Annotated in this window: 51 protein-coding genes and 2 tRNA genes (2 of these 53 cut by a window edge); 25 read left to right on the forward strand and 28 right to left on the reverse strand. The window is 66.9% G+C overall.

From position 1 onward, the window contains the following. Positions 1-641, forward strand: the 3' portion of a protein-coding gene (locus tag IFS44_RS11220) for an ABC-F family ATP-binding cassette domain-containing protein (protein WP_192098513.1). Its footprint begins 1,228 nt before the window's first position; only the last 641 of its 1,869 coding nucleotides appear in the window; its start codon lies beyond the left edge, outside the window; the stop codon is at positions 639-641. 122 nt (positions 642-763) lie between these two features. Here the strand turns inward: IFS44_RS11220 and IFS44_RS11225 are convergent, their stop codons facing one another. The 4 genes from IFS44_RS11225 to IFS44_RS11240 form a co-directional block, all read right to left on the reverse strand. Then, positions 764-1,027: a DUF3297 family protein gene (locus tag IFS44_RS11225; RefSeq protein ID WP_037529686.1), complete on the reverse strand. Its 264-nt coding sequence runs from the start codon at positions 1,025-1,027 to the stop codon at positions 764-766. A gap of 89 nt (positions 1,028-1,116) precedes the next feature. Further along, positions 1,117-1,491 carry a hypothetical protein gene (locus IFS44_RS11230; protein ID WP_031393114.1) on the reverse strand — a complete coding sequence of 125 codons (375 nt, stop codon included), beginning with the start codon at positions 1,489-1,491 and terminating at the stop codon, positions 1,117-1,119. 155 nt (positions 1,492-1,646) lie between these two features. Continuing rightward, positions 1,647-2,360 carry a hypothetical protein gene (locus IFS44_RS11235; protein ID WP_192098514.1) on the reverse strand — a complete coding sequence of 238 codons (714 nt, stop codon included), beginning with the start codon at positions 2,358-2,360 and terminating at the stop codon, positions 1,647-1,649. Positions 2,361-2,363: 3 nt separating this feature from the next. Continuing rightward, positions 2,364-3,587, reverse strand: a complete 1,224-nt coding sequence (locus IFS44_RS11240) for a toxic anion resistance protein (RefSeq protein ID WP_192098515.1) — start codon at positions 3,585-3,587, stop codon at positions 2,364-2,366. Positions 3,588-3,847: 260 nt separating this feature from the next. Here IFS44_RS11240 and typA point away from each other — a divergent pair, with 260 nt between their 5' ends. Beyond that, entirely contained in the window at positions 3,848-5,692 is a 1,845-nt protein-coding gene (gene typA, locus IFS44_RS11245; RefSeq protein ID WP_056674093.1) for a translational GTPase TypA, read from the forward strand. A gap of 151 nt (positions 5,693-5,843) precedes the next feature. On the opposite strand, the gene IFS44_RS11250 is transcribed toward typA, so the two are convergent. From IFS44_RS11250 to ubiA, 3 genes are read right to left on the reverse strand one after another with little or no spacing between them, the layout of a single operon-like run. Beyond that, on the reverse strand, positions 5,844-6,641 hold the full coding sequence (locus tag IFS44_RS11250) for a 3'(2'),5'-bisphosphate nucleotidase CysQ (RefSeq protein ID WP_342211224.1): 798 nt from the start codon (positions 6,639-6,641) through the stop codon (positions 5,844-5,846). After that, positions 6,634-7,980, reverse strand: a complete 1,347-nt coding sequence (locus IFS44_RS11255) for a TldD/PmbA family protein (protein ID WP_056674091.1) — start codon at positions 7,978-7,980, stop codon at positions 6,634-6,636. The genes IFS44_RS11250 and IFS44_RS11255 overlap by 8 nt, the downstream gene beginning before the upstream one ends. Before the next feature lie 15 nt (positions 7,981-7,995). Continuing rightward, a complete protein-coding gene (ubiA, locus tag IFS44_RS11260; RefSeq protein WP_192098516.1) occupies positions 7,996-8,919 on the reverse strand; it encodes a 4-hydroxybenzoate octaprenyltransferase in 924 nt (307 codons plus the stop codon). Between the two features lie 83 nt (positions 8,920-9,002). Between ubiA and IFS44_RS11265 the strand changes: the two genes are divergently transcribed. The 3 genes from IFS44_RS11265 (at position 9,003) to IFS44_RS11275 (ending at position 11,465) form a co-directional block, all read left to right on the forward strand. Further along, complete coding sequence (locus IFS44_RS11265; RefSeq protein WP_166746254.1) at positions 9,003-9,158, forward strand: hypothetical protein; 156 nt, start codon at positions 9,003-9,005, stop codon at positions 9,156-9,158. Positions 9,159-9,238: 80 nt separating this feature from the next. Further along, positions 9,239-10,012 (forward strand): 16S rRNA (uracil(1498)-N(3))-methyltransferase, encoded by a 774-nt coding sequence (locus IFS44_RS11270; protein WP_192098517.1) that lies wholly within the window; start codon positions 9,239-9,241, stop codon positions 10,010-10,012. Between the two features lie 64 nt (positions 10,013-10,076). Next, entirely contained in the window at positions 10,077-11,465 is a 1,389-nt protein-coding gene (locus tag IFS44_RS11275; protein ID WP_192098518.1) for a glutamate--cysteine ligase, read from the forward strand. On the opposite strand, the gene IFS44_RS11280 is transcribed toward IFS44_RS11275, so the two are convergent. Further along, positions 11,462-12,781 (reverse strand): methyltransferase family protein, encoded by a 1,320-nt coding sequence (locus IFS44_RS11280; RefSeq protein ID WP_192098519.1) that lies wholly within the window; start codon positions 12,779-12,781, stop codon positions 11,462-11,464. The two genes, IFS44_RS11275 and IFS44_RS11280, sit on opposite strands and share 4 nt — an antisense overlap. 160 nt (positions 12,782-12,941) lie before the next feature. On the opposite strand from IFS44_RS11280, the gene IFS44_RS11285 reads away from it, so the two are divergent. Further along, a tRNA-Gly gene (locus IFS44_RS11285) sits at positions 12,942-13,015 on the forward strand. 517 nt (positions 13,016-13,532) lie between these two features. Next, positions 13,533-14,375, forward strand: a complete 843-nt coding sequence (locus tag IFS44_RS11290) for a glycosyltransferase family 4 protein (protein ID WP_157840491.1) — start codon at positions 13,533-13,535, stop codon at positions 14,373-14,375. Here IFS44_RS11290 and IFS44_RS11295 read toward each other — a convergent pair. From IFS44_RS11295 to IFS44_RS11320, 6 genes are all read right to left on the reverse strand, one after another. Then, the gene (locus IFS44_RS11295) at positions 14,372-15,523 is read right to left on the reverse strand and encodes an acyltransferase family protein (protein WP_152555472.1); all 1,152 of its coding nucleotides are present in this window, start codon (positions 15,521-15,523) and stop codon (positions 14,372-14,374) included. The two genes, IFS44_RS11290 and IFS44_RS11295, sit on opposite strands and share 4 nt — an antisense overlap. Before the next feature lie 221 nt (positions 15,524-15,744). Then, positions 15,745-17,478: a malate dehydrogenase (quinone) gene (gene mqo, locus IFS44_RS11300; protein WP_342366410.1), complete on the reverse strand. Its 1,734-nt coding sequence runs from the start codon at positions 17,476-17,478 to the stop codon at positions 15,745-15,747. 404 nt (positions 17,479-17,882) lie between these two features. After that, positions 17,883-18,275 carry a hypothetical protein gene (locus IFS44_RS11305; RefSeq protein WP_042467029.1) on the reverse strand — a complete coding sequence of 131 codons (393 nt, stop codon included), beginning with the start codon at positions 18,273-18,275 and terminating at the stop codon, positions 17,883-17,885. A gap of 41 nt (positions 18,276-18,316) precedes the next feature. Further along, entirely contained in the window at positions 18,317-18,775 is a 459-nt protein-coding gene (locus IFS44_RS11310) for a hypothetical protein (protein WP_192098520.1), read from the reverse strand. Between the two features lie 33 nt (positions 18,776-18,808). Further along, a complete protein-coding gene (locus IFS44_RS11315; protein ID WP_192098521.1) occupies positions 18,809-19,822 on the reverse strand; it encodes a sigma factor-like helix-turn-helix DNA-binding protein in 1,014 nt (337 codons plus the stop codon). Between the two features lie 188 nt (positions 19,823-20,010). Further along, a tRNA-Tyr gene (locus IFS44_RS11320) sits at positions 20,011-20,097 on the reverse strand. 126 nt (positions 20,098-20,223) lie between these two features. Between IFS44_RS11320 and IFS44_RS11325 the strand changes: the two genes are divergently transcribed. Then, complete coding sequence (locus IFS44_RS11325; RefSeq protein ID WP_244650202.1) at positions 20,224-21,873, forward strand: M20/M25/M40 family metallo-hydrolase; 1,650 nt, start codon at positions 20,224-20,226, stop codon at positions 21,871-21,873. Positions 21,874-21,894: 21 nt separating this feature from the next. Beyond that, positions 21,895-22,641, forward strand: a complete 747-nt coding sequence (rlmB, locus tag IFS44_RS11330; protein WP_166746262.1) for a 23S rRNA (guanosine(2251)-2'-O)-methyltransferase RlmB — start codon at positions 21,895-21,897, stop codon at positions 22,639-22,641. A 37-nt stretch (positions 22,642-22,678) separates the two neighbouring features. Here the strand turns inward: rlmB and IFS44_RS11335 are convergent, their stop codons facing one another. Then, on the reverse strand, positions 22,679-22,996 hold the full coding sequence (locus IFS44_RS11335) for a 2Fe-2S iron-sulfur cluster-binding protein (RefSeq protein WP_031396278.1): 318 nt from the start codon (positions 22,994-22,996) through the stop codon (positions 22,679-22,681). 72 nt (positions 22,997-23,068) lie between these two features. Between IFS44_RS11335 and IFS44_RS11340 the strand changes: the two genes are divergently transcribed. The 8 genes from IFS44_RS11340 to IFS44_RS11375 all read left to right on the forward strand — a co-directional run bounded on the left by IFS44_RS11340 (position 23,069) and on the right by IFS44_RS11375 (position 35,286). Continuing rightward, a complete protein-coding gene (locus tag IFS44_RS11340) occupies positions 23,069-23,692 on the forward strand; it encodes a DNA-3-methyladenine glycosylase family protein (protein ID WP_031396277.1) in 624 nt (207 codons plus the stop codon). A 223-nt stretch (positions 23,693-23,915) separates the two neighbouring features. Beyond that, on the forward strand, positions 23,916-25,223 hold the full coding sequence (locus IFS44_RS11345) for an Nramp family divalent metal transporter (protein WP_192098522.1): 1,308 nt from the start codon (positions 23,916-23,918) through the stop codon (positions 25,221-25,223). 130 nt (positions 25,224-25,353) lie between these two features. Next, positions 25,354-27,780 carry a glycogen/starch/alpha-glucan phosphorylase gene (locus IFS44_RS11350; RefSeq protein ID WP_342366411.1) on the forward strand — a complete coding sequence of 809 codons (2,427 nt, stop codon included), beginning with the start codon at positions 25,354-25,356 and terminating at the stop codon, positions 27,778-27,780. Then, a complete protein-coding gene (gene glgB, locus IFS44_RS11355; protein WP_192098523.1) occupies positions 27,777-29,939 on the forward strand; it encodes a 1,4-alpha-glucan branching protein GlgB in 2,163 nt (720 codons plus the stop codon). The genes IFS44_RS11350 and glgB overlap by 4 nt, the downstream gene beginning before the upstream one ends. Before the next feature lie 59 nt (positions 29,940-29,998). Next, complete coding sequence (gene glgC, locus IFS44_RS11360; RefSeq protein ID WP_031396272.1) at positions 29,999-31,261, forward strand: glucose-1-phosphate adenylyltransferase; 1,263 nt, start codon at positions 29,999-30,001, stop codon at positions 31,259-31,261. A 43-nt stretch (positions 31,262-31,304) separates the two neighbouring features. Next, complete coding sequence (gene glgA, locus IFS44_RS11365) at positions 31,305-32,750, forward strand: glycogen synthase GlgA (RefSeq protein WP_192098524.1); 1,446 nt, start codon at positions 31,305-31,307, stop codon at positions 32,748-32,750. After that, complete coding sequence (locus IFS44_RS11370; RefSeq protein WP_192098525.1) at positions 32,747-34,366, forward strand: alpha-D-glucose phosphate-specific phosphoglucomutase; 1,620 nt, start codon at positions 32,747-32,749, stop codon at positions 34,364-34,366. The genes glgA and IFS44_RS11370 overlap by 4 nt, the downstream gene beginning before the upstream one ends. Positions 34,367-34,431: 65 nt before the next feature. Continuing rightward, complete coding sequence (locus IFS44_RS11375) at positions 34,432-35,286, forward strand: HpcH/HpaI aldolase/citrate lyase family protein (RefSeq protein ID WP_192098526.1); 855 nt, start codon at positions 34,432-34,434, stop codon at positions 35,284-35,286. A 7-nt stretch (positions 35,287-35,293) separates the two neighbouring features. Here IFS44_RS11375 and IFS44_RS11380 read toward each other — a convergent pair whose 3' ends face one another. From IFS44_RS11380 to IFS44_RS11395, 4 genes are read right to left on the reverse strand one after another with little or no spacing between them, the layout of a single operon-like run. Next, complete coding sequence (locus tag IFS44_RS11380; RefSeq protein WP_446740854.1) at positions 35,294-35,884, reverse strand: ABC-type transport auxiliary lipoprotein family protein; 591 nt, start codon at positions 35,882-35,884, stop codon at positions 35,294-35,296. A gap of 8 nt (positions 35,885-35,892) precedes the next feature. Beyond that, entirely contained in the window at positions 35,893-36,855 is a 963-nt protein-coding gene (locus IFS44_RS11385; RefSeq protein WP_031396265.1) for an MlaD family protein, read from the reverse strand. Next, positions 36,855-37,751 carry an ABC transporter ATP-binding protein gene (locus IFS44_RS11390; protein WP_031396264.1) on the reverse strand — a complete coding sequence of 299 codons (897 nt, stop codon included), beginning with the start codon at positions 37,749-37,751 and terminating at the stop codon, positions 36,855-36,857. The genes IFS44_RS11385 and IFS44_RS11390 overlap by 1 nt, the downstream gene beginning before the upstream one ends. Next, a complete protein-coding gene (locus tag IFS44_RS11395; protein ID WP_031396263.1) occupies positions 37,751-38,860 on the reverse strand; it encodes an ABC transporter permease in 1,110 nt (369 codons plus the stop codon). The genes IFS44_RS11390 and IFS44_RS11395 overlap by 1 nt, the downstream gene beginning before the upstream one ends. Before the next feature lie 62 nt (positions 38,861-38,922). Here IFS44_RS11395 and IFS44_RS11400 point away from each other — a divergent pair, with 62 nt between their 5' ends. Further along, entirely contained in the window at positions 38,923-39,603 is a 681-nt protein-coding gene (locus IFS44_RS11400; RefSeq protein WP_031440557.1) for an HAD family hydrolase, read from the forward strand. Positions 39,604-39,612: 9 nt separating this feature from the next. On the opposite strand, the gene IFS44_RS11405 is transcribed toward IFS44_RS11400, so the two are convergent. The 3 genes from IFS44_RS11405 to IFS44_RS11415 are packed head-to-tail and all read right to left on the reverse strand — an operon-like array spanning position 39,613 to position 45,315. Continuing rightward, a complete protein-coding gene (locus tag IFS44_RS11405; protein ID WP_244650203.1) occupies positions 39,613-40,881 on the reverse strand; it encodes a DUF445 domain-containing protein in 1,269 nt (422 codons plus the stop codon). A 57-nt stretch (positions 40,882-40,938) separates the two neighbouring features. Continuing rightward, complete coding sequence (locus IFS44_RS11410) at positions 40,939-44,094, reverse strand: efflux RND transporter permease subunit (RefSeq protein ID WP_031440559.1); 3,156 nt, start codon at positions 44,092-44,094, stop codon at positions 40,939-40,941. Positions 44,095-44,100: 6 nt separating this feature from the next. Next, positions 44,101-45,315, reverse strand: coding sequence for an efflux RND transporter periplasmic adaptor subunit (locus IFS44_RS11415; protein ID WP_192098528.1), 1,215 nt, complete (start codon positions 45,313-45,315; stop codon positions 44,101-44,103). A 217-nt stretch (positions 45,316-45,532) separates the two neighbouring features. On the opposite strand from IFS44_RS11415, the gene IFS44_RS11420 reads away from it, so the two are divergent. Next, positions 45,533-46,273: an SIMPL domain-containing protein gene (locus IFS44_RS11420; RefSeq protein WP_244650205.1), complete on the forward strand. Its 741-nt coding sequence runs from the start codon at positions 45,533-45,535 to the stop codon at positions 46,271-46,273. Between the two features lie 67 nt (positions 46,274-46,340). Here IFS44_RS11420 and IFS44_RS11425 read toward each other — a convergent pair whose 3' ends face one another. The 3 genes from IFS44_RS11425 to IFS44_RS11435 all read right to left on the reverse strand — a co-directional run bounded on the left by IFS44_RS11425 (position 46,341) and on the right by IFS44_RS11435 (position 47,330). Then, positions 46,341-46,598, reverse strand: a complete 258-nt coding sequence (locus IFS44_RS11425; RefSeq protein WP_031393003.1) for a GlsB/YeaQ/YmgE family stress response membrane protein — start codon at positions 46,596-46,598, stop codon at positions 46,341-46,343. A gap of 102 nt (positions 46,599-46,700) precedes the next feature. Beyond that, complete coding sequence (sciP, locus tag IFS44_RS11430) at positions 46,701-47,000, reverse strand: CtrA inhibitor SciP (protein WP_031393004.1); 300 nt, start codon at positions 46,998-47,000, stop codon at positions 46,701-46,703. A 102-nt stretch (positions 47,001-47,102) separates the two neighbouring features. Beyond that, positions 47,103-47,330: a hypothetical protein gene (locus IFS44_RS11435; protein WP_031393005.1), complete on the reverse strand. Its 228-nt coding sequence runs from the start codon at positions 47,328-47,330 to the stop codon at positions 47,103-47,105. 136 nt (positions 47,331-47,466) lie between these two features. Here IFS44_RS11435 and mnmA point away from each other — a divergent pair, with 136 nt between their 5' ends. Then, positions 47,467-48,591 (forward strand): tRNA 2-thiouridine(34) synthase MnmA, encoded by a 1,125-nt coding sequence (gene mnmA, locus IFS44_RS11440; RefSeq protein ID WP_192098529.1) that lies wholly within the window; start codon positions 47,467-47,469, stop codon positions 48,589-48,591. Positions 48,592-48,606: 15 nt separating this feature from the next. Further along, positions 48,607-48,855 carry a UvrB/UvrC motif-containing protein gene (locus IFS44_RS11445; protein ID WP_031440563.1) on the forward strand — a complete coding sequence of 83 codons (249 nt, stop codon included), beginning with the start codon at positions 48,607-48,609 and terminating at the stop codon, positions 48,853-48,855. A gap of 118 nt (positions 48,856-48,973) precedes the next feature. On the opposite strand, the gene IFS44_RS11450 is transcribed toward IFS44_RS11445, so the two are convergent. The 3 genes from IFS44_RS11450 to pdxH are packed head-to-tail and all read right to left on the reverse strand — an operon-like array spanning position 48,974 to position 51,324. After that, on the reverse strand, positions 48,974-49,765 hold the full coding sequence (locus IFS44_RS11450) for a PhzF family phenazine biosynthesis protein (RefSeq protein ID WP_192098530.1): 792 nt from the start codon (positions 49,763-49,765) through the stop codon (positions 48,974-48,976). Between the two features lie 36 nt (positions 49,766-49,801). Beyond that, positions 49,802-50,749: a cation diffusion facilitator family transporter gene (locus IFS44_RS11455; protein ID WP_037529981.1), complete on the reverse strand. Its 948-nt coding sequence runs from the start codon at positions 50,747-50,749 to the stop codon at positions 49,802-49,804. Next, the gene (pdxH, locus tag IFS44_RS11460) at positions 50,746-51,324 is read right to left on the reverse strand and encodes a pyridoxamine 5'-phosphate oxidase (protein WP_031440566.1); all 579 of its coding nucleotides are present in this window, start codon (positions 51,322-51,324) and stop codon (positions 50,746-50,748) included. Before pdxH ends, IFS44_RS11455 begins: the two co-directional genes overlap by 4 nt. A gap of 114 nt (positions 51,325-51,438) precedes the next feature. Between pdxH and ku the strand changes: the two genes are divergently transcribed. From ku to IFS44_RS11480, 4 genes are all read left to right on the forward strand, one after another. Next, positions 51,439-52,323, forward strand: coding sequence for a non-homologous end joining protein Ku (ku, locus tag IFS44_RS11465; protein WP_192098531.1), 885 nt, complete (start codon positions 51,439-51,441; stop codon positions 52,321-52,323). 65 nt (positions 52,324-52,388) lie between these two features. Beyond that, positions 52,389-54,890, forward strand: a complete 2,502-nt coding sequence (ligD, locus tag IFS44_RS11470) for a DNA ligase D (RefSeq protein WP_192098532.1) — start codon at positions 52,389-52,391, stop codon at positions 54,888-54,890. Between the two features lie 159 nt (positions 54,891-55,049). Beyond that, positions 55,050-57,557 carry a circularly permuted type 2 ATP-grasp protein gene (locus IFS44_RS11475; protein ID WP_192098533.1) on the forward strand — a complete coding sequence of 836 codons (2,508 nt, stop codon included), beginning with the start codon at positions 55,050-55,052 and terminating at the stop codon, positions 57,555-57,557. Then, on the forward strand, positions 57,554-57,671 hold the beginning of the coding sequence (locus IFS44_RS11480; protein WP_192098534.1) for a transglutaminase family protein. It continues 785 nt past the right edge of the window; only the first 118 of its 903 coding nucleotides appear in the window; the start codon lies at positions 57,554-57,556; the stop codon falls past the right edge of the window. The genes IFS44_RS11475 and IFS44_RS11480 overlap by 4 nt, the downstream gene beginning before the upstream one ends.

Raw genomic sequence — 57,671 nt, forward strand, 5'->3', positions numbered from 1 at the left:
AGCTCGGCCGGTTCGGTTTCTCCGGCGACAAGGCGACGACCAAGGTCGGCAAGCTGTCGGGTGGCGAACGCGCCCGGCTCGCGCTCGCGCTCATCACGCGCGACGCGCCGCACCTGCTCATCCTCGACGAGCCGACCAACCATCTCGACGTCGACGCGCGCGAGGCGCTGGTGCAGGCGCTCAACGCCTATACCGGCGCCGTCGTGCTGGTCAGCCATGACCGTCACATGCTCGAGCTGACCGCAGACCGGCTCGTGCTGGTCGATGGCGGCACGGCGAAGGAATTCGACGGCAACCTCGACGATTACATCGCGTTCGTCCTGAAGGGCGATGCGGGCAAGGGCGATGCTGCGTCGAAGGCCGACAAGAGGGCGGGCAAGAAAGCCGCGGCGGAGGCCAAGAGCAACGACGCGGCGCTGCGCAAGACGCTGCGCGAGGTCGAGGAGCAGACCGCGAAGTTCACCAAGGAACGCAACGCGATCGACCGCGCGATGGTCGACCCGGCCAACGCCGAGCCGCGCTTCTCGCGCATGTCGATGGGTGATCTCAGCAAGCGTCGCGCCGAGGTGAATGCGAAGCTCGAGGCAAGCGAAGCCAAGTGGCTCGAGGCGAGCGAGGCGCTGGAGGGCGTGGCGGCGTAAGCCACGCCCCTTCCCCGTCATCCTGACGAAAGTCAGGATCCAGAGTTACGCAGGGTGGCGCCTGTGACTCTGGATCCTGGGTCAAGCCCAGGATGACGGGGTAGGTTACGTGAACGAGAGGCTCAGCCCTCGTCGGCGTCGCTCGCCGCAGGCCGCTCGAACCACGCCTCGACCGGCCCCGACAGTTTCAGCGTCAGCGGGTTGCCGTTGCGATCGACCTTCTTGCCGAGCGCGACGCGGATCCAGCCTTCGGAGATGCAATATTCCTCGACGTCGTGGCGCACGCCATCCTTGAAGCGGATGCCGATCCCGCGCTCCAGCAGCTCCTGCTGGAAGAACGGGCTGCGATGGTTGGTCGAAAGGCGATCTGGGGGCGTGTCGGTCATCGCGCGCGCTTAGCCGCAAGCGGGCGGGTGGCGCTACAAAAAAACGGCGCCGGGATTGCTCCCGACGCCGCGTTTTCGATCAGATCAGATCAGCTGCAGACCTGCACCTGGACCTGATCGCCATAATAGGGATCGACCCGCCACTCGCTCCAGCACCGCGGGCGATAATCCTGGCGGTAATAGGTCCGTACCGGCGGACCGTCGTAATAGCCGCCATTATAATAGCCGCGGTCGACATAGCGGTCGCGGTTGCTGCTCGCGATCGCTGCACCCACGCCGAGCCCCAGAATACCGCCGAGCACCGCCGCGCCCGCGACATTGCCGCCGCCGCGATGGTGATACCCACCCCAGCCGCCGCCACGATAGCCGCGACCCCAGCGCTGAGCATCGGCTGGCGCCGCCGCGGTCAGCGCGGTCGCCGCAAGCGCGATGCCGAGACCTGCCTTCTTCATCAATCCGTTCATCGGGAACCTCCTCTACGTCCGGTCCGCAAGAAGCAAACGCATGAACCGCGACCGTGGTCCCGCTCTATCCGAGTCGGGCTGAACCGAAGCGGAATGTGCTGTTAAGCTGAGGTTTAACGGCATGGAGAGCATCTCCGCCCTGCCATGGCGGCCTGCTAGGTCTCGTCGCGATATTTCATCTCGAGGAACCGACCGCGCGTCGCCAGCGTGTCGAGATCGTCCTGCGCGAGCCTCTGTGTCATCTCGCCAATCTCCTGCTCGATCAGCGACAGCCCCGCGACGAGTTCGGCATCGGGCGTGCGGCCATTACGCGGCGTCGTGCGCAGCGCCTGGGGCACGCGTTCGTAATCCTTGACGAACGCGGGCAGCTGCTCGCCGACCAGCTTGCGCACCTCGATCGCCTCGGGCGCGTCGTCGGCGAAGCGCGCGAGTTGCGGCGCGAGCGTTTCGAGCCGCAGGCCGATCCGGTCGACCAGCGTCACTGCGGGCGCGGGCAAGGCGGGACGCTGCGCTTCGAGCCAGCGCTCGGTCTGCCGCGGCAGTGCCTTGATATCGACCGACGCGAGCCGCTCGGGCGTCGGCGCGCGCTCGGCGGGCCACATCGCGAACAGCAAGGTCGCCGCGACCAGCAACGCCATCACCAGCATCGCCCCGCCGATCCCTAGTGGCACCACCCAGCCGATCACCATGGCGGCAATCAGGATCACCGCATCCGCCACGACGATCCGCGTCAGCCGCTTGCCGATCGCCTGCGTATTGCGCACACGGGCCCGCGTCGGCAGCCGGGCCGCGCCGACGGCGCCGCGGTCGTCCGTTATCCGCGACCAGGAGGCGCGCGCGCTGGCGATGGCGTCGTCGACTTCGCTCACGCCCTACATCGCCTCCAGCTTGAACGCGCTCGGCGACGGGCCGCCTAGTTGCCCCCCATTTTGACCTTGCGTGGCGCCCTCCGCCCGCGCGATATAACCGCGCGACTTGTCGACCTCTTTCGACAGCGCGCCGACCGTGGTCTTCATGCTGTCGAGCGCCTTCAGCTTGAACACGTCGATCGCGTCCATCGTGTCGTAGATATTCTGGAACGCGCGCTGCAGCGTCTCCAGCGGGATCGTCGCCGATGCGGCCTGTTCATGGATCTGCGCGGTCTGCGACTTGAGCAGCTTGCCGGTCGAGTCGATGATGTTCGCGGTCGTCGTGTTGAGCGCGGTGATTTGTTCGAGCACCAGCTTCTGGTTGGTCAGCGCCTGCGCGACCGTCACCGCGGTGCGCAGCGCGGACACGGTCGTGGTCGAGGCGCGGTCGACGCCCTTCACCAGCTCGACATTGTTCTTCTTGACCAGATCGAGCGCGAGATAGCCCTGCACGGTGACCGCCATCTGCGTCAGCAGGTCCTGCGTGCGCTGGCGGGTGTAGAACAGCGCCGTCTCGCGGATCGCCTTGGCCTTGGCCGGATCGCTGTGGTCGAGATCGTTCGCGACGTCCTCGAGCTTCGCATCCATCGTCTTCGACAGATGGATCATCTGTTCGAGCCGCCCCATCGCCGCCCACAGATTGGCGCGCTCGGTATCGATCGCGGCATTGTCCATCAGCAGCTCGTCCTTGCCCGACGACAGGCTCTTCAGGATCTGCGCGATATGGGTCTGCGACGATTTGTAGCCGTCGAAATAATTGCGCATCTTGCCGCCGAACGGGATGATCCCGAACAGTTTCTGTGGCGCGGTCAGGTTGCCCTTCTTGCCGGGATCGAGATCCTCGACGACGCGGCGCAGCTCGGCCAGATCCTTGCCGACGCCGGTTTCCTGATCCATCGCGCGGACCGGGCGATCGAGGAACCGGTTCGACTGGCCCGCCGCCTCGCGGATTTCCTTCGCCCCCATCGCGGTGATCGCATCGACGCGCTTGCCGAATTCAGGGCTGTTGACGTCCTGCGCGACGAGGTCGGTGACAAAGCCGGCGACCCGATCATCGAGCTGCGACTTCACTCCCGCATCGACCGGCACGAGCCCGGCGGCCTTCGTCGCGGAGACAGTCGGCACGGGGTCGGGCGGCGTCAGGACCAGGCCAGGCTCGGTCGTCAGCGTCTCGGGTGTCGTCGCCATGCAATCCTCCAATCGGTGCCGCATCCTAGGGGAACGACACCCGCATTCAACTGTGGTGTCTAGATAATACACGCAAGCCACGCAATCGTCTTGGCGGCTTGCCCGCAGACTGGTGCGGGCCATCCCGAAACAGGCTCGCGATCGGCGATTTTTCCGGCAGCGGGGAACCATTCGGGCGGCAATCGAAACGCCAAACTTGCCGCATCGCGGAATAAACGCTAAGCGCGCCTGCAAATTCCGTCCAAACCGAAAGCATTCCCATGAGCCTCCGCAACGTGGCGATCATTGCGCACGTCGATCACGGCAAGACGACGCTGGTCGACCAGCTCTTCCGCCAGTCCGGCACCTTCCGCGACAACCAGCGCGTCGAAGAGCGCGCAATGGATTCCAACGACCTCGAAAAGGAGCGCGGGATCACGATTCTCGCCAAGCCGACCTCGGTCGACTGGACGCCCCCGGGCGAGAGCGAGAGCATCCGCATCAACATCGTCGACACGCCCGGCCACGCCGATTTCGGCGGCGAAGTCGAGCGCATCCTGTCGATGGTCGACGGCGTCGTCCTGCTGGTCGATTCGTCGGAAGGCGCGATGCCGCAGACCAAGTTCGTCACCGGCAAGGCGCTGGCCCTCGGCCTCAAGCCGATCGTCGTCGTCAACAAGGTCGACCGTAACGACGCGCGCATCCAGGAAGTGCTAGACGAAGTGTTCGATCTGTTCGTGTCGCTCGACGCGAACGACGACCAGCTCGATTTCCCCGTGCTCTACGCCTCGGGCCGCAACGGCTACGCCTCGACCGACATGGACGCGCGCGAAGGCACGCTGATCCCGATGTTCGAGACGATCGTGAAGCACGTACCGCCTCCCGCCGTGGAAGTCGCCGGCGTGCCCTTCACCTTCCTCGTCACGCTGCTCGACCGCGATCCGTTCCTCGGCCGCGTTCTCACCGGTCGCGTCAATTCGGGTACCGTGAAGACCAACCAGGCGATCCACGCGCTCGATAACGACGGCAAGATCATCGAGACGGGTCGCGCGTCCAAGATCATGTCGTTCCGCGGCCTCGACCGCGTGCCGGTCGACGAAGCCAAGGCCGGCGACATCATCTCGCTCGCAGGGCTTTCGGTTGCGACCGTCGCCGACACGATCGCCGACATCACGGTGACCGAGCCGCTGCACGCGCAGCCGATCGATCCCCCCACGCTGTCGATGCGCTTTGCCGTGAACGACTCGCCGATGGCGGGCCGCGAGGGCACCAAGGTGACCAGCCGCATGATCCGCGAGCGTCTGTTCCGCGAAGCCGAGTCGAACGTCGCCGTGAAGGTGACCGAGGCGGCCGACAAGGACAGCTTCGAAGTCGCCGGTCGTGGCGAGCTTCAGCTGGGCGTGCTGATCGAGACGATGCGTCGCGAAGGCTTCGAGCTCGGCATCTCGCGTCCGCGCGTGCTGTTCGGCGAGGACGAGGACGGCAAGAAGACCGAGCCGTACGAGACCGTCATCATCGACGTCGACGAGGAGCATTCGGGCACCGTCGTCGAGAAGATGAACATCCGTAAGGCCGAGATGACCGACATGCGTCCGTCGACCGGCGGCAAGACCCGCATCACCTTCTCGGCGCCGAGCCGCGGGATGATCGGCTATCACGGTGAATTCCTGTCCGACACGCGCGGCACGGGCATCATGAACCGGCTGTTCGAGAAGTACGGTCCGCACAAGGGCCAGATCGAAGGCCGCAAGAACGGCGTTCTGATCTCGAACGGCTCGGGCGAAGCGAACAACTACGCGCTGGGTCCGCTCGAAGAGCGCGGCATCCTGTTCGTGGGCCACGGCGAGGCGCTCTATGAGGGCATGATCGTCGGCGAGAACGCCAAGCCGGACGACCTCGAGGTCAACCCGATGAAGACCAAGGCGCTGACCAACTTCCGCGCAAGCGGCGGCAAGGACGACCAGGTCCGCCTGTCCCCGCCGAAGCGTGCGACGCTGGAGCAGGCGATTGCGTATATCGACGACGACGAGATGGTCGAAGTCACGCCGAAGTCGATCCGTCTGCGCAAGCGCTTCCTCGACGCGAACGAGCGCAAGCGCGCGAGCCGGGCTAAGCAGAGCGCGTAAGCCTGGCATGGCGAAGCCGGCCAGGCTTACAAGCTCGGCCGGCCTCGCTCACGCGAGGTCCGACGACGCGGCTTAGCCGCGGCGCTCCCCAAAACGAAAAAGGCCGGAGGGAAACCTCCGGCCTTTTTCGTGTCCAGCGAAGCGCCCAGCCCTACCCTAGAATAGCCGCCGCCCGATCCGCCAGCCGCGCGATCGCCGCGCGGTGGATGCCGCGGGTGCTCGCGACAACTCCGAACGCCTGCGGGCGCGGCTTATTGAACACCAGCGGGATGCCGACGGCGTCGGTCACTGCGGCGCCGGCCTCGCTCGCGACCAGCGCGGCGGCGGCGATGTCCCACTCATTCCCCCAGCGCAGCGTCGCGACCAGGTCGGCACGGTCGGCTGCGACCATCGCGATCCTGAGCGCGATCGAATTGGGCTTCTCAACCACGACCAGATCGCGGTCCGCCTTGGGCAGCGCATCGGTCGGCACGCGCGATCCGGGAAAGTCGGTGCGCGATCCTGCCTGCAACGCCGCGCCGTTGAGCGTCGCGCCTTCGCCCAGCGCCGCCGACCAGATCTCGCCCCGCGCCGGCGCATCGAGCACGCCGATCACGACGCGCCCGCGTTCGACCAGCGCGATCGACACGCACCAGCCCGGACGTGCCCGGATATAGTCGCGCGTGCCGTCGATCGGGTCGACGACCCAGAGCCGGTCGCGCGCGAGCCGCGCGGGATTGTCGGCGGTTTCCTCCGACAGCCAGCCGGCATCGGGCAAGAGTGCGGACAGCCGCACCTTCAACATCCGGTCGATATCGATATCGACCTCGCACACCGGGCTGCCCGGCGTCTTTTCCCAGCGGTGGAAATCGGTCCCGAACCGCGCGAGCGCCATCTGCCCGGCTTCGGCAGCGATCGATTCCACCGCCTCGCGCAACGTCGTGACGGGACCCGGGGGCGGTTCAGCCACTCGCCACCGTCATCCCCTCCACACGCAACGTGGGCACGTTGATGCCGTAGCGGAATTCGAGATCGTTGGCGGGGGTTATCGCCAGGAACATGTCCTTCGCATTCCCCGCGATCGTGAATTCGGCGACCGGCCCGGTGATGACGCCATTCTCGATTCTGAAGCCCGCCGCGCCGCGGCTGTAATCGCCGGTGACGCCATTCGCGCCGCCGCCCATCAGCTCGGTCACATAGACGCCCGACACGATATCCTCGATCAGCGTCTCGGGCGGCATCGCGCCCGCTTCCATGAAGACATTGCTCGTCGACACGCCCGGCGCGCCGTTGACGCCGCGCGCGGCATGGCCGGTTGGCTCAAGCCCCAATTGCCGCGCCGACGCCGAATCGAGCAGCCAGCTTTCGAGCATGCCATGTTCGATGATCGCGGTCGGCGACACCGGCAGGCCTTCGCCATCGAACGGCCGCGACCGCAATCCATAAGGCCGATGCGGATCGTCGCGGATCGTGATGCCATGCGCAAACACCTGCGAGCCAAGCGAATCGAGCAGGAAGCTCGTCTTGCGCGTGATCGCCTGCCCCGCGATCGCCGCGATCAGATGGCCGAGCAGCGAGCTGCCGACGCGCGGATCATACACCACCGTCATCGGCCCGCTCGCGAGCCGCCCCGGATTGAGCCGCGCGACCGCCTGCTCGCCCGCGCGCTGCCCGATCGCCTCGGGTGATTCGAGATGCTGGCGATGCCGCACGCTGTGATAGGCATAGTCACGCTGCATCGCGCCGCCCTCGCCCGCCAGCACGCTCGCCGACACGCCATAGGCTGTCGAAGCATAGGCGCCCGCGAATCCATGGCTGGTGGCGAGCGCCCAGACGCTGCTCGACGCGCTCGCGCCGCCGCCTTCGCTGTTCGTTACGCCAGGCACCGCGCGCGCCGCATCCTCCGCTGCAGTCGCCGCATCGCGCAGCTGCTCGGGCGAGACCTCACCGTGATCGGCAAGCCCGAGCATCGGCGGTACGCCGTGCAACAGGCGGTTTTCAGGGGCGAGGCCGGCCCAGGCATCCTCGGGGGCCTCGCGCGCCATTGCCACCGCGCGCGCCGCGAGCGCGTCCATCGCCGCGGACGACAGATCGGAGGTCGAGACGCTCGCCGATCGCTTGCCGACGAACACGCGCAGGCCCAGGTCCTCGCTTTCCGACCGGCCAATATCCTCGAGCTTGCCGAGGCGGATCGAAACGTCGAGCGAGGCATCGGCGGCGAAGACCGCATCGGCGGCGTCCGCGCCGGCGGCCTTGGCGCGCGCTACGATGTCATGGGCGCGGTCGCGGGCTTGATCGGGTGTGAGCATGTCGCCGATCTAGGGTCACAGGCTCGTGCCGACAACCACGCAGGCAAGGAAGATCAGCAACCCCGTGAAGCGGTTGGCGCGGAATCGGGCGAGCGCACCGGCGCTGTCGTCCGCGCGCAGCGTCGCGACCTGCCACCCCAGATGCAGCGCGGCGGGCGCCAGCGCGGCGATCGCGAGCGGATCGGGCCGCATCGTCCAGAACGCCGCCGCCCAGAACCCGACCGCGATCGCATAGAAAATCCCGACCCCCGCCTTTACATGCCGCCCCATGCGCAGCGCGGACGACCGGACGCCGATCATCGCATCGTCCTCGCGGTCCTGCAGCGCATAGATCGTGTCATAGCCGATCACCCAGGCGATAGACCCCGCATAGAGCAGCCACATCGGCAACGTCAGCGCGCCGGCGATGTCGCTCCACCCGACCAGCAACGCCCAGCTGAACACCAGCCCGAGCCATGCCTGCGGCCACCAGGTGATCCGCTTCATGAACGGATAGGCGGCGACCGGCGCGAGGCTCGCCAGCGCGACGACCGCGGCGAGCGGCGTCAGCTGCAGCAGCACGACCAGCCCAACAAGCGCCAGCACGCCCAACCAGATCCACGCCAGCCGCAGAGAGACGAGCCCGCTCGGGATCGGCCGCGCCCGCGTCCGCGCGACCTGCGCGTCGAGATCGCGGTCGACGATGTCGTTGAACACGCAGCCTGCGCCGCGCATCGCGATGCTGCCGAGCAGGAACCACGCGATCAGATCCCAGCGCGCCCACGCCCCGCCCGCCAGCGCGATCCCCCAGGCGCCGGGCCAGAACAGCAGCCACCAGCCGATCGGCCGATCGAACCGCGCGAGCAGCGCCAGTCCGCGCAGCGTCGGCGGCAGCCGCGCGACCAGGCCGCGATGTTCGCTGTCGGGGACGATGTCCATCGGGCTCGGTGTGGTCTGCATGACGCGGGCGTAGGAAGACGGCGTTTGGCGCGCAAGCCCGCAGCGGCTAGGATAGCGTCAGTGTCGCGTTCGAGCCCCTTTGCATGATCGGCCTGTCGGTCGCGGTCGGCCGTTTCGTCGAGGCGCTCTTCTGGGGCATCTTCCGCGTCGCCGGCGCAGTCGCGGGCGCGCTGATCCTTGGCATCGCGGTCGCGATCATCGTATGGATCGTCGCCCGCAAACTCTGGAACCGCCGCTAACCAATCCCCCCTGACGGCGGAGGATCGCGAACGAGCGAAACGCCCTCCCCGCATGCGGCGGGATTTGCTAGGCCCCCGCCATGCCTGCAACCCCAGCCTGGCCGCCGCAATCCACGCCGCGGCTGTTCGTCGACACGCCGCTAAGCTCCGGTCCGCTCCCGGTCGACGGCCCCGCCGCGCATTATCTCGCGGGCGTCATGCGGCTGAAGATCGGCGACCCGGTCAAGCTGTTCGACGACCGCACCGGCGAATGGCTCGCCACCGCGGCCAGCGTCGGCAAGCGCGACCTTGTCCTCGACGTGACCGAACGGCTCCGCGAACGTGAGGCGGTGCCCGATCTGTGGCTCTGCGCCGCGCCTATCAAGAAGGGCCGGGTCGACTGGCTGGCGGAAAAGGCGTGCGAGCTCGGCGTCGACCGGCTCGTCCCGGTCGTCACGCGCCGCACCGTCGTCGACAAGCCCAATACCGATCGCCTGCGCACGCACATGATCGAGGCGGCCGAGCAATGCGGCCGCACCGCGCTGCCGCAGGTCGCCGAACCCGTGAAGCTCACAGCGTTGCTCCGCGACTGGCCCGCCGACCGCACGCTGTTCTTCGCGGACGAGACGGGCGGCGCGCCCGCGCTCGCGGCAATGCGCGCGCATGCCGGTCCCGCGGCGATCCTGATCGGCCCCGAAGGCGGTTTCGACGCCGACGAGCGTGCGGCGATTCGCGCGCATCCCCAGGCGGTCGGCATCGGGCTCGGCCCGCGCATCCTCCGCGCGGAAACCGCAGCGGCGGCGGCGGTCGCGCTGTGGATGGCTGCGGCGGGCGATTGGGCAGCCGAACCGCCCGTCCCGTCACCCGTCGCGTGACATTGCTACCGACCGGTCCGAATCCCCTCTAGCACCCTCGTTCATCGCCGCGTAAGGCGCGGCGATGACGAGCAAGACCGCCCCTGCAAAGACCAGCCCGACGATCGAGTCGCGCGACCAGTTGATCGCCAGCTTCGCGCGCGGTGAAAAGCCCAAGGACCGCTGGCGGATCGGCACCGAGCACGAGAAGTTCGTGTACGCGAAGGACGACCATCGCGCGCCTTCGTACACCGAGGCGGGCGGCATCCGCGCGCTGCTCGGCGAGCTCGAGCAATATGGCTGGGCGCCCGTGTTCGAGCGCGGCCCCGACGGTACCGAGAACGTCATCGCGATGACCGGTGCGGACGGCAGCATCAGCCTGGAGCCCGCGGGCCAGTTCGAACTCTCGGGCGCGCCGCTCGAGACCCTTCACGAAACCTGCGCCGAGACCGGCCGCCATCTCGAACAGGTCAAGGCCGCGGGCGAAAAGCTCGGCATCGGCTTCCTCGGCCTCGGCATGTGGCCCGACAAGACCCGCGCCGAGCTGCCGATCATGCCCAAGGGGCGCTATGCGATCATGTTGCGGCACATGCCGCGTGTCGGCAGCATGGGGCTCGACATGATGCTGCGGACCTGCACGATCCAGGTGAACCTGGATTACGCGTCGGAAGCGGACATGGTGAAGAAATTCCGCGTCGGCCTCGCGCTTCAGCCGCTCGCGACCGCGCTCTTCGCCAATTCGCCGTTTACCGAGGGCAAGCCCAACGGCATGCTGTCCTATCGCAGCCATATCTGGTCCGACACCGACCCGCACCGCACCGGCATGCTGCCGTTCGTGTTCGAGGACGGCTTCGGTTACGACCGCTACACCGACTATGCGCTCGATGTGCCGATGTACTTCGTCTACCGCGACGGCAAATATATCGACGCGGCGGGGCTCAGCTTCCGCGACTTCCTGAAGGGCGAGCTCAGCGTCCTGCCCGGCGAGAAGCCGACGCTCGACGACTGGACCGACCATCTCTCGACCGCCTTTCCCGAGGTGCGGCTGAAGACCTTCCTCGAGATGCGCGGCGCCGATGGCGGCCCGTGGAACCGGATCTGCGCGCTGCCCGCGCTCTGGGTCGGGCTGCTCTACGATCAGGGTGCGCTCGATGCGGCATGGGATCTGGTGAAGGACTGGACGATCGACGAACGCCAGTCGCTGCGCGATTCGGTGCCCAAGCTCGGGCTGAATGCGCCGATCGCAGGTGGCGGCCAGTTGCGCGACATCGCCGCACAGGTGCTCGATATCGCGGGTGCCGGCCTGTCGTCGCGCGCACGCCTCAACAAGGCGGGCGACAACGAGACCGGCTTCCTCGACCCGCTGCGCGAGATCGTCCGTTCGGGCAAGGTCCCCGCCGAGCTGCTGCTCGACAAGTATAACGGCGCCTGGGGCGGCGATATCGCCAAGGTTTACGGCGTGGAAAGCTTCTAGGCGCCTGACGCCCGGCCTGACCCCGCCACCCACGCCAGGAGGCGCGGTACCGGTCCGTTGCGCGCCATCCAGTCGCTATAGGCGCGGTAATCGGGGTCGAGGCCCAGATGCCGCTCCTCGGTCCGCGCGCGCCAGTAATAGACCCCGCTGACCGCCGCGAGCAGCAGGGTCGCGCGCATCGCGTCGATCGGCGTCCCCGTGGTCAGCACGGGGATCGTCGACAGCCACCAGAACAGGTTCTTCGACAGATAGGCGGGGTGCCGCGACCAGGCATAGGGCCCGTGCGTCAGGATCCCGCGGTTGGTGAGATTGGAGAATCGCAAGCCGAACGCCATCGTCGCCCACGCATAGATCGCGGTCAGCGCGACCAGCACCGCGCCGATCAGCACCAGCAGGACGGGGTGATACTGGAACCAGACGTCCCATTCCTGCGTGCCCGGGTGATAGTCCATCGGCCCGCCGTCGCTCATCAGGATGATCGGCGGATAGCACATCAAGGCCGCCATCCAGGCGGCTGCGAACGGATTGGCGCTGCGGATATGCGAATCGAGCGGCCGCAGCGTCAGGACATAGCCGACCGTCGCGAACGCGACGTCGATCAGGAACATGAAGGTGATCAGCCACCTGGCGAGCGCGACCGGGTCGCGCAGGATCGCGCTTGTGTCACCGCGGATGAACTCGCCAAACCCGCCCGGCACGATCGCGAGCATGAAGGCGAGGAAGAACGCCTTCACTCCCCAGCTGCGCAGGTGGTTGTGGAGCGCCGCACGGTCGACCCCCGGCTGCCCGGTCAGCCATGCCCCGAGCGACCACGCTCCGTCCTTCGGCTCCACCAGATAGCGGTCGAGCCAGAGGACATAGGGGATCGACACGAGCACGAGGATCGGCGCGGCGTTGGTGAAGCACCACATCGCAAAGGCGAAATTCCCCTCCCAATAGAATCGCCCGGTGCCGTAGATCACCGCGATCCCCGCCCAGGTCACCCAGAAGGCAGCGAGCTTGGTCAGGCTGACGTCGATCGTCTCGCGCCATGGCCGGGGCCGCGACCAGTCCAGCCCGGTGCTCGGCCGGCGATGGACCTTGTCGACCAGCACCGACCACAGGATCATCGGGACCGCGCAGGCGAGCAGGTTGACCAGCGCGGCATAGGGCCCGTCCATCCCCCAGCCGCGCGCGCACGCCACCCAGCCGATCACCCCCGCCAGCCCCGCCAGCCCGGCGCCATGACTGACCGCGGACGCGGGGCGCGGATCTGCGGCGCGGCGCCGCTGCACGGTCAGGCTGGTCGTCTCGGGAAGCACGGGCGCGTCTGACATGGCGCCAGGGGTAGCCGATTTTCGTCAGCAAACCATGAACCATCCTGCCCCGGCTTGCACCACCCCACGAGCCGCGCTATCGCGACCTTACACCTTCTGCCACCCGTCTCGCCTTCGCGACGGTCAGTGCGGGGGCGCAGGCCGCGGCAACGCTGGCTTCGCGGGTATAGTACAATGGTAGTACAGCAGCCTTCCAAGCTGAATACACGGGTTCGATTCCCGTTACCCGCTCCATCGTTTCCAATAGCGCCGACCAGTCTCGACGGGCGTGACCCGATCATTGCCTGACTATGCCGTGAGATGCGCTGTTATAAGCGGCGACAGCCGGCATAGCGAATTCTGTGCCTTAGAGCACCCGCCCCCCCCCGCGTCTGTTATTCTTTGAAATGGGGCCTCCATTCCGATTTCGACATGACCCCTTTGCTGATTTCTGGTAGCTCTATGGCGCATATTACCGATGATTTCGGGATGAAATACAATTAGCAAGTCTTTTCAACGATGGGACGTCGACTTCACCCTTTCGCTTCACAATCGAACCGGAAAGTATTTTATCGGCAGGGACATTATCGACACGCTGCCGGATGTATTTCGCAGCGTGAAGATATGGAGACTTCCCGAAAGGGTCGGCGTCAATGCCTTGTCCCGCAAAGTCATCGGTCGATTATGGGCCGAAGAAGATCGCCTCAGAGCCCGGTATCCCAGGCTGCTGCCGCGACAGCGGAGCCGACGCGCGGTCCTTCATCTCGATCCGATGACCGTGCTGGGCTGGCACGTCACGTCGCATGATGCCGTGCTGTGCCATGATCTCGGCCCCCTGACGCATCCCGAACTCTTCGCCCCGTCCGTCACCGCGCTCTACGAGCGGGTCTATGCACGCATCGCCGAACGCCAGCCCCGCATGGCCTTTGTCAGCCAGGCATCCAAGGCGGCATTTCAGCGCCTCTATGGCACCGGGTCCCCCGCCACCGTGATCTATCCACCGATCCGCACGGGCGTGGCGGGTGGCGCGCAACACGCCGTGGACGGCGTTGAAGGCCTGTTTCTGCTGACCGTGGGGAGCATCGGGCGCCGCAAGAACCAGCTGGCCAGCATCCGCGCATTCGCACGCGCGGGCCTTGCCGATGCGGGCTATCACTATGTCATCTGCGGCAGCCGCGAACCGGGATCCGAGGCCGTCATCGCCGAGGCGGAGCAAACCCCCGGCGTCATCCTCCTGCCCTATGTCTCGGACGAGCAGTTGCGCTGGCTCTATGCGCATGCGCGGGGGTTCGTGCTGGTGAGCCTTCTCGAAGGATTCGGCGTCCCCGTCGCGGAAGCGATGCGCAACGGACTGGTGCCGCTGATCAGCGCCAACAGCGTCCTCGAAGAGGTCGCGGGACCAAGTGCGATCGCGGTCGATCCGCACTCCGTCGAGGCCATCGCCGCGGGAATGACACAGCTCGCCGAACTCCGCCCGGACCAGATCGCGGCACGGCGGGTCGATCTCGAGGCGCGTCTCGACGCGTTCTCGATGCCGACCTTCGTCGATGCGTGGAGGGCCTTTCTGGGTGCCGAGGCCGAGCATCGGCCGGCGCCGCTCGTCGCATCGCGCTAGCCGACCGAAACGGCGCGACGCGGGAGGAGCAGGCGCGCGCCCAGAAAGGCGAGCGCCGGCTTTTCGACGAAACGGCGGACGATCTCCGCCACGATCAGCGCAGCCCCCACGATACCGACCGCTGCGATCAGTCGCTCGGCGAGCGGCTGGCCCGCCATCAATCGAGAGAGCAGCATGACGACCGGCAGATGCGTGGCATATAGTGGGAAGGAGACATTCCCCAGCCATGTCAGCACGCGCGACTGCTCTCGTTGCCCAAGTGCGCCGAGCAATACGATCATCGGGTTGGCGCACAGGATGTAGAAGAGCGACAGCGGGATGCCAAACCAGGAGACGCCGGGCACGATCATCGGAAAGAGGAGTGCGGCGATCAGGATCACGGGCGCAACATCCGCCTTCACGCGACGCGCCTCGTAGATCCGGTATGCGACCACCCCCATGCAGAAGGACGCCAAGGCCCTGACCGTCGTTGGCACGATCATATCGACCGACTGATAAAAGAAATGGACGCTATTATGGTCGATGGCGACCCAGGTGATCGCGACCGAAAGGACGAAGGCGATCGTGATCAGCCCGCGATTGCCGAGGGCCTTGACGGATACCGCCCAAAGCAGATTGACGAGGATCTCTGCAAAAAGCGACCAGTAGACGCCGTTGAACCAGACCAGATTCTGCCCCTCGAGCCGCGGCAGGACGATGAGGGACAGGGCAAACGCCCGATAGGCGGATGACGCCCCCGGGCCGCCCGCCATGCCGAGCGCCACGAGCAAGGCCGCCACCGATCCGGCGAGCACGCTCGGCCAGAGCCGAACCACCCGTGACATCAGAAAGCGAGCGAACTCACCGCCGCCCTCGCGCAACCGCCGCTCATGCGCGAAGGCGAGGACGAAACCGCTAAGACACAGGAAAAAGTCCACCGCGATATTGCCATGGACCGTCATTCCGCTCGGAAACTTCAGGAAGATGCCGATATGATATGCCACGACCATCAGCGCCGCGACCCCCCTCAACCCATCTAATGCGACAAAGCGACGTTTCGAGTGTTCGGCGGCCCGGACAGGCTGCATATACATTCCCCCAGCGCTTATCCCGATTAGGCGGGGCAAAACACAAATATCGGGAGAACTGTCGGGGGCATCGACAGACAAGTCTATCGTGTTTTTTGACCAAGACCGTCCCAGGTCGACATGATTTCGACGGCTTTACTATTCTAGCGTTCTGATGTTCGCTCACGCATGACCGCAAGGTGGCCGATCTTCGTTAGCGGGGTGGATCGGATATGGGGCATTTCCCGCCAGCAGGGCCCGCGTGCGTGCCATAGCTTACCCCTCCCCGGCAATGCCGGGGAGGGCGCGGTCGAGGACAGCTGTCAGAGGGCGAGGTCGGGGCTGCGGTCCGGCTTGACGCGCATCGCGGCGGGGCGGGGCTTGGTCGCGACATGGACCGCCGGCGAGGCGATGGCGAGTTGCAGCGTATCGGCGGTATTGCCCCAGTGATCGGCGAGCAGTTCGGGATGCTCATTGAGCTTGATGCCGTAACTCGGCACGATCTCGCGGATCTTGGCCTGCCAGCCGGCAGTCGACAGCCGGTTCGGAAACACCTTCTTGAGCAGGTCGAGCATGATCGACGGCGCGGTCGACGCGCCCGGCGACGCGCCGAGCAGCGCCGCGATCGAGCCGTCCTTCGACGCGACGATCTCGGTGCCAAGCTTGAGCACGCCGCCCTTTTCAGGATCGCGCTTGATGATCTGCACGCGCTGGCCCGCCTGCCACAAGCGCCAGTCGCCGTCCTTGGCGCCGGGGAAATATTCGCGCAGCGCCTCCATTCGGTCGGCATCGGACATGATCAGCTGCCCCGCGAGATATTCGACCAGCGCGAAATCGTCCCAGCCGACCGCGACCATCGGCCGGAAATTGTCGATCGTCACCGATGCCGGAAGATCGAAATAGGACCCCTGCTTCAGGAACTTGGTCGAGAAAGTCGCGAACGGTCCGAACAGCAGCGCCTGCTTGCCGTCGAGATAGCGGGTGTCGAGATGCGGCACCGACATGGGCGGCGAGCCGACCGCGGCCTTGCCGTAAACCTTGGCGAGATGGCGATGCGTGATCTCGGGCTTGTCCGCGACCAGGAAGGATCCGCCGACCGGGAAGCCGGCATAATCGTCCGCCTCGGGGATCCCGGACTTCTGCAGGATCGGCAGTGCGCCTCCACCCGCGCCGGCAAAGACGAAGCGCGCATTGATGACCTGCTTGTCGTCGGTCTTCATGTCGCGCGCGGTGACTTCCCAGCCGCCCTTGGCGTTGCGCTCGAGCGACCGGACCTCATGCCCCGTCGTCAGCGTGAAGTTCGCCTGCTTGTCGAGCGCGGCGATATATTGCCGAGTCACCGCACCCCAGTCGCAATCCGTGCCGAGCGACGAGCGGGTCGCTGCAAGCGGCAGCGACGCGTCGCGGCCCTGCATCATCAGCGGCACCCATTTGGCGATCTGGGCGCGGTCGGTGGAGAATTCCATGCCCGAGAAGAGCGGGCTGGCGCCCAACGCTTCCCAGCGCTTGCGCAGGAAGGCGACATTGGCGTCGCCCCAGACGAGGTTCATGTGCGGAGTAGAGTTGATGAACGTCCGCGGTGCACCGAGCATGCCGGCCTTGACCTGGTGGCTGAGAAACTGGCGCGTGACCTGGAACTGCTCATTGATCTCGACCGCCTTGGCGATCTCGACACGGCCGTCGGCCGCGTTGACCGGCGTGTAGTTCAGTTCACACAGCGCCGAATGGCCGGTGCCCGCGTTGTTCCAGCCGCCCGAGCTCTCCTCGGCAACCTTGTCGAGCCGCTCGACCAGCTCGATCGTCCAGCTCGGCTCGAGCTGGCGCAGCAGCACGGCGAGCGTCGCGCTCATGATGCCGCCGCCGATCAGCAGCACGTCGACCGAGCGTTCCGTCGTCGCGGCCTGCGCCGGCGACAGGGGGACCATGGCGGAGGACCCCGCGACGCCCGCAACGATCGCCGAGCCTAGAAGATTGCGGCGCGTTACGCCCGTGCCGGCCGCCGGGGCATCGCCTGCTTGCTCGGCGGTCCGCGTGTCGTCGTTCGATCCAATTCGCACTATGATGCCTTTTTCGTTACCGCCTGCCCGCCCCCGATCCCGGCCCCCGAGGGGCGGAGACGGCTAAGGGCGCATCGCCGGATGATGGATGGGCTGCGCAGGATCGGCCGAAAGACGCACAGAAGCGATCGACCGAGCACAACCGTTGCTCAAAGTCCTCGCCCATTTGCCGGAATTTATTGGGAGGCCCGCAAACCAGTAAAATTGACGGGTATCCGAGACTTACATGCCATCGCAGGCGCGATTTTTCAAGCTTTGGATGGCGGATGGCCGGATCGGGGCCCGCCATGCGCGCCGGATCGAGCCGTGCGGCAGCGGCCGCGAAGACGCCCGGTCGGCGCCGGCCGCAGGCATCTTGTTCGTTCGTCCGTCAAGCTCGACCGGTCACCCGGCCGGCATGAGGATCAGCAATCCACCAGACCCGCGAGCAGATCGCTCATCCGCTGACGCCCGACGACCGACAGCTGGATATGCGATCGTCGACCGTCATTCTTGTCGCGGGTCCGCAGGACGAGACCCGCCTCCTGCAGGATCGCAAGGTAGCGAAGCGCCGTCGCCGAGGGCGCTCGCGCGCCGATGCACACCGCGGACACGCTGAGCTGACGCCCCTCGTGATGCGAGATGAACAGGTCGAGCAGCATGTCCCAGGCGGGTTCGGAGAACAGGTCCGCGCCGAATGCCGCGTCACGCTGACGACGCAGTTCGTACAGGTGCTTGGCAGCGCTCACCAGGCGGGCAGGATCGACGGCGGCGGGTGCAAGAGCCGGCCCGGGCCGTGCGCCGTTCAAGAGTCGCATGAAAGGAATGGCATAAGACATTTAAAGCCTCAGATGCAGGGCTAAGGAAGGGTCGGGTCCTGGCGGCTCCAGTCGAGATCCCAGCCTCGCGACCGGACCCGTCTGGCATGCCGCATCGTTCCGACGGCGAGCAGCAGGACGATGGGGTAGCTCCACATGACCGACAGGACCGCATAAGCGAGCCGGATCACCTCGGGATTGATGGCCCGGGCCAGATGCGCCCCGGTCCCCAGTGCATGGAGCGCGGTGACCCAGGCCGGCCAGAACCGATCGGCGTGCAGCGTGATGGCGATCATCACGCCGAGCAGGACGATGTCGACGGTCATGATACCGATCTCGACGTCGACGAACTCGCCTGCGCCAAGCTGGTGAAACATCCGCGTGGCCAGTGCCGCGAGCAGCAGGGCAAGCCCGGTCAGCCGCTCGGGGGCACCGCCACGCCAGAATGCATAGCCGGTCGCCGCCAGTTGCAGCGCGTTGAAGAGCCAGACGCGGTCCACGTTATCGGGTCAAGCGATCCACCGGCCGCGTCGTCAGGCGGCAACGACGAGGTGCAGCCGCGCATCGTCGCGCAGAGCCCCTTCGTTGGGCGGACACTCGCCCTCGTCACCATAGGCATAGAAGGCACCGAGGCCGATTTCGCTGCGTACCGCGACCAGCGCCTGGTGCGCGTCGACGAAGCGCTGGCGGGCCTTGATCAGATCGGACGATGCATCCGCGACGAGTTGCAGCGCGGCGATCCCGGTCGCGACCGGCAATCTTGCCGCCGCACGCTGCTGCAATAAGGTCGCGACGCAGGATGCGGCGAGCGACGCGGCCTGGTCGACCGCCGCCTCCGCCTTGAGAAAGTCCGCGGTGACCCTGTCGGTTGCCTGACGACGTTCCTTCAACATGTCGAATTTCCCACCCCAGCGCGACGAATGCTCGACCCGGGGAGAGGCGGCGCTGCCGCGAACCTGCCTGAACAGGCTCGTCATGGTCATCGTCATCGTCACCAGCGCCACCGTGGTGACCGCCAGTAACGCCATGAGCCCGACCAGCCGGATCAGCCTGTCCCCCTTGGACAAGCGGTTCCGCGCCGCTCCCTCCGGTCCGCCTCCGGGCGTCATCCCCATGAAGCGGCGGACGAGCCCCCATGGATCGTCCTGGCCGACCGGTGGCGGATGCGACGGCGCGCGCGCTACGTCGATTGGTTCGGATGGGAGCCGATCATACGTCGCGACCAGCAGGTCGAACGACGGCATTGGCGACGTCCCGTCCTCCGTCCTGTCGTTCGCGGCGCGGGGCTCGGGCGTGGCGGAGGGCATGACGCGGGGCTCTGCGGGCACATCGAAATCCCCGGCAGTTTCGTGCCGTTGCAACAGCCGCGCAGCCTCGAACCGCGACCCCGCGCCCAGCACCTGAACCGCGCGTTCGATCCGCTTGTCGATCGCCGACGGCGACACGCCGAGCAGCGCTGCGATCTCCTTCGAATTGTGATGCGTCAGGACCAGTCGAAGACAGGCCCGTTGCGCTTCGGTCAGGAGATCAATGCGGCTGGCAGACATAGACCTGCATTAACCGCAATTCCGCGGTTAGGCATCCCTGTTTGAAGTGCGCCGAATGCCGTAGCGGGACGCGTTTTTGCGCACAATGTCCACACGACATCCCGGCACAGATCTGAAGGTTGTGAGGTTCGCGCCTGGCCTTGCTACCGGCAAAGGACCAGAGCTTGGGCGGCAAGACCGCAAAGCTATGGTGGACAGGGCTGGATTCGAACCAGCGTACGGGAAACCCGGGCAGATTTACAGTCTGCTGCCTTTAACCACTCGGCCACCTGTCCAAAGGGGCCACTCTCTCGAGCGAGGCGGCTCAATGGCGAAGCTTGTCGGTGCTGTCAACGCGGGTTGCGCCAACTTCCGCCCCCGCATAGCCTTTCCGGCATAAAAAATTGCCCAGGGGGACCTTCATGCACCAATCGCGCCCGTGCCGACTTGCCATTTTCGCTACGACCCTAACGTTCGTCGCGCTCAGCCCCGCGGCCGCCAAGGAGCGTGGCGGCACCGCGAAGCCTGATCAGCCCATGGTCAACCGCATCATCGACGAAGGGACCAATCACAGCCAGGTCATGGTGACTGTCCAGCATCTGACCGACGTGATCGGTCCGCGGCTCACCAACTCGCCGTCGATGCGCACGGCGGAGGCGTGGACGCAGCGCCGCTTCGCCGACTGGGGCCTCACGAATGTCCACAAGGAAGGGTTCGGATTCGGACGCGGCTGGTCGATCGAACGGTCGAGCGTGCGGATGACGACCCCGCGGGTGGTGCAGCTGACCGCGATTCCCATTGCCTGGACCCCCGGCACGAACGGCACCGCGCTGAGCGCGGCCGTGATCGTCGCACCGATGGCGCGCGAGCGCGACTTCGCAAAATGGCGCGGCAAGCTCAGCGGCAGAATCGTGATGCTCACGCGGCCCGGCACCGGTGACGAACCTGCCGAGCCCGCCTTCAAGCGGCTGAGCGGCGAGGATATCGCGAGGCTCGACCGGTTTCAGCAGCCGAATTACGACCCCGATGCCGCCGACCGCCGGATGAAGCGGCTCGATTTCTCGAAGAAACTCGATGCGTTCCTGAAAAGCGAAGGCGCGGTCGCGACCGCGACGATGGCCTATCACGACGGCAAGCTGGTCAGCGGCGAAGGCTATCTGTTCGGTGTCGGCGACACGCCTGCGCTGCCGGGCGTGCAGATCGCCGCGGAGGATTATCGACGCCTCGCGCGGCTCGCCAAGGCGGGCCCCGCCCCGACGCTCGAGATCGTCAGCGACGTCCGCTTCGACGACAGCGATGCGCAGGCGTACAACATCATCGCCGACATTCCCGGGACCGATCCGAAGGCCGGCTATGTAATGGCGGGCGCGCATCTCGACAGCTGGGTCGCCGCGGACGGTGCCGCCGACAATGCGGCGGGCTCGGCGATGATCATGGAGGCCGCCCGCATCCTGGCCGCAACCGGCGCCCGCCCGAAGCGGACGATCCGGTTCGCGCTCTGGTCGGGCGAGGAGCAGGGCATTCTCGGTTCGATGGCCTATGTCACCCGCCATCTGGCGACACGCGGCAGCCCCAACGACCCGCCGCAGACCGGGATGCAGAGCTATTACGGCTTTTCACAGAAATGGCCGATCACCCCGCTGCCGGGTCATGCCGACCTCGCCGCCTATTTCAACATCGACAATGGCTCGGGCAAATTGCGTGGGCTCTATGCGGAAACCAACCCCGCGGTCGTGCCGATCTTTCGCGACTGGCTCAGCCCGTTCGCATCGATGGGCGCGTCGAACGTCGTCCTGCGGCCGACCGGCGGCACCGATCACGTCTTCCTGCAGCAGGTCGGCGTGCCGGGGTTCCAGTTCATCCAGGATCCGCTCGATTATGGCAGCCGGATCCATCATACGTCGGCCGACACCTTCGATCACCTGAAGGCCGAGGACATGCGCCAGGCGTCGATCGTGCTCGCATCGGTGTTGCTCAGCGCGGCGAATGCGGACAAGGCGCTGCCACGCACGCCACTGCCGACCAAGCCGGTGGTGACCGACCCTTATGAATATAGCGATGACGATGACTGATATGATGACGGGAGCGCTCTGATGGCAGCACGCAAGGGCCATCGGCCAAGCAAGGCCCCCGCGGGGCGTCCGCGCTTCTGGGGCAAGCATGCGGTGGGCGCGGCGCTCGCCAATCCCGAACGCACGGTGCGCAAGATCATGGGCACGCGCGAGGCGCTGGCCGGGTTCGACCTACCCGCGGCCGTGCCGGTGACCTTCGCCGAGGCCACCGATCTCGCGCGACTGGTGCCGGGCGACGCCCCGCATCAGGGCGTGGTGATCGAGGTCGAGCCGCTCGAGGACATGTGGCTCGCCGACCTGCTCGAGCATGGCAAGGACGATAATCGTCCGCTCGTCATTCTCGACGGCGTGACCGATCCGCACAATGTCGGCGCGATCCTGCGCTCGGCGGCGGCGTTCGATGCGCTCGGCATCGTCACCCCCGACCGCAACGCGCCGCCCGAATCGGGCACGATCGCCCGTGCCGCGTCGGGCGCGCTCGAGACGGTGCCGTGGATCCGCGTGGTCAATCTCGCCCGCGCGCTCGAGGAAATCGCCGAAGCCGGGTTCTGGCGGATCGGCCTCACCGGCCATGCGACACAGACGCTGTCCGAGGCGATGGGGACGCAGCGCATCGCGATCGTGCTCGGTGCCGAGGGCGAAGGCATGCGCAAGAACACCGAGGATCACTGCGACGAACTCGCCAAGCTCCCGATCTCGGAAAAGGTCGAGAGCCTCAACGTCTCGAACGCCGCCGCGATCGCACTCTATGCGGTGACGACGCGCTGAACGTCCACCCTCTCCCCCGCGGGGGAGAGGGACCGGATCAATCCTCGGCGGCGATCCGTACCTTCAGCCCGTCGAGCGCGTCGGTCATGTCGATCTGGCACGACAGTCGCGAATAGTCGTCGCGGTCGCTGGTCGAATCGAGCAGGTCGTTCTCGTCCTCGCTCATCGGCTTGAGTTTGGCCGCAAATTCCGGGTCGACATGGACGTGGCAGGTGGCGCAGGAGCAGCAGCCGCCGCACAAAGCGAGGATCTCGTCGATCCCGGCGTCGCGGATGACTTCCATGACCGAAAGACCCGTTTCGCCCATGAGCTCGCGTTCTTCCCCGTCCCGCGTCACGACGATAAGCTTGGGCATGCTGTCCTCCGAAAAACCGTGCGCGGTCCATGCCGCGCGCCGCCGCCCCGATCAAGCCGCAAGGTTCGCGGCATGGGCCTGAACGCCGACCAGTTGCAGGCTGCCATGACCGCGCTGTGCGCGATCGAACCCGCTTTTGCGGTGGCGGTCGCGAACAAGGGCCACCCTGCCCCGCGCATCAGCGAGCGCGGCTTCGCGACCTTGCTCCGCACCATCCTCGGCCAGCAGGTCAGCGTCGCCTCCGCGCAATCGGTCTGGAACAAGCTCGACGCGCTCGTCGGCGGTGCCGCGGACCCCGCCAACATCGCCGCCGCCAGCGACGAGACGCTGCGCAGCGCGGGGCTGTCGCGGCAGAAACTCGGCTATGCCCGCAGCCTCGCCGACGAGGTGACGAGCGGCCGGCTCGACCTGACGAACCTGCCCGCCGACGACGAGGAGGCGATCGCCGCGCTCGTCCGGGTCAAGGGGATCGGCCGCTGGTCCGCCGAGATCTACCTGCTGTTCGCCGAGGGCCGCACCGACATCTGGCCCGCGGGCGATCTCGCGGTCCAGATCGAGATCGGCCGCATCCTCGGCCACGATGCCCGCCCGAGCGAGAAGCTGACCCGCGAACTCGCCGAAGCCTGGCGCCCGCACCGCGGCGCGGCAGCGATCTTCCTCTGGCACCATTACCAGGCGGACATGAAGGTGATCTGACCGCGACCGCTTAAGCGTGGCCATGCCCGCGAGACCCCACTCGCCCCTCCCGTCATCCTGACGAAAGTCAGGATCCAGAGCCAAGCAGGCCGGCGCCCGTAACCCTGGATCCTGACTTTCGTCAGGATGACGGAAGCAAGAAAAGCGGTGCGCCGCCCGCCCGATATCCGCCTACCAACCGAACCGCTTGTCCCCCTCGCGCGCATCCGGCAAAGCACCCGCGATGCCGCCGCCCAGTTCCGCCCTCGCCCATTCGCTGTCCGACAGCTATCGCACCGTCGCAATCCCCGAAGGCGCGCCCTTCTGGCGGCGGCTGTTCGCGTTCGTCGGGCCGGGCTATCTCGTCGCGGTCGGCTATATGGATCCGGGCAACTGGGCGACCGACATCGCCGGCGGCTCGGCGTTTGGCTACACCCTCCTGTCGGTCGTATTGCTGTCCAACCTGATGGCGATGGTGCTCCAGGCGCTGTCCGCACGGCTCGGCATCGTCGCCGGGCTCGACCTCGCCCAGGCCTGCCGCGCGCATTATTCGAAGCGCGTTTCGGTCGTGCTCTGGTTCCTGTGCGAGATCGCGATCATCGCCTGCGATCTGGCCGAAGTGCTCGGCACCGCGATCGCGCTCAAACTGCTGTTCGGCCTGCCGCTGGTCTGGGGTGTCGTGCTCACCGCGCTCGACGTGTTCCTGATCCTCGCGCTGCAACGCTTTGGCTTCCGCAAGCTCGAGGCGTTCATCGTCGCGCTGCTGGTGATCATCGCCGGCTGCTTCATCTTCGAGCTGTTCCTCGCGCGGCCCGACATGGCGGGCGTGCTCGGCGGGCTGGTGCCGACGACCGAGATCGTCACCAACCCGGCGATGCTCTATATCGCGATCGGCATCCTCGGCGCGACGGTGATGCCGCACAACCTCTATCTCCACTCGTCGATCGTCCAGACGCGCGCGTTCGCGGCGACCGAGGCGGGCAAGCGCGACGCGGTGACGATGGCGACGATCGATGGCACGATCGCGCTCGGCCTCGCCTTCTTCATCAACGCCGCGATCCTGATCCTCGCGGCCGCCACCTTTCACGTCGCGGGGCGCACCGACGTCGCCGATATCGACCAGGCGCATGCGCTGCTCGCGCCGATGCTCGGCATGGGGGCTGCGAGCGTCGTGTTCGCAGTCGCGCTGCTCGCCTCGGGGCAGAATTCGACCGTGACGGGCACGCTCGCCGGCCAGATTGTGATGGAGGGATTCCTTGATCTGCGCATGCCCGTCTGGGCACGGCGGCTCGTCACGCGGCTGCTCGCGATCATTCCCGCGGTATTCGTCGTCGGCGCCGCGGGCGATGCGGGCGCGACGCGGCTGCTGGTGCTGAGCCAGGTCGTGCTGAGCCTCCAGCTCCCCTTCGCGGTCGTGCCGCTCGTCAAGTTCACCGGCGACGCGCGAATCATGGGTTCGCTGGTCAGTCCGGTCTGGCTGAAAACGCTCGCCTGGGTCATCGCCGCGGTCATTATCGGCCTCAACGCGACGCTGCTGATCGGCATGCTCTGAGATAAACTGACATGGATCAGGGGATGCACGGCTAACTGGCCGATCGCGTCCCGCGACCACGCAAGTCCGCGTGACAAAGGTGTCCGCGCGGCTAGGATCACCGGTGACGACAACGAGATCCGGAATTAGCGTGACCGCAAACCCCGCCCTGCAGCGCTCCGTCCAGACGCTGGCCGATTCGATCCTCGACACGCTCGTCCACCGGATCGGCAAGGATGCGCAGGCCGCGCTTCCGCACGACTGGCTCGCGGCAACGATCCTCACCGTGCGCAACGACATCGTCGAACGCTGGATGGCATCGACCAAGGCGGCGCATGCGGCGGGTGCGAAGCGCGTCTATTATCTCAGCCTCGAATTCCTGATCGGCCGGCTGCTGCGCGATGCGGTGACGAACCTGCAACGCAGCGGCGAGGTGTCGCGGGCGCTCGCGCTGCACGGCGTCGACCTTGCCGCGCTTGAGGAGATCGAGCCCGATGCGGCACTCGGCAATGGCGGGCTCGGGCGGCTGGCGGCGTGCTTCATGGAGAGCATGGCGAGCCTCGCGCTCCCTGCTTACGGCTATGGCATCCGCTATGTGAACGGCATGTTCCGCCAGCGGATCGACGATGGCTGGCAGGTCGAGATGCCCGAAAAGTGGCTCGCGCACGGCAATCCCTGGGAGTTCGAACGCCGCGAGAGCGCCTATTTCATCGGCTTCGGCGGCGAGGTGATCGCGACCGACAGCGGCCAGGTTCACTGGAGTCCCGCCGAGGCGGTCGAGGCGATGGCGGTCGACACCCCCGTCGTCGGCTGGCGCGGCGAACACGTCAACACGCTGCGGCTGTGGACCGCGCGCGCGTTCGATCCGATCAAGCTCGACCGGTTCAACGCGGGCGACTTTTCCGGTGCGCTCGCGGACCAGCTCCGCGCCGAGACACTCACGCGCGTGCTCTATCCCAACGACTCGACCGCCGCGGGGCAGGAGCTGCGGCTGCGGCAGGAGTATTTCTTCTCGTCCGCCTCGATCCAGGACATCGTCCGCCGCCACATCCAGTATTTCGGCGACATCCGCACGCTGCCCGACAAGGCCGCGATCCAGCTGAACGACACGCACCCTGCGGTGTCAGTCGCCGAGCTGATGCGGCTGCTGATCGACCATCACGAATTCGCGTTCGACGAGGCGTGGAAGATCACGCGCGCGACCTTCGGCTACACCAACCACACGCTGCTGCCCGAGGCGCTGGAGAGCTGGCCGCTGCCGCTGTTCGAGCGCCTGCTGCCGCGCCACATGCAGATCGTCTACGCGATCAACGCAAGGCTGCTGCGCGAGGCACGCGGGGTCACGGGGATAGACGACCGCGCGATCGCCGCGATCAGCCTGATCGACGAAGGCGGCGAGCGGCGCGTGCGGATGGCCAACCTCGCCTTTGCCGGATCGCACAGCGTCAATGGCGTCGCGGCGCTGCATACGCAGCTGATGAAGAAGACGGTCTTCGCCGATCTCCACCGCCTCTATCCGACGCGGATCAACAACAAGACCAATGGGATAACCCCGCGCCGCTGGCTGCAGCAGTGCAATCCGGGCCTCACCACGCTGATCCGCGACGCGATCGGCGACGGCTTCCTCGATGATGCCGAACGGCTGATCGATCTCGATGTTTTTGCCGACGATTCCGCGTTCAGGGAGCGGTTTTGGGCAGTGAAGCGTTCGAACAAGGTGGCACTGGCAAATCATATCAAGGACAGCATGGGGCTGCGCATCGATCCCGACGCGCTGTTCGACGTGCAGATCAAGCGCATTCACGAATACAAGCGCCAGCTGCTCAACATCATCGAGACGGTCGCGCTGTACGACCAGATTCGTAGCCACCCGGAACGCGACTGGACCCCCCGCGTGAAGCTGTTCGCGGGCAAGGCGGCGTCGAGCTATCACAACGCGAAACTCGTCATCAAACTGGCGAACGACGTCGCGCGCCGGATCAATTCGGACCCGTCGGTTGGTGGACTTCTCAAGGTCGCGTTCCTGCCAAACTATAATGTGTCGCTGGCGGAAAAGATCATCCCCGCCGCCGATCTCAGCGAACAGATCTCGACCGCGGGACTTGAAGCGTCGGGCACCGGCAACATGAAGTTCGCGATGAACGGCGCGCTGACCATCGGCACGCTCGACGGCGCGAATATCGAGATCAAGGACCGGGTCGGCGACGACAACATCTTCATCTTCGGCATGACCGCGGACGAGGTCGAGGCGAAGCGCGCATCGGGCTATGATCCGCGCAGCGTGATCGACGGGTCGAACGAGCTGCGTCAGGCGGTCTCGGCGATCGCCTCGGGCGTGTTCTCACCCGATGATCGTCAGCGCTACGCCGGGCTGATGGGCGGGCTGTACGAGGGCGACTGGTTCATGCTCGCCGCCGATTTCGACAGCTATGCCACTGCGCAGCGCAGCGTCGACACGCGGTGGAACGATCGCGACGCTTGGGTCGCCTCGACCGTGCGCAACGTCGCGCGTGTGGGCTGGTTCTCGTCGGACCGGACGATCCGTGAATATGCCCGCGATATCTGGACGGTAATGTGAAGCCACCCGAAGGCGCCATCGTTGCCCTGCTGGAGGGGCGTCACGACGATCCCTTTTCGCTGCTCGGCGTGCATGCCGGCCCTGGCGGCACGTTCGCGCGCGCGTGGCTGCCGGGTGCGACGACCGCCGAGGCACATGCGCTTGACGGCACGACGCTCGGCACCCTCCCCCGGATCGACGATCGCGGGCTGTTCGAAGGCCCGATCGACGGCGATCCGCAACCGGTGAAATATCACGCCGAGGGCGGCGGCACGGACTGGTGGGTGACCGACCCGTACAGCTTCGGTCCGGTGCTCGGCCCGATCGACGACGTGCTGATGGCGGAGGGCAATCACCACCGCCTCCATGACAAGTTGGGCGCGCACCTGATCGAGCACGAAGGAGCGCCGGGCGTGCATTTCGCGCTCTGGGCCCCCAATGCGCAGCGCGTCTCGGTGGTCGGCGACTTCAACGACTGGGATGGCCGCCGCCATGCGATGCGCAGGCGCGGCGATGTCGGCGTCTGGGAGATCTTCATCCCCGACATCGCCGAATATCGCGCGTATAAATACGAGATCGTCGGCCCCGACGGCCGGCTCCAGCCGCTGAAAGCCGATCCCTTCGCCTTTGCCAGCGAGCTGCGTCCCGCGACCGCATCGATCACCCGCACGCTCGCGCATGAATGGGCGGATACGAGCCACCGCAAACACTGGGCCTCGGTCGATCCGCGCCGCGTGCCGATCAGCATCTACGAGGTGCATGCAGGATCATGGGACCGCGATGCCGAGGGCTGGTTCCTGACCTGGGATGCGCTCGCCGACCGGCTGATCCCGTACGTGGTCGAGATGGGCTTCACGCACATCGAGTTCATGCCGATCAGCGAACACCCCTATGATCCGAGCTGGGGCTATCAGACCACCGGGCTCTATGCGCCGTCCGCGCGGTTCGGCGATGTCGAGGGGTTCGCGCGGTTCGTCGACGGTGCGCATCTGGCGGGGATCGGCGTGCTGCTCGACTGGGTGCCGGCGCACTTCCCGACCGACGCGTTCGGGCTCGCGCATTTCGACGGTACCGCGCTCTACGAACATGAGGATCCGCGGCTCGGCTTCCACCCCGACTGGAACACCGCGATCTACAATTTCGGGCGGCGCGAGGTGTCGTCCTTCCTCGTCAACAACGCGCTGTTCTGGGCCGAGCGCTATCATATCGACGGGCTTCGGGTGGATGCGGTCGCGTCGATGCTGTACCGCGATTATTCGCGCGAGGCGGGCGAATGGATCCCCAACGACACCGGCGGGCGCGAGAACTGGGAAGCGGTCGCCTTCCTGCGCGACATGAACCGCGCGGTGTATGGCCAGCATCCCGGCATCTTCACGATCGCCGAGGAATCGACCTCATGGCCCGGCGTCTCCGCTCCCGTCGGCGACGACGGCAAGAGCGGTGGCCTGGGCTTCGGGTTCAAGTGGAACATGGGCTTCATGCATGACACGCTCCAGTACATGGCGCGCGATCCGCTGCACCGGAAGCACCATCACGGTGAGATCAATTTCGGCCTCGTCTATGCGTTCAGCGAGAATTTCGTCCTGCCGCTCAGCCATGACGAGGTCGTCCACGGCAAGGGCTCGCTGCTGACCAAGATGCCCGGCGACGACTGGCAGCAATTCGCCAATCTGCGCGCCTATTACGCGTTCATGTGGGGCTATCCGGGCAAGAAACTGCTCTTCATGGGGCAGGAATTCGCGCAGCGCCGCGAATGGTCCGAAGGTCGCGCGCTCGACTGGTGCCTGCGCAACAGCCGCAGCCATGAGGGCATCCGCAACCTCGTCCGCGACCTGAACATAGTCTATCGCGACAAGCCCGCGCTCCATGCGCGCGATTGCGAGGCCGAGGGTTTCGAATGGCTGATCGCCGACGACGCTGCCAATTCGGTCTTCGCCTGGCTGCGCAAGGCACCTGGCGCGAAGCCCGTCGCCGTCATCGCCAACATGACGCCGATCGCACGCGCGCCCTACCGCATTCCGTTGCCGCTCGACGGCCGCTGGTGCGAGATCATCAACAGCGACGCGCATGAATATTGGGGCAGCGGGCTCGGCAATCTCGGCGGCGTGGTCGCGGAGGACGGCGCGGCGTGGGTCACCTTGCCCCCGCTCGCGACGATCATGCTCGAGTTTGAGGGCTGAGACGGAACAAGCCGCGGGTAACGGGGCGTTATACGGCGGACGATTAGGGAGAGACGGACATGGTTGAACGGCGGGGACAGCCACTGGCGCGCGACGCAATGGCGTATGTGCTGGCCGGTGGTCGCGGCAGTCGGTTGATGGAGCTGACCGATACCCGCGCAAAACCCGCGGTGTATTTCGGCGGCAAGGCGCGGATCATCGACTTCGCGCTGTCGAATGCGATAAACTCGGGCATCCGCCGGATCGGCGTCGCGACCCAGTACAAGGCGCATTCGCTGATCCGCCATCTTCAGAGCGGCTGGAACTTCCTGCGCTCCGAACGCAACGAGAGCTTCGACATCCTGCCCGCCTCGCAGCGGATCAGCGAGTTCCAATGGTATGAGGGCACCGCCGACGCGGTCTACCAGAATATCGACATCATCGAGAGCCACGCGCCCGAATACATGGTCATCCTGGCCGGCGATCACATCTACAAGATGGATTACGAGCTGATCCTGCAACAGCATTGCGAGACCGGTGCTGACGTCACGATCGCCTGCCTCGAAGTGCCGCGGATGGAGGCGGTCGGCTTCGGCGTGATGGCAGTCGACGAGCATGACAATGTCACCGCGTTCGTCGAGAAGCCGGCCGATCCGCCCGCGATCCCGGGCAACCCGGACATCGCGCTGGCGTCGATGGGGATCTACGTCTTCCACACCAAGCTGCTGTTCGACGAATTGCGTCGCGATGCCGAGACGCCGGGATCCGCACGCGATTTCGGCAAGGACATCATCCCCTACCTCGTCAAGCACGGCAAGGCGGTCGCGCATCGCTTCTCCGACAGCTGCGTCCGCTCGGGCAGCGAGGTCGAGGCCTATTGGCGCGACGTCGGCACGGTCGACGCCTATTGGGAGGCCAATATCGACCTCACCGACGTGGTGCCCAAGCTCGACCTCTATGACCGCAGCTGGCCGCTCTGGACCTATTCGGAGGTCACCCCGCCCGCCAAGTTCGTCCATGCCGATGACGGACGCCGCGGTGAAGCGGTGTCGAGCCTCGTTTCGGGCGACTGCATCATTTCGGGCTCGTCGATCCACCGCAGCCTGATCTTTACGGGCACGCGTGCGCACAGCTATTCGATGCTCGATCAGGCGGTGATCCTGCCGCATTGCGAGATCGGCCGCGGCGCGCGCCTGTCGAAGGTCGTGGTCGATCGCGGCGTCGTCATTCCCGACGGCCTCGTCGTCGGCGAGGATGCCGAACTCGACGCGCAGCGTTTCCGCCGTACCGACAGCGGCGTGGTGCTCGTAACCAAATCCATGATCGACCGGCTGATCGCGTGAGGGTGTATACGACGCTTTCTCGATCAGGACAGGGGCCCGGCTGATGCGTGTTCTCTCGGTAGCGTCAGAAGCCTATCCGTTGATCAAGACCGGTGGCCTTGCGGATGTCGTCGGCGCGCTGCCGGCGGCGCTCGCGCATCACGGCGTCGCGATGACGACCTTCCTTCCCGGCTATCCCGCGCTCGCCGCGGTCATCCCGAAGGCAAAGGTCGTCCATCGCTACGCCGACCTGCTCGGCGTCGAGGCGCGGATCCTCGCGGCGAGTATCGGCGACCATCCGCTGCTCATCCTCGACGCCCCCGGCCTGTTTGCGCGTGGCGGCGGTCCGTATGGCGATACGACCGGCGCCGACTGGGTCGACAACTGGCTGCGCTTTGCCGCGTTCAGCCGGGCCGCCGCCGATCTCGCCTCGGGCGTTGTCGACGGCCAGCAGTTCGACATCCTCCACGCGCATGACTGGCAGGCGGCGATGGCGCCCGCTTATCTGCGCTACGCCCCCGGTCCGGGCGCGCCGGCAGAGACGATCGTCACGATCCACAATATCGCCTTCCAGGGCCGCTATGGCGCGGAGATCTTCGCCGACCTCGCGCTGCCCGATGCGGCATTCGCGCTCGACGGGATCGAATATTATGGCGGCGTCGGTTTCCTGAAGGCCGGGCTCGAGGCTGCCGATGCGATCACCACGGTCAGCCCGACCTATGCCGCCGAGATCCGTCGCGGCGAATTCGGCATGGGGCTCGAAGGGCTGATCAACGTTCGTGCCGATCGGCTGACGGGGATCGTCAACGGCATCGATCCCGCGGTCTGGAACCCCGCCACCGATGCCGCGCTGCCGTCGCGCTACACCGCGCGCACGCTCACCCGCCGCCGCATCAACAAGCGTGCGGTCGAGACGCTGTACGGCCTCGACACCGGCGACGGCCCGATCTTCACCGTCATCAGCCGGCTCACCTGGCAAAAGGGCATGGACGTACTTGTCGCAGCGATCGACGAGCTGGTGGCGCTCGGCGGCCGGCTCGCACTGCTCGGGTCGGGCGATAGTGCGCTCGAACACGCCTTTCTCGCCGCTGCCGAGCGGCATCCGGGCCGGGTCGGCGTTCGCATCGGCTATGACGAGCCGGTCTCGCACCTGCTTCAGGCGGGTGCCGATGCGATCCTGATCCCGTCGCGCTTCGAACCCTGCGGCCTGACTCAGCTCTACGGGCTGGCCTATGGCTGCATCCCCGTCGTCGCGCGCACCGGCGGGCTGGCCGACACGGTGATCGACGCGAACGAGGCTGCGGTCGCCGCGGGCGTCGCCACCGGTATCCAGCATGACGGCATCACGCCCGAAGCGCTCAGCCATGCGTTGCGCCGAACGATCGCGCTCTATGCACGCCCCGATCGCTGGGCCATGTTGCAGCGCAATGCGATGCGTGCGGACTTCTCGTGGGACGAGAGTGGCCGGCGTTATGCGACCCTGTATTCGAGCCTTGTGGAGCCTTCATGATCCGTACCGTTACTAGCACGCCCTATACCGACCAGAAGCCGGGCACGTCGGGTCTGCGCAAGAAGGTGAAGGTCTTCCAGCAGGCCAATTACGCCGAGAACTTCGTCCAGTCGGTGTTCGACGTGGTCGAGGACAAGGCCGGCGCGACGCTGGTAATCGGCGGCGACGGCCGCTTTCTCAACCGCGAGGTGATCCAGGTCGCAATCCGCATGGCCGCCGCGAACGGCTTTGGTCGCGTGATCGTCGGCCGTGGCGGCATCCTGTCGACGCCCGCCGCGAGCCACATGATCCGCAAGCGTGGCGCGATCGGCGGGCTGGTCCTGTCCGCCAGTCACAATCCCGGCGGTCCGGACGAGGATTTCGGGATCAAGTACAACATCGCCAATGGCGGTCCCGCGCCCGAATCGATCACCGACGCGATCAACGCGCGGACGCTCGAGATCGACCGCTGGCTGACCGTCGACGCGGCCGACATCGATCTCGACCAGGACGGTGAGGTCATGGTCGGTGACATGCCCGTCGAGGTGGTCGATCCGGTCGAGGACTATGCCGCGCTGATGGAGACGCTGTTCGACTTCGACGCGATCCGCGCTGCCAAGCTGACGATGGCGTTCGACGCGATGAGCGCGGTCACCGGGCCCTATGCGACAGAGATCCTCGAACGCCGCCTGGGCTTTGCCGCGGGCACGGTGCGCAACGGCACCCCACTGCCCGATTTCGGTGGGCATCACCCCGACCCCAACCTCGTCCACGCGCATGAGCTGTACGAGACGATGATGGCGCCCGACGCCCCCGATTTCGGTGCAGCATCGGATGGCGACGGCGACCGCAACCTGATCATCGGCCGCCACCGCTTCGTGACCCCGTCGGACAGCCTCGCGATGCTGGCGGCAAACGCGCACCTCGCCCCCGGTTATGCGGGTGGCCTCAAGGGTATCGCCCGCTCGATGCCGACCAGCGCGGCCGCCGACCGCGTCGCACAGGCGCTCGGCATCCCGGCGTACGAGACGCCGACCGGCTGGAAGTTCTTCGGCAATCTGCTCGATGCCGGCATGGCGACGATCTGCGGTGAGGAAAGCGCCGGGACCGGCTCCGATCATGTCCGCGAGAAGGACGGCTTGTGGGCCGTGCTCCTGTGGCTCAACATCCTTGCCGTCCGCGGCGAGAGCGTCGACGCGATCGCCCGCGATCACTGGGCGAAGTACGGCCGCAATTATTACGCGCGCCACGATTACGAGGGCATCGAGACCCCGCGCGCCGACGCGCTGATGGCCGCGTTGCGCGCCAGCCTCGCCGCCCTGCCCGGCCAGACGTTCGGCGACCTCACCGTCGAGACCGCGGACGAGTTCGCCTATACCGACCCGACCGACGGCTCGATCAGCCGCAACCAGGGCGTCCGCATTCTCTTCACCGGCGGCAGCCGCGTCGTGTTTCGCCTGTCGGGTACCGGCACCACCGGCGCGACGCTGCGCGTCTATCTCGAACGCTATGAGCCCGTCGGCGGTGATCTCGACCGCGAAACCGGCGACATGCTGGCGAGCATCGTCGCGGCGGCCGAATCGATTGCGGGGATCGCGCAGCACACCGGCCGCAGCGCACCCGACGTCGTCACCTGATCACGTCGCCCGCGGCAGGCAGGCCGGGGTTCAAACCCCGGCCAGAGTCTTCTAGGCTGGCCGTCATGACCCTTCGCCGTCGCCGCAGCGCACTCTACATGCCCGCCTCCAACCCCCGCGCCATCGCCAAGGCCCGCAGCCTGGCATGCGACGTCGTGATCCTCGACCTCGAGGATGCGGTGGCGCCCGACGAGAAGGCGACGGCGCGCGACCGTGTCGTTGCCGAGGTCGGCACGGGCGGTTTCGGCACGCGCGAGCTGGTGGTGCGGATCAACGCGCTCGATACCCCATGGGGCGCCGACGACCTCGCCGCGCTACGCGGTATCGGCGTCGATGCGGTGCTCGTGCCCAAGATTTCCAACGCCGCGGATCTTGCCGCCGTCCGCGCCGCACTTGGTACCAACGGGCCACCGATCTGGGCGATGATCGAGACCTGTGGCGGCGTGCTCGAACTCCCAGGGATTGCTCGTGCGGCCGCGGGATCGCGGCTCACCGCGCTGATTGCCGGCACCAACGACCTCGCCAAGGAGCTGCGCTGCCGCCCGGGCGTCGATCGAACGCCACTCATCCCCGCGCTGATGGCGATCGTGACGGCCGCACGCGCAGCCGGGCTGGTGGCGCTGGACGGCGTCTGCAACGCGCTCGACGATCCGGCGCGCCTCGCCGCCGAAGCCGAACAGGGCGCTGGTCTCGGCTATGACGGCAAGACGCTGATCCATCCGGCGCAGATCGCGGTGGCGAACACCGCGTTCGGCCCCACGCCCGACCAGCTCGCCTGGGCTCGGACAATAGTCGACGCGTTCGCGGACGGCGCCACTGCGGACAAGGGCGCGATCCGCCTGAACGGTGAGATGGTCGAACGACTCCACCTCGCCGAAGCCGAGGCGATGCTCGCGCAGGCAGATCAGCCCGAAGGCTGACCCGGGCTCAGCGCGGGCGGCCAACCCAGTCCGCGACCTGCTGTGCGACGGTGTTGGCCGCGGTGTTGATCCCCGCCGCCGCGGACGGCGCATCGATCGCCGCGACCGGGACACGCGCCTCGAAGCGACGCTTCTCGACCGACTGCATCCCCGCCCGCGTCAGTGAGGCATCGAACGTCACGACCGCCTCGCGCGTCGTCGCGTCGAGCCCGAAATTGCGCAGTTCCCCGCCCAGCATTGCACTCGGATCGCCGACGGCCTGGACCGTCGACAGCACGACCATCCCGGTGCGCGCGGCGACCGTGTCGGACATCAGTCGCGCGAACAGCCGCGCGGGTGGCTCGGCCCATTGCGCGTCCTTTACATAGGCGATCGACGTCGCGGTCGCCTGCACCGGCACGCGCGCGGTCGCCAGCGCTTGCGGCACCGTCGGCACCTGCAGCGTGATCGACTTCGACGTCGCCGAATTCTGGTTCTGCCCGACCGCCACCACGGACTGCGTCGTCAGCGTCAGCAGGGTCGGCGGCGGGGCGGCGCCAAAGCTGATGCAGGCGCTGAGCGGCAGCGCCGCGAGGAGGATGAACAGCGGTGTCTTCATGGCGGTCATCACTTACCCTTATAGTCCGGAAGCTTCTGCTGCCCGACGAGCGAGCCTGCCCCCTGCTGGTCGACTCGTTCGGCAACCGAGGACAGCGCCGCGGCGGTGGTGCGCAGATCGTGGACGAGGCGGTTGGCTTCGGGAATGGTGGTCTTCGAGAAGGCCTGCAGCCCGGGCCGCGCGTCGCCGATCGCCGCGTTCAGCGTTTCGGCGCTGGTCTGGGCCGACTGGATCGCCTTGTTCAGATTGGCCATCGCCGGCTTCACGTCTTCGGACAGCACCCCGTTGGTGGTCTGCGCGAGCACGCCGAACTGCTGTGCGGCATCGCCCGCCTGCTGGATCGCAACCCGCGTCTGCGCCAGCGTCGCGGCGATTTCCGGCCCGCGATCGGCCAGCGCATCGGTCAGGCGATTGGTGTTCTCGAGGATCCCGGCGATCGACGCCTGGTTGCGATCGGTCAGCAGCCCGGTCAGCCGCTCGGTCAGCGTCGACAGACGCTCGAGCAGCTGCGGTGCCGAATTGAGGATCGCGCCAAGGCCACCCTGCTTGGTCGGGATGACCGGCACGCCGTACGGGCATGGCTGGCCGTTCGAATCGGGGCAGCCGACCGCTGGCGCACCCTTGCGCGCGCCATCGAGCGATACCTGACTCACGCCGGTGAAGCCGACGCCCGAAATCGACGCGGTCGTGCCCTGGAGCACCGGCGTCTCCTCGTTCACGCTGATGCGGACGCGGACGAACTGCGGGTCGTTCTTCCACAGCGAGATCGACTTCACCTGACCCGACGGCACACCTGAAAAGGTCACTGCGGAGCCGCGCGCCAGACCATCGACCGACTGACGGAAGAAGATGTCATATTCCTTCTCTTCCGTCCCGCCGAGCCGCGCGATCCACACGGTGAACAGCGCGAGCATCGCCAGCAGGATCAGCACGACGGCGCCGACAAGGACATGGTTCGAACGGGTTTCCATCAGAGCGTCCTTGCTTCTTTCTCGGCATATGTCGCGTCGGCGTCGTCCGGCGCGGACTGCTTGGACTGGACTTCGGTCGGGTGGGCATCGGCAACCGCGTCGGCGCTGCGATGCGCCTCCTTGGTCGCCACCGCGGCGCGGCCGCGCGGCCCCTTGAAATATTCCTCGATCCACGGATGATCGAGCGCGAGCAGTTCGTCGATCGTGCCGACCGCGATCACTTTCTTGTCGGCGAGCACCGCGACACGGTCGCAGATCGCGTAGAGCGTATCGAGGTCGTGCGTGATCAGGAAGACGGTCAGGCCCAGCGTCTTCTGCAACGACTGGGTCAGCGAATCGAACGCCGCCGCGCCGATCGGGTCGAGCCCGGCGGTCGGTTCGTCAAGGAACAGCAGTTCGGGGTCAAGCGCGAGCGCGCGCGCGAGCCCGGCGCGCTTCTTCATGCCGCCCGACAATTCGGCGGGAAACTTGTTCGCGGCATCGGCCGGCAGCCCGGTCATCACGACCTTGTACGCCGCGATCTCGGCGAGCAGCGCGGGCGGCAGATCGGGATAGAATTCGCGCAGCGGCACTTCGACATTTTCAGCGACCGTCAGCGTCGAGAACAGCGCGCCGCCCTGGAACAGCACGCCCCAGCGCTTGCGGATCTCGGTCGCCTCGGTCTCCTCGCGGCCGATATTCGATTCCCCGAACACCGTGATCGCGCCCTCGGCGGGCGTCTGGAGGCCGATGATCGAGCGCATCAACACCGACTTGCCGGTCCCCGACCCGCCGACCACGCCGAGGATCTCGCCACGCCGGACGTCGAGGTCGAGACCGTCATGCACGACCGAATCGCCGAACTCGTTCCTCAGCCCCTTTACGGAGATAATGCTGTCGTCAGTCTTGCGGGCCATCAGTCCCAGCCGATCCAGGTGAAGAATACCGCGAAGAACGCGTCGAGCACGATGACGAGGAAGATGCCCTGCACCACCGCCGAGGTCGTGCGCAGCCCGACCTGTTCGGCGTCGGCCTCGACCTGCATGCCCTGGAAACAACCCGCGACCGCGATGATCGCCCCGAACACCGGGGCCTTGATCAGCGCGATGTACAGATCGGTGATCGGCACGACCTCGCGGATCCGCGCGATGAAGGTGACGGGCGGGATGCCGAGCTGGATCCAACACAGCAGCCCACCGCCGATGATCGCGATCAGCGATGCGTAGAAGGCGAGCAGCGGCATCATCACGATCGCCGCCAGCACGCGCGGCAGGACAAGCGCCTCCATCGGCGACACCCCGATCGTCCGCATCGCGTCGATCTCTTCGGTGAGCTTCATCGTGCCGAGCTGCGCGGCAAAGGCGGAGCCCGACCGGCCCGCGACCATGATCGCGGTCATCAGCACGCCGAGTTCGCGCAGCGTCAGCCGCCCTACCAGGTTGATCGTGAACACCTCTGCGCCGAACTGGCGGAGCTGGACCGCGCCCTGCTGCGCGATAACGACGCCGATCAGGAAGCTCATCAGCCCGACGATGCCGAGTGCGGCGATGCCCACGACCTCGAAGCGCTGGACGACGGCGTTGAAGCGGAAGCGCTTGGGGTGGCGAATGACACTGCCGAAGGCGATCGTCGTCGCGCCCAGAAAGGCGAGCAGGCCGAGCATCGTCCGGCCGGTCAGCACGACCGCGTCGCCGATCTCGCCCAGCACGCGCTTTACCGAACCGACCGGCTTGCCGCGTGCCGCCAGCGGCTGGTCGGAGGCGACGACCTGATCGAACAGATTCTGGCCGTCGGCATCAAGCCCGTCGATCGTCGCGTCGTTGCGTGCGGCGAAGCGGTGGACGATCCAGGCGCCGATCGTGTCGATCCGGTCGACCTGGCTCAGGTCGACCCGCTTGATCGACGCGGCATCGACCGCCTCGAGCCGATCGGGAAGATTTCCGATGTTGGCGAGCGACAGATCGCCGGTGAAGCGAAGCGTACCCGTGTCGGCACCGTCCTGCTGAAAATCGGCCATCGCGCTCATCGGCGGCACCTTTGCGGCAAACGGACTGGATCGGCAAGACGAATGCTGTGTAAGCCGGCCCAATGACCCAGCTTCTCGCCATCTACGACATGGACAAGACGATCACGCACGCGCCGACCTGGACGCCGTTCCTGATCCACACCACGCGCACCGGCGGCGCGCCGTGGCGACTCGCGCTGGTGCCGGTCGCAGCCCTCGCGGCGGCGGGATATCTCGCCAAGCTGATGAGCCGGGGCCGCCTGAAGCACATCATGCAGCGGATGATGCTCGGCAAGACGCTGACCCCGGCGCAGGAGCGTCGTGCCGCCGAGGCGTTCGCCGACCGCGTGATGCGCGATGGTGTCTTCGCCGCCGCGCTCCGCCAGATCGAGGCGGATCGCGCGGCGGGATACAGGCTGGTGATGGCGACCGCCTCCTACCGCTTCTACGTCGAGTCGATCGCCGAGCGGCTCGGCTTCGATGCGGTGATCGGTACCGAGAGCCTGCGCGACGCGAACGGGCATCTGCTCGCCGGGATCGACGGCGAAAATTGCTATGGCCCTGCCAAGCTCGCGATGATCGAGCGCTGGATGGCGCGTGAGGGGATCGCGCGGCACGATGCGCATGTCCGCTTCTATTCGGATCATGTCTCCGATGCGCCGACCTTTGCCTGGGCCGACGAGCCGTTCGCGGTCAACGCGCACGGTCCGCTGCGGCTGCTGGCAAAGGCGAAGGGCTGGCCGATGCCCGACTGGGAGCGATAACGGGGGCGACTAGAGGATCCGGTCGACCGTGTGGATCACCAGGCCGACGAGCCCGCCCACTATTGTGCCGTTGACGCGGATATATTGCAGATCGCGACCGACCGCATTCTCCAGCCGGCTGGTGATCGTCTCGGCATCCCATCCGCGCACCGTCTCCGACACGAGCCGGACGATCCCGTCGCCATAATCCGCCGCGATGCCGACGACCGCGCGGCGGACGAACCGGTTGATCGTATGCGACAGCCGCGGATCGTGGAGCAGCGTCTCGCCAAGCTGGCGCAGCACGTCGCCCAGCTTGCCCGCCATCGCCCGCTCGGGATCGCGCGCGATCGCCAACAGCGCACCGCGTGCCTGCTCCCACAGACCGTCGAGCCAGCGCTGCATCGCGGGGTTGTCGAGCAGGTCGTTCTTCATCGCCTCGACCCGCTCGCGCATGCGGCGGTCATATTGCAGGTCCCAGGCCAGCCGCTCGAGCGCTTCCTCCGCCTTTAGCCGCAACGGGTGCTGGGGATCCTCCGCCATCTCAGCGAGCAGGCGGTCGAACCCGTTGATCAGCTTGTCCGCGACCGTGGTGTCGAGCCCCGTCCAGCGCAGGATCGAACCGGACTTCTCATGCACCATCGCCCGGACGAGATGGTCGTTCGCGGCCAGCGTGACCGATGCCCAGCGGATCGCCGCCTCGAGCAACGGGGCGTGACGACGTTCGGCGATCGCCGCCTTGAGCAACTGGCCGAGGATCGGCGATATCTCGGTCTGGCGCAGCCTGGCGCGGATGCCGGCCTTCACCATACCGCCGAGCCGCGCGGGGTCTAGGCCTTCGAGAATCTGCGCGACCAGCTTCGACGCGCCCGACCGGAACCGCCCCCCTGCCCCTTCGGGCGGATCGGTCAGCCAGTGTGCGATCGCGCCCGCGACGTCGAGCCGCCGCATCCGGCGCGAGATGACCGAGGGCAGCAGGAAATTGTCGCGCAGGAATATTGCGAGCGTGTCGCCGATCCGGTCCTTGTTCCGCGGGATGATCGCGGTGTGCGGGATCGGCAGCCCGAGCGGATGGCGGAACAGCGCGGTTACTGCAAACCAGTCCGCCAGCCCGCCGACCATCGCTGCCTCGGCAAAGGCCCGGACGAAGCCGATCGCGGGGTGCCGGTCGACCAGCGCGCGGCTGACCAGGAACACGATCGCCATCAGCACCAGCAACCCGGTCGCGACGATCCGCATGCGAATGAGAGCCGGGTTGGTCGCTTCCTTGGCCAGGCGCACGCGGGAATTCGATGTCATGCCCGAAACAATCCCCGAGCGCAGGGATAGTTCACCCGTGAGGTGTCACGCCGGCGATCATTCCGCCGGCTGTGTCCCGCCATCGCCGTCGCGAAAGCCGATCTTGGGCGATGCCGGCCCGAGCGCCGGCGCGTTGGGGCCGGCGATCCCGACCACCTCCGCCCCGTCGTCGCCGGGCCGGAAGGTGAGCAGACGACGACCCAGTCGCGGCCCCGCCCAGCGCTCGATCCCGACCGCGATGCTGAACGTCGCCGGCACGATCAGCAGCGTCAGCACGGTCGACATCACCAGACCGCCGATCACGGTGATGCCCATCGGCGCACGGAATGATCCGTCGCCGCCGATCGACAGCGCGGTCGGCACCATGCCCGCGACCATCGCGACCGTGGTCATGACGATCGGCTGCGCGCGCTTGTGCCCGGCATCGACGATCGCGGTCCAGATATCGACGCCCTTGCCCATCTCCTCGAGCGCGAAGTCGATCAGCAGGATCGAGTTCTTCGCGACGATCCCGAGCAGCATCAGCAGCCCGATATAGACCGGCATCGAGATCGGATGACCCGTCACCCACAAAGCGAGCAGCCCGCCGAGCGGCGCGAGGATCAGCGACCCCATGTTGACGAACGGCGGCAACAGACGGCGATAGAGCAACACGAGCACCGCGAAGACGAGCAGCACGCCCGCCACCACCGCGACGATGAAGTTGCTGATCATCTCGGCCTGCCACTTGGCCTGGCCGAGCACGAGTTCGCTCACCCCGATCGGCAGCGCGTTCATCGTCGGCAGCGCATGGATCTGCTTCTGCGCATCGCCGCTGATCACACCGGGGGCGAGATCCGCGCCGATCGACAGCTGGCGCTGCTGGTTGACGCGGTCGATCTTGGTCGGCCCCGAGCCCAGCCCGATATCGGCGACGAGGCTGAGCGGCACCGATCCACCCGTCGCGGTGGCGACCGGCAGGTTCTGGATCGTCGCGAGGCTCGTCCGCGCATTTTGATCGAGCGCGACGCGGATCGGGATCTGGCGATCGCTGAGCGAGAAGCGCGCGCTGTTCTGGTCGATATCGCCCAGCGTCGCGATGCGGATCGCACTCGACAGGCCCTGCGTCGTCACGCCGAGATTGGCGGCGAGATCGAGCCGCGGGCGGATGACGATTTCAGGACGCTGCAGATTGCCCGCGACGCGCGGCGCGACGAGCGACGGCAGCTTCGCCATCTCGGTCACGATCTTCTGCGCGGTCGCGTCGAGCTTGACCGGGTCGTCGCCGCCCAGCGTGATCGTCACGTCGCGATTGCTGCCGCCCCAGCCGAACTGCGACCGGAACGACACGCGCGCATCGGGGATCGCCGCGAGCTGCGGCGCGAGACTCCGCTCGAACGCGGTGCTCTTCATCGAGCGATCGTCCTTGAGCGTCGCGGTGACGCGGCCATTGCCGACCGCGGTGCGGGCATAGACCGATGCGACATCGGGTTGCGCCTGGAGGATGCTCGCGACCCGGGTCACGACCGCCTGGGTCTGCGCCAGCGTCGTGCCGGGGACCATGTCGATCGTCGCGGTGCTGGTGTCGCTGTCGCGCGGCGGCTGGAAGGTCGAAGGCAGGACGAAGAACATCGCGATCGTGATCGCGGTCGCGGCCGCACCCGCCACGACCGGCAGCCAGCGGTGCCGCAGCGTGAAGCGCAGCGACGCCATGTACCAGTCCATCAGCTTGCCTTCGCCGTGGCTGGCGGTGCCGTGCGCCTTCAGGAAATAGGCTGCGATCATCGGCGTGATCAGACGCGCGACCGCGAGGCTCATCAGCACCGAGGCGACCACGGTCAGACCGAAATTCTTGAAAAACTGGCCCGAGATACCCGGCATCAGCCCGACGGGCAGGAACACTGCGACGATCGACATCGTCGTCGCCAGCACCGCCAGCCCGATCTCGTCGGCGGCGTCGATCGATGCCTGATACGCGGATTTGCCCATCCGCATGTGCCGGACGATGTTCTCGATCTCGACGATCGCGTCGTCGACCAGCACGCCCGCGACCAGGCTGAGCGCGAGCAGCGTCATCTGGTTCAGCGTGAAGCCGAGCAGGTCCATGAACCAGAAAGCGGGAATCGCCGACAGCGGAATGGCGAGCGCGGAAATGATCGTCGCGCGCCAGTCACGCAGGAACAGGAACACCACGATCACCGCGAGCACCGCGCCCTCGATCATCGCATCGATCGCGCTGTGATATTGCTCCTCGGTATATTTCACGCTGTTCGAGCGCAGCACGAAATGCACCGCCGGATTGCGCTTCTCCAGCGCCTCGAGCTTCTTGACCGCATCGTTGAACACGGTGACGTCGGACGCGCCCTTGGCACGCTGGAAGTCGAAGCTGATGACCTGGCGACCGTTGATCGCTGCCGCCGTCCGCTGTTCGGCATAAAGGTCGCGGACCTGCGCGATGTCCGCCAGCCGCACGGTCCGCCCGCCAACTGAGATCTGCGTCTGGCCAAGGTCATAGGCGTTCTTGGCATTGCCGAGCACGCGGACCGACTGTTCGGATCCGGCGATCTCCGCGCGGCCGCCCGCCGCGTTCAGATTGACCTGACGCAGCTGCGCGTTGACCTGGCTCGCGGTCAGCCCCTGGCTCTGCAGCTTGACGGGATCGAGGATCACGCGGATTTCGCGGCTGACCCCGCCATTGCGGTTGACCGCGGCAAGCCCCGATACCGACAACAGCTCCTTGGCTACAGTATTGTCGATGTACCAGCTGAGCTGTTCGACCGTCATGTCGCTGGCGATCGCGGAATAGCTCGCGATATCCTCGTCGGTGGTGTTGGCGCGGAACACCTGCGGCTCGAGGATCCCCTCGGGCAAATCGCCGCGGATCTGCGCGATCGCGTCGCGCACGTCGTTGACCGCGCGGTCGATCGGCGTGCCGATATTGAGCTGGATGACCGTCTGCGACGTGCCTTCGGTGACCGTCGAGCTGATCTGGTCGATGCCCTGCAGCGTCCGCACCGCCGCCTCGACCCGCTGCGTGACCTGGGTTTCCAGTTCGGTGGGCGCCGCACCCGGCTGGCTGATGACGACGATCGCGATCGGGAAGTCGATATCCGGATCATTGTTCACGTCCATCCGCATGAAGCTGACGATTCCCGCCAGCGTCAGTGCGAGGAACAGCACGATCGGCGGTACCGGGTTGCGGATCGCCCAAGCCGAGATGTTGCGGAAACCCATGGTGCGTCAGCCCCGTTTGCTACTGGTGGGTGTCGTCGTCGCGCTGGTCGTCGCCTTGGTCACGGGCTTGACCTTCTGCCCCGGTGCGAGGAACCCGCCGGCCGATTGGACGACGCGTTCGTTGCCCTGCAGCCCGCCTGCGATCGTCACCGCACTGTCGGAAACCTGACCGATCTTCACGTCGCGGCGCACCACCTTGTCGTCGGGACCGACAACATACACGAAACTACCCTTGTCGTCGCTCTGCAACGCCGAGTCGGGAAGCTGCGGTGCGACCGTCGCGCCACCGACGATCGACGCCGCGGCGAACCCGCCCGGGCGCAGCGCCGGATCATAGGCGAGCGCGATACGCGCGACGCCCTGGCGCGTCTGCGGGTCGATCACCGGCGACACCTGCCAGACCTCGCCCTTATACCCCTTTACCGAACCGACCGGGGTCACCGTCGCCCGCGCGCCGACCGGAAGGCCGAGCAGATCGCTTTCGGCCAGCGCCGCGCGCATTTCCATCTGTCCGCCCATCGCCATGCGGAACAGCACGCCGGTCCCCGAACTGACGATCTGCCCGGGCTCGACGCCACGGGTGAGCACGAGGCCGGCGGCCGGTGCACGGATGTCGAGTCGCCCGTTGCGCGCGCGGGCCTCGCCGAGCGACGCCTGCGCCACCTTGACGCGCGCCGCCGCCGCATCACGCGTCGCCGCCTTGCGCTGGAGATCCGCCTTCGAGATGAACCCACGATCGACCAGCTGCTGCGCACGGTCGAGCTCCGCCTGTGCGATCGTCTCGTCCGACCGCGCCACGGTTACGGATGCCGACAGCGATGCCGCGGTCTCGGTCTGGACCGAGCGATCGACCGTCGCGAGCACCTGCCCCGCCGCGACCCACTGGCCAGGCTCGACCAGCACGCGCGTGATCATGCCGCCCTCGCCCGCGACGCCGACGGGCATTTCGCGGCGCGCGGCCAGCGTACCGGTCGCGGCGATCACGCGGTCGACGGTCTGGCGACCGGGCACGATGACGGTGACGCTCGGAATCTGCTCGGTCGGCGCGCCGGGCGCCGCTGCATCCTTCTTGCCCGATCCGAACGCGAACCAGGCGATGGCCAGCGCCGCGAGGATGACGACCACCGCGATGATGATGTTGCGACGGGTATGCGACGGCGGAGTCTGATCCGTCAGCACCTGCTGCGGCTCGCTGCCGATCGTCCTGGCTTCGTAGTTCATGCGCGCGCTATCCCCGTCCCGACCCGAATCCGCCGGACCACTCGCCAGCTGTATTATATAAATAGATCACCGTGCTCAAGCCCCCCGGCACGCCGCGCAGCCAAATGTCAGACATGACCAGGATCGCACCTGTCTGCAAGCTGCACGCGATGTTCAGCCTGCGTTGACCCGGCTTCGATCAATCGCGAAAGCAGGCTGACTTACAGGGAGACACGATATGACCAGGCTCACCATGATCGCGACGCTGGCGGCGGTTCCGCTCGCCGCCGCGATCCCCGCCGCCGCTTCGGCGCAGGCGCAGGCGTCGACGGTCGAACCGATGGTCCCCGCGACCGGGACCGTGCTCGACGTCAGCGCCGAGGGCCGCACCACGCGCGTGCCCGATGTCGCGACGATCCGTGCGGGTGTCGTCTCGCAGGCGACGACCGCCGCGGCCGCGCTGGCGGACAATGCGCAGCGGATGAACCGCGTCCTCGCGGCATTGAAGAAGGCCGGGGTCGCGCCGCGCGACATCGCCACCGCGACGGTCGGGCTCGCGCCGCAATATCGCTATGCCGACAACCAGCCGCCGGCGGTCACCGGCTATCAGGCGACCAACAGCGTCTCGATCCGCTTCCGCGACGTGGCGAAGTCGGGCGCGATCCTCGATGCGCTGGTCGCCGAGGGCGCGAACCAGATCGACGGTCCCAATCTGTCGATCGACCAGCCCGATGCGGCGCTGGACGAGGCGCGGGCCGACGCGGTCAAGCGCGCGCGCGCGCGCGCCGAGATCTATGCGCGGTCCGCCGGCATGCGCGTCTCGCGGATCGTCTCGATCACCGAGAATGGCGAGAATGCCGGCAACCCGAACCCGCCGGTCTTCATGGCCCGCGCGGCGATGGCCAAGGACAGCACGCAGATCGTCGCGGGCGAGAAGGACGTCACCGTCTCGGTCTCGGTCCGCTTCCTGCTGAACTGAGCGCACAGAAAAAGGGCCGCCCGGTTGCCCGGACGGCCCTTTTATCAACGCTGTGTAGCGACCGCTCTTAGCGGACGCTGCCGCGGCGCACGAGATTGACGATCGCGAGCAGCACGATCGCGCCAAGCAGCGACACGATGAAGGAGGTCAGCGTCAGCGGTGCGCTGTTGATCGAGCCACCCGACAGGATCAGGCCGCCGATGAAGGCGCCGACGATGCCGACGATGATGTTCAGGAAGATACCCTGCTGCGCATCCGTGCGCATGATCATGCTGGCAATCCAGCCGATGACGCCGCCGATGATCAGCCAAAGAATGATACCCATTTTACTTTCCCTCCGTTGTTCCCGTAGCCGGGCGATGGCGGAAAGACGTGCGAGCACGGACGTTTGTTCCGCCCGCGTTTTGATTATGTAGGCTGATTCGGGTCAGTATTTTTGCTGCCTTTCGTACAGCGACTTATAGTGCTGGATCCGCGTCACGCGCAGGCCCGGCATCCCCGACCGGTCGATCGCGCGCTGCCATCCGGCAAATTCCTCGACCGTCAGTCCATAGCGGTCGCAGACCTCGTCGACCGACAACAGACCGCCATTGACCGCGGCGACGACCTCGGCCTTGCGGCGTACGACCCACCGCGTCGTGCTGGGCGGCGGCAGCGAATCCAGCGTCAATTGCTCGCCGAGCGGTCCGATGACCTTGGCAGGGCGGAACTTTTGGTTCTCGATCATTTACAACCTCTGATCGGGGCGGGGGCCCCCTCTCGATACGTGGCTACGACCCGTAGCCAAGGGAGTTGAAGAATGGCTGAAACGCCGCGGTAAACGCCGCGGTCATTCCTGTTTCCATCGCGTCAAGGCATCCGCCATTGGCCCGTTGAACGCCCCGTGGACGGGGGCGAACAGCTTGGGATCGATCGCACCCCGCGAAAACCCGGCCTGAACCGCCGCGGTCGGGCTCGCCGCCTGACGCGCGGCGATCCCGACGATCAACACCGCCAGGTCACCGGGCAGAACGGTCAGCTCGGCCTCTCGATCGAAACGGGGGAAGCTCAGATCCAACGCGACACTCGCAAAACACCAACTAGAGGTTCCGTCTAAACGCCGGGGAATGAAAACGAGGTAAAGTTCGGGACAAAGAGTTGTCGCGCCTGTCGCTTTTTTTGCAACGCCTCGTCGCAGAGACTATGGTGTACCGATGGAACAGGCGGATTTTCAGCTCGGCGGCGCGACACCAGGGTCGGGGTCGCTGGCCGGTCGACGGATCGTCGTCGCGATGTCGGGCGGGGTCGACAGCTCGGTCGTCGCAGCGCTCGCGCATGCGACCGGCGCGGAGACGATCGGCGTGACGTTGCAGCTCTACGACCACGGCGAGGCGGTCGGTCGCGCGGGCTCGTGCTGCGCGGGCCGCGACATTCGCGACGCGCGCGCGGTCTGCGACCGGCTCGGCATTGCGCATTACGTCTTCGATCATGAATCGAGCTTTCGCGAACAGGTCGTCGACACCTTTGCCGACGCTTATCTCGCGGGGCGCACGCCGATCCCGTGCGTCCAGTGCAACATGGGACCCAAGTTCACCGACCTGCTGAAACTCGCGCGCGATCTCGGCGCGGACTGCCTGGCAACCGGCCATTATGTCCGCCGCGTCGAGGGGACGCACGGCGCCGAACTCCACCGCGGCGCGGACCCGGCCCGCGACCAGAGCTATTTCCTGTTCGCGACGACGCAGGCGCAGCTCGACTATCTGCGCTTCCCGCTCGGCGGCCTGCCCAAGGCGCGCGTGCGCGAGATCGCGGCCGAACTCGGCCTCGGCGTCGCGGCCAAGCCTGACAGCCAGGATATCTGCTTCGTCCCCGACGGCGATTATGCCGGACTGGTCAAGAAGCTGCGCCCGGAGGCGGATACCGCGGGCGATATCGTCGATATCGGCGGCATGAAGCTCGGCGAGCATCGCGGGCTGATCCACTTCACCGTCGGCCAGCGTCGCGGGCTGGAGATCGGCGGCAGCCCCGAGCCGCTTTACGTCGTGCGCGTCGAGCCCGACACCAGGCGCGTCGTCGTCGGCCCGCGCCGGGCGCTCGCGGTTTCGGCGGCACAGCTGAGCGACATCAACTGGCTCGGCGACGATTTCACCGGGCCGCTCACCGCCAAGGTGCGCTCGATGGCCAAGCCCGTCCCGGCCCGCCTGATCGGCGACCGCGTCGTGTTCGACGCGCCCGAATATGGTGTAGCCCCGGGGCAGGCGACGGTTCTTTATGCGGGCGACCGCGTGCTCGGCGGCGGCTGGATCGCGTCGACCGAGGCGGCACTCGCCGCCGCCTGACGCGTTGGGCGTGGCATGGATATCGACGACCTGCGCCGCCAGATGGAAGCCGCCGCCGCGGCGATGGACTTCGAGACCGCGGGGCGACTGCGCGACCAGATCAGCCTGTTGCGCGGCGGCGGCACGGTCGCAGACACCGCGGGACTGACCCGCCAGCAGCCCGGCGCGATGGGTCTGGGCACCAGCCAGCAGCGTCTGACCCCGCCGCCCGGCTGGGTGAAACCGAAAAAGCCCGATCCGATGACCAAGGGGCGCAAGCGGTAACGCCCTGGCTCCCTCAAAACCCGTCATCCTGAAAAAAGTCAGGATCCAGGATAACGAAGCAAGACGATCCTGGCTCTGGATCCTGACTTTCGTCAGGATGACGCGGGTCAGACCGTGATCACGGCAGCAGGAACGTTCCCTCGATCACCGTCACGCACGCACCGCCGAGCACTACCCGGTCGCCCTCGAGCCGGCACGTCAGCCGCCCCCCGCGGTCGCTCGCCTGGAACGCGGTGAAGCTGTCGCCCAGCGTCTGCGCCCAGTACGGCACCATCACCGCATGCGCCGACCCCGTCACCGGATCCTCGTCGATAGCATAATAAGGCGTGAAGACGCGGCTGACGATCGCGGTCGCCGCCCCCTTCGCCGCGACGATCGCGACGATCGGAAACTTCGCCAGCGCGACGAAATCGGGTTTCAGGTTGCGGACGATCGCCTCGTCCTCGACGATCACCAGCGCATAGCCCTTGTCGTGCCACAAGGTCTCGACCGGCGAATCGATCGTCAGTGCCGCGACGATCTCCGGCATCGCCTTTGGCGCGGGCGCCCAGGCTGGCAGCTCGAGCGTGTATCCGCCATCCGCGCAGGCGACCTCGAGGATCCCGGCCTGCCGCGTCGCGAACCGGACCCGGTCGCGCGCGGTATCCGACGACAGCACGAAATGCCCGCTCGCCAGCGTCGCATGACCGCACAGCGCGACCTCCGCGCCCGGCGTGAACCAGCGCAGGTCGAAATCGACACCCTCTTCGGCCGAGGGGACGATGAACGCGGTCTCGCTCAGGTTGTTCTCCTGCGCGATATCCAGCAGCACCGCATCATCGAGCCACGCGGACAACGGCATCACCGCCGCCGGATTGCCCGCAAAGGCCGTGTCGGCGAACGCATCGATCTGCGCGAACGGTATTCTCATGCTGCTGCCCCTCTGCCCGTTGTCGATCGCCGCAGGTTAAACCCGCTTGCCAAACCAATGCGGCGTCACGTCCGCCTCGACCAGCGGATTGTCGGTGTCGACATGCCCCTCGGGATCGAGGTGGATCAGCACCTCGACCTTGGGGAAGGCGGTGCGCAGGTTACGCTCGACCGCCTCGACGATGTCGTGGGCATGCGCCACGGTCAGGTCGCGCGCGACCTCCATGTGAAACTGCGCGAAATCATGGCTGCCCGACCGGCGGGTGCGGAAGTCATGGATGCCGCGGATGCCGGGCTGGCGCGCCGCCACGTCGAGGAACTGCGCGCGCAGATCCTCGGGCCATTCCTTGTCCATCAGCTGATCGATCGCGTTCGACGAAGCCGAGAATGCACCCCAGGCGAGCCACAAAGCGATGACGATGCCGAAGATCGGATCCGCCCCGCTCCACCCCAGATACTGGTCGAGCACCAATGCGACGATCACCGACCCGTTGAGCAGCACGTCCGACTGGTAATGGACATTGTCTGCCAGGATCGCGACCGAGCCGGTCTGGCGGATGATCCGGCGCTGATAGGCGAGCAGGAACACCGTCGCGACGATCGCGACGACCGACACGCCGATGCCGAAATCGGCGCCCGTGGTCGGCTGAGGATCGTTGAACGCGAGGATCGCGCGCCACGCGATGCCGGCCGCCGACGCAGTGATCAGCATCACCTGGAACAGCGCGGCGAGCGCCTCCGCCTTGCCGTGGCCGAAACGGTGATCATGATCGGCAGGCGTCGCCGCCAGCCGCACGCCGTACAGCGTGACGAGGCTCGCGAGCAGGTCGAGCGCGGTGTCGGCCAGCGAGCCGAGCATCGCGACCGACCCCGTTGTCCACGCCGCAAAGCCCTTCAGCAGCAGCAGGAAACACGCCATCGCGACGCTGGCGAGCGCCGCGCGCGTCGCCAGCGGGATCACCCTGCGGCGTTCGTCCTGGGTCATGGGAACAGCAATCCTTCGGTCCAGCCTTCACCGTCGCGCACGAACAGTCGCCGCTCATGTAGGCGGTGTTCGCGGTCCTGCCACAGCTCGATGCGATCGGGCGCGATCCGGTACCCGCCCCAGTGCGGCGGGCGCGGCACGTCGCCACCCTCGAACCGCGCCTGCGCCTCGGCAAAACGGCGTTCGAACGTGTCGCGCGTGTCGAGCGGGCGCGATTGCTCCGACGCCCATGCCCCGAGTTGCGAATCACGGCCGCGCGTCGCGAAATAGGCGTCCGATTCCGCATCGCTCACCAGGCTGACGCGCCCCTCGATCCGGACCTGCCGGCGCAGCGACTTCCAGTGGAAGAGCAACGCCGCATGCGCGTTCGCGGTCAGCTCGCCCGCCTTGCGGCTCTCGCGGTTGGTGTAGATGACGAAACCGTCGGGGCCATGCCCTTTCAGCAGCACCATCCGCACCGACGGACGTCCCTGCGCATCCGCAGTCGCGAGGGCTACAGCGTTGGAGTCGTTGATTTCTGTCTGCCTGGCCTCGGCGTACCAGGCCTCGAACAGCGTGATCGGGTTGTCGGACATGGCAGCGCCATAGCGAAACTTGGCGGGCCGCGAAACAGCGCACGGCACGTGGGGTTACGGAACGACTCGCGACACCGACGATTGAATCGGTTTCGCAACGAAGGAAACCGCACCGTGGCAGCGCGCGCCTATTGGCAGGGACAGATCCGGCTCGCGCTGGTCTCGATCCCGGTCGAAATCTACTCCGCCACCAAATCGGGTGCGGCCGTCTCGTTCAAGCAGATCCACGAACCCTCGGGCCAGCCGATCCATTACGACAAGGTCGTCACCGGTGTCGGCCCGGTCGACGCGGACGAGATCATGAAAGGCTATGAGGTCCAAAAGGGCGAATATGTCCTGCTCGACCAGGACGAGATCGACGCGGTGAAGCTCGAATCGAAGAAGACGCTCGAACTGACCCAGTTCGTCGATGCGAGCGACATCGACGTGCTCTATTACGAAAAGCCCTATTTCGTCGTCCCTGCGGACGATCTGGCGGAGGAGGCGTTCATCGTCCTGCGCGAGGCGCTCCGGCGGACCAAGAAGGTCGGGCTCGGCCAGCTCGCGATGCGCGGCCGCGAATATGTCGTCAGCCTCAAGCCGTGCGGGCGCGGCTTGGTGCTCGAGACGCTGCGCTACGCGGACGAGGTGCACAAGGCGCAGGGCTATTTCCGCGACATCCCCGACGACAAGCCGTCCGAGGAACTGCTCGAACTCGCCGAGGCGCTGATCGACAAGCGCAGCGGCGACTTCCACCCGCAGGACTTCCACGATCGGTATGTCGACGCGCTGAAGGACCTGATCGAACGCAAGCGCAAGGCGAACGGCAAGACGATCATCGACGACAAGGGCAGCGGCGAGAGCAAGGGGTCGAACGTCGTCGACCTGATGGCGGCGCTGAAGAAGTCGATGGAGAAATCGGGCGGCACCGCGGCTGCGAAGAAGGCGCCCGCCAAGAAAGCCCCGGCCAAGACCGCGACGAAGACCACGGCCAAGTCTCCGGCCAAGAAACGTGCGTAACGCCCCCTGTTGTGTCCCCGCGCGGGCGGGGACCCAGCCTGGGCTCCCGCCTTCGCGGGAGACCGATGGTGGCTGACACCCCAGACCCCCTCGCGCTCTACAACGCCAAGCGGGACTTCGCGAAGACCGCAGAACCCGCCGGAACGCTGACCCCCGGCAACGGCAACAGCTTCATGGTCCAGAAGCACGACGCCACCCGCCTCCACTGGGACCTGCGCCTCGAGATCGACGGCGTCCTCAAAAGCTGGGCGGTAACGCGCGGTCCCAGCCTCGACCCCGACGAAAAGCGCCTCGCGGTCCGCACCGAGGACCATCCGCTGAGCTACGCCACGTTCGAAGGCGCGATCCCCGCGGGCGAATATGGCGGCGGCACGGTGATGCTGTGGGACCGCGGCACCTGGGCGCCGATCAAGGGCAAGTCGGCCAAGGACCTCGACAAGGGCCATCTCCACTTCGTCCTCGATGGCGAGCGGATGAAGGGCGAATGGCTGCTGATCCGCCTGAAACCCCGCGCGAAGGAAAAGCGCGAGAACTGGCTGCTCCGCAAGATCGACGACGCCGCGGCGGGCGGCACCGACACGCTGGTCGACGAGGCGCTGACCAGCGTCTCGACCAGGCGCACGATGGCGGAGATCGCCGAGGGCAAGAAGCCGGCACGCGCGAGCAAAGCAGCCCCTCCCCCGTCATCCCGGCGAAAACCGGGATCCAAAGCCAAAAGCATCGCGGCCGAAACTCTGGATCCTGGCCTTCGCCAGGATGACGGCACGCTCCCCGATTTCCGCGCCCCCCAACTTTGCACGCTCGTCGACGCCGTCCCTACCGGCACCGCCTGGTTGCACGAGGTCAAATATGACGGCTACCGCGCACTCGTCGCGGTCGCGAACGGCGAGGCCAAGGTCTTCACCCGCACCGGCCTCGACTGGACCGACAAGTTCGCCGGAATCGCCGCCGCCGCCGCGAAGCTCCCCGTTAAATCGGCGCTGATCGACGGCGAGATCGTCGCCTTCAAGAACGGCCACCCCGATTTCTCGACGCTGAAGGACGCCATCTCCAGCGGCGGCGATATGACCTTGTTCGCGTTCGACCTGCTCGAAGTCGACGGCGAGGACCTGACCGGCCTGTCCAATCTCGACCGCAAGGCCCGGCTCGAACCGCTGATCCCGGCCGATGACGACCGCCTGCGCTATTCGGACCACGTCATCGGCGCTGGCGAAAAATTGTTCGAGACGATGTGCCGCGAGGGCCTCGAAGGCATCGTCTCGAAACGCGCCGACGCGCCCTATCAGGGCAAGCGGACCAAGGCGTGGCTCAAGGTCAAATGCACGCACCGTCAGGAATTCGTCATCGTCGGCTGGCTCCCGTCCGACAAGAAGCGCGGCTTCAAGTCGCTGCTGCTCGGCGTCCGCGAGGGCAAGACCTATCGCTATGCGGGCAAGGTCGGCACCGGCTTCGACCAGGCGCTGATGGACGACCTCCGCGAGAAACTCGATGCGCTCGACCGCAAGACGCCGACCGTCGAAGCCCCGAAAGCCGCGGTCCGCGGCGCGCACTGGGTGACGCCGAAGCTTGTCGCCGAGATCGCCTTTGCCGAAACCACCCCCGACGGCGTGCTGCGCCATTCGAGCTTCATCGGCCTGCGCGAGGACAAGGCGGCGAAGGACGTCGTCGCGGAGACCCCCGCCCCGCTCCCCGATGCCGCGCCTGACACCACGATAAAGATCACCAACCGCGACCGCGTGATCTTCGACGAGTCCGACGTTACCAAGGGTGATCTCGCCGATTATTATACCGCGCTGTCGGGCCTCATCCTCCCCTTCGCGGGCAACCGCCCGATCAGCCTCGTCCGCTGTCCGCAAGGCCGGTCGCGTGCCTGCTTCTTCCAGAAACACGATGCCGGCAGCTTCGGCGACGCGGTCCATCAGGTACCGATCCGCGAGAAGGACGGATCGACCGAGGACTATCTCTATGTCGACGACGCCGACGGGCTGGTCGCCTGCGTCCAGATGGGGACGATCGAGTTCCACGGGTGGGGATCCTCCAATGAGACGCTCGAAAAGCCCGACCGCCTCGTCTTCGACCTCGACCCCGACGAGGGGCTCGACTTCGATGATACGAACAAGGCCGCAGAGTTTCTGAAGTCGCAGCTCGCGGAACTCGGCCTCGTCAGCTTCGCGATGCTGTCGGGCGGCAAGGGCGTCCATGTCGTCGTGCCGCTCACCCCCAAGGCGGAATGGCCCGCGGTCAAGGATTTCGCCGACCGTTTCGCGCGGGCGCTGGCAAGTGCCGAGCCCGACCGGTTCGTGGCATCGATGGCCAAGGCCAAGCGCAAAGGCCGGATCTTCATCGACTGGCTGCGCAACCAGCGCGGCAGCACCGCGGTGATGCCCTATTCCGCCCGCGCCCGCGCCGGCGCGCCTGTCGCTGCCCCCGTATCATGGAGCGAATTGCGCGACATCGACACCGCGGCCCGCTGGGGCGTGCGCGACGCCGAAGACCTGATCGCACGCGCCGGGTCGCGCGGGTTGAAGGGCTGGGGCGTGGCGGACCAGGTGTTGCCGGATTTCTGAGGGCGCGGAAACCTCCCCTAACCCCCGCACTCCACCCCGGCGAAGGCCGGGGTGGAAGGCGTAGGCGAAACACGCCCCGCAGACACGCTTTTAGGTTGCGCCGCACCAGCGAAAGGTGAAACACCCGCCGCCACTATTCGAAGGCATCAAGGCATGGAGATGGCGACGCAATCCACGCCCCCGACCGATACGGCGCAATCGAGCGCCTATGACGCGACACGCCATGCCGAGCGCTGGATTGCCGACTATTGCGCGCGCAGTACCGCCGCCGACATGCTCTGCCCCGCCGCCGACGGCAGCATCGACCCCGCCTGGACCGCGACCTTCGCCGAGCTCGCGATGGTCGCCTCGGACGATCTCGGCCATGTCCGCGAACGCGTCCAGCGTCACGCGGTCGATATCGGCACCGGCTTCCGCATCGCCGACGAACCCGACGAGCGCCCCTGGCCCGTCTCCCCCGTCCCGCTGCTGATCGAGGCGGACGCCTGGGCGCGGATCGCCGCGGGCGTGGTCCAGCGCGCGACGCTGATGGAAACGGTGATCGCCGATCTGTACGGCGAGGGAAAGCTGGTCGCGGACGGCCATATCCCCGCCGCGCTCGTCACCGGCAGCCCGTTCTTCTTGCGGCCGATGGTCGGGCTCGATCCGCCCGGCGGCCGCCATCTCGATTTCATCGCGATCGATCTCGGCCGCGGTCCGAGCGGCGAATGGCGCGTGCTCGCCGATCATCTGCGCGCACCCGCGGGCGCGGGCTATGCGCTCGAGAACCGGCTCGCGGTTGGCCGCACGCTCGGCGGGTTGCAGGCGCGGTTGAACGTTCAGCGCCACGCGCCCTTCTTTGCCGCGTTCCGCGCGGGGCTGGCGGCGATGTGCAAGCGCACCGATCCCCGCATCGGGCTGCTCACCCCCGGCCGGTTCAACCCGAGCTATCCCGAACAGGCGCATCTCGCGCGCTATCTGGGGCTGCTGCTCGTCGAGGGCGCGGATCTCGCCGCGCTCGAGGACAAGCTCTATGTCCGCACGATCGGCGGGCTGAAGCGGATCGACGCGCTGTGGCGGCGGCTCGATCCCCGGCTGCTCGATCCGCTGGCGTTCGACACGCATTCGCAGATCGGCGTGCCCGGCCTGATCGACGCCTATGCCGCCGGCAATGTCGTGCTGTCGAACGCGCCCGGCTCCGCGGTGCTCGAGGCGCCCGCCTTCTCCGCCTTCCTGCCGCAACTCGCGCGCACGATCCTCGGCGAGGACCTGCTGCTCCCCAACATCGCGACCTGGTGGTGCGGGCAGGACGCGGCGCGGACCGCGGTCGAGGCCGATCTCGACCGGCTGCTGATCGCCCCCGCCTATCACACCCGCCCGCTCGGCTTGCCGAACGGCGCGACCGCGGGCGCCGACATCACCGGCGCCGACCGTGCAGCGCTGCTCGCCGACATGGCGCGCCGCCCGCAGGATTATGTCGGGCAGGAGATCGTCCGCCTCTCGACTATGCCCGTCGTCGTTGGCGACACGCTCGAGCCGCGCCCGTTCACGCTGCGCGTCTTTGCAGCACGCGGCGGCGACGGCGAATGGACCGTGCTGCCCGGCGGGTTCGCGCGGATCGGCGAGCACCCCGACGCGCGCGCCGCGGTGATGGGCGAAGGCATCTGGTCCGCCGATGTCTGCGTCTATGGGCCGGAGCCGGTCGCACCCGTCTCGCTGCTCACCGCGCCCGATTCGCTCCACGTCCGGCGCAATCCCGGCACGCTGCCCAGCCGAGTCGCGGACAATTTCTACTGGCTCGGCCGCTATCTCGAGCGCGGCGAGGCATTGCTCGCGGCGATCCGCGTGATGCTCGGCAATTCGATCGACGCGGACGGCGGCGCGGTGCTGTCGTCGCAGACCGTCGGCAAGCTCGTCGGGCTGATCGTCGGCAGCGGTGCCGCACCGCATCCCCCCGCGCTGCGCCGCGCCGACCTGACCGCGTTCGCGCGCACCGCGATGGAGGACGAGGGCTGGCAGTCGGTCGCGACGATCAACCGCCATGCGCGTGCGATCGGCGAGGGATCGCGCGACCGGCTGTCCTCGGACATGGTCCGGCTGCTCGAGGCACCCTTCCCGACGCATCGCGGGATGCTCGAACGCGCCGGTTCGCTCCAGCGCCGCTATGCCGCGATCGCAGGGCTGTCCGCCGAGCATATGGGACGCACCGCGGCATGGCGGTTCCACGATCTCGGCCGCCGGATCGAGCGCGCGATGGCGATGGCGCGCGCGATCCGGCTGTTCGGCATGCCCGGCGCTTCGCCCGACGACCTGTCGGTGCTGCTCGACCTCGCCGACAGCCAGATCACCTATCGCCAGCGCTATCCCACGGGAATTGCGCGCGTGCCGGTCATGGATCTCGTCGCGCTCGACCCCGGCAACCCGCGCAGCCTCGCCTTCTCCGCCGACCGCATCGCCGCCCGGCTCGCCGAGTTGCCGGTACTGAGCGACGACGAGATGGCCGAACCGCAACAGGCCCAGGCGACCGCACTCATGGCGATCGTGGTGACCGCGACCGCCGCCGAGCTGGACGCGGATACGCTGGGCGATGTCGAACGCCGGCTGGCGGGCGTTTCGGACGCGCTCGCCAGACGCTATTTCCTCCAGGGCGCAGAGCCGCTCCGCACCAGCGAACTGACGCTCGCATGATCTACGATATCCGCCACGTCACCACCTTCGACTATGGCGCCAGCGTCAAGTTCGCGCGCTGCAACCTCCGGCTGAAGCCTATCGACTGGCCCGGCCAGCGGCTCGACGCCTACA

Source organism: Sphingomonas sp. CFBP 13706, assembly GCF_014842355.1.
Taxonomy (GTDB): domain Bacteria; phylum Pseudomonadota; class Alphaproteobacteria; order Sphingomonadales; family Sphingomonadaceae; genus Sphingomonas; species Sphingomonas aerolata.

Coding starts and splice junctions, on each gene's coding strand:
- IFS44_RS11390 (WP_031396264.1), bottom strand. CDS start 37,751: ATGGCCCGCAAGACTGACGACAGCATTATCTCCGTAAAGGGGCTGAGG.
- IFS44_RS11370 (WP_192098525.1), top strand. CDS start 32,747: ATGATCCGTACCGTTACTAGCACGCCCTATACCGACCAGAAGCCGGGC.
- IFS44_RS11305 (WP_042467029.1), bottom strand. CDS start 18,275: ATGCGACTCTTGAACGGCGCACGGCCCGGGCCGGCTCTTGCACCCGCC.
- IFS44_RS11405 (WP_244650203.1), bottom strand. CDS start 40,881: ATGACATCGAATTCCCGCGTGCGCCTGGCCAAGGAAGCGACCAACCCG.
- IFS44_RS11225 (WP_037529686.1), bottom strand. CDS start 1,027: ATGACCGACACGCCCCCAGATCGCCTTTCGACCAACCATCGCAGCCCG.
- IFS44_RS11270 (WP_192098517.1), top strand. CDS start 9,239: ATGCCTGCAACCCCAGCCTGGCCGCCGCAATCCACGCCGCGGCTGTTC.
- IFS44_RS11380 (WP_446740854.1), bottom strand. CDS start 35,884: ATGAAGACACCGCTGTTCATCCTCCTCGCGGCGCTGCCGCTCAGCGCC.
- IFS44_RS11415 (WP_192098528.1), bottom strand. CDS start 45,315: ATGAACTACGAAGCCAGGACGATCGGCAGCGAGCCGCAGCAGGTGCTG.
- pdxH (WP_031440566.1), bottom strand. CDS start 51,324: ATGTCCGACAACCCGATCACGCTGTTCGAGGCCTGGTACGCCGAGGCC.
- IFS44_RS11410 (WP_031440559.1), bottom strand. CDS start 44,094: ATGGGTTTCCGCAACATCTCGGCTTGGGCGATCCGCAACCCGGTACCG.
- IFS44_RS11315 (WP_192098521.1), bottom strand. CDS start 19,822: ATGTCTGCCAGCCGCATTGATCTCCTGACCGAAGCGCAACGGGCCTGT.
- IFS44_RS11395 (WP_031396263.1), bottom strand. CDS start 38,860: ATGAGCGCGATGGCCGATTTTCAGCAGGACGGTGCCGACACGGGTACG.
- ligD (WP_192098532.1), top strand. CDS start 52,389: ATGGTGGCTGACACCCCAGACCCCCTCGCGCTCTACAACGCCAAGCGG.
- IFS44_RS11275 (WP_192098518.1), top strand. CDS start 10,077: ATGACGAGCAAGACCGCCCCTGCAAAGACCAGCCCGACGATCGAGTCG.
- rlmB (WP_166746262.1), top strand. CDS start 21,895: ATGGCAGCACGCAAGGGCCATCGGCCAAGCAAGGCCCCCGCGGGGCGT.
- IFS44_RS11385 (WP_031396265.1), bottom strand. CDS start 36,855: ATGGAAACCCGTTCGAACCATGTCCTTGTCGGCGCCGTCGTGCTGATC.
- glgC (WP_031396272.1), top strand. CDS start 29,999: ATGGTTGAACGGCGGGGACAGCCACTGGCGCGCGACGCAATGGCGTAT.
- IFS44_RS11325 (WP_244650202.1), top strand. CDS start 20,224: ATGCACCAATCGCGCCCGTGCCGACTTGCCATTTTCGCTACGACCCTA.
- IFS44_RS11420 (WP_244650205.1), top strand. CDS start 45,533: ATGACCAGGCTCACCATGATCGCGACGCTGGCGGCGGTTCCGCTCGCC.
- IFS44_RS11240 (WP_192098515.1), bottom strand. CDS start 3,587: ATGGCGACGACACCCGAGACGCTGACGACCGAGCCTGGCCTGGTCCTG.
- IFS44_RS11265 (WP_166746254.1), top strand. CDS start 9,003: ATGATCGGCCTGTCGGTCGCGGTCGGCCGTTTCGTCGAGGCGCTCTTC.
- IFS44_RS11345 (WP_192098522.1), top strand. CDS start 23,916: ATGCCGCCGCCCAGTTCCGCCCTCGCCCATTCGCTGTCCGACAGCTAT.
- ubiA (WP_192098516.1), bottom strand. CDS start 8,919: ATGCAGACCACACCGAGCCCGATGGACATCGTCCCCGACAGCGAACAT.
- IFS44_RS11375 (WP_192098526.1), top strand. CDS start 34,432: ATGACCCTTCGCCGTCGCCGCAGCGCACTCTACATGCCCGCCTCCAAC.
- IFS44_RS11255 (WP_056674091.1), bottom strand. CDS start 7,980: ATGCTCACACCCGATCAAGCCCGCGACCGCGCCCATGACATCGTAGCG.
- IFS44_RS11455 (WP_037529981.1), bottom strand. CDS start 50,749: ATGACCCAGGACGAACGCCGCAGGGTGATCCCGCTGGCGACGCGCGCG.
- glgA (WP_192098524.1), top strand. CDS start 31,305: ATGCGTGTTCTCTCGGTAGCGTCAGAAGCCTATCCGTTGATCAAGACC.
- IFS44_RS11280 (WP_192098519.1), bottom strand. CDS start 12,781: ATGTCAGACGCGCCCGTGCTTCCCGAGACGACCAGCCTGACCGTGCAG.
- IFS44_RS11290 (WP_157840491.1), top strand. CDS start 13,533: ATGACCGTGCTGGGCTGGCACGTCACGTCGCATGATGCCGTGCTGTGC.
- IFS44_RS11450 (WP_192098530.1), bottom strand. CDS start 49,765: ATGAGAATACCGTTCGCGCAGATCGATGCGTTCGCCGACACGGCCTTT.
- IFS44_RS11400 (WP_031440557.1), top strand. CDS start 38,923: ATGACCCAGCTTCTCGCCATCTACGACATGGACAAGACGATCACGCAC.
- sciP (WP_031393004.1), bottom strand. CDS start 47,000: ATGATCGAGAACCAAAAGTTCCGCCCTGCCAAGGTCATCGGACCGCTC.
- typA (WP_056674093.1), top strand. CDS start 3,848: ATGAGCCTCCGCAACGTGGCGATCATTGCGCACGTCGATCACGGCAAG.
- IFS44_RS11335 (WP_031396278.1), bottom strand. CDS start 22,996: ATGCCCAAGCTTATCGTCGTGACGCGGGACGGGGAAGAACGCGAGCTC.
- IFS44_RS11445 (WP_031440563.1), top strand. CDS start 48,607: ATGGATATCGACGACCTGCGCCGCCAGATGGAAGCCGCCGCCGCGGCG.
- IFS44_RS11425 (WP_031393003.1), bottom strand. CDS start 46,598: ATGGGTATCATTCTTTGGCTGATCATCGGCGGCGTCATCGGCTGGATT.
- IFS44_RS11230 (WP_031393114.1), bottom strand. CDS start 1,491: ATGAACGGATTGATGAAGAAGGCAGGTCTCGGCATCGCGCTTGCGGCG.
- IFS44_RS11340 (WP_031396277.1), top strand. CDS start 23,069: ATGGGCCTGAACGCCGACCAGTTGCAGGCTGCCATGACCGCGCTGTGC.
- mnmA (WP_192098529.1), top strand. CDS start 47,467: ATGGAACAGGCGGATTTTCAGCTCGGCGGCGCGACACCAGGGTCGGGG.
- IFS44_RS11475 (WP_192098533.1), top strand. CDS start 55,050: ATGGCGACGCAATCCACGCCCCCGACCGATACGGCGCAATCGAGCGCC.